Raw genomic sequence first — 57,671 nt, forward strand, 5'->3', positions numbered from 1 at the left:
TCACGGAAATCAAAATACTTGTCGCCTGAGCATTAATAGGTCAGCCTCAGGTCGTCGGCTAAGCCAATGATCCTGTAGGTTTTGGTGCCGGACAAACGGATAATCCTGCCGCTATCGATGACTTTTACGAATGAATTACCGCCATCTCACCCCGTCCATGTCCTTGCTGTTGGCTTTTGAAGCCGCCGCCCGGCATGAAAGCTATACCCGCGCCGCGCTGGAGCTGTCACTGACCCAAAGCGCCGTCAGCAGGCAAGTCCAGGCGCTGGAGCAGCAACTGGGCCTGACGCTGTTTCGTCGCGAAGGTCGGCAGGTGCAATTGACCGACGTCGGTCGTCTTTACCAGCGGGAAATGAGCGACGCGCTCGGGCGCATCCGCAGCGCCACATTGCAGGCGCTGGCTTATCAGTCAGGCAGCGGCACCTTGCGCCTGGCCACATTGCCCACGTTCGGTTCGAAATGGTTATTGCCGCGCCTTCACGACTTCTACAAAACCCATCCCGGCATGCTGGTGCACATCAACTCCCGGATCGAAGCCATCGACTTCGAAACCAGTGGCATCGATGCCGCGATCGTCGTCGGCACGGCCGACTCGCCGGGCCTGATCAGCCATCGCCTGCACACGGAAGAGTTGATGGTGATCATTTCTCCAGAAGCGGCCGAGGCCCATGACGCCTGGACCCCGGAACGCATCGGCGGACAGACGCTGCTCAACGTCGCGAACAACGCCAACGTCTGGGGTGAGTGGTTCAGCCACCACGGCCTGCCCCATCGAATGATGCGGCTGGGGCCGAGTTTCGAACTCACTTCACACCTGATCCAGGCCGTGAGAGCGGGCATTGGTATCGGTCTGGTGCCGCGCATCCTGGTGACCGACGAGCTGGCCAACGGCGAGCTGATCAGCCTGGACCAACCCTTCGCCAGCCAGCGCAGTTACTACCTGACCTATCCACCGCGCAACGAAAGGCTGCCGTCGCTGATCGCGTTCCGTACCTGGTTGCTGGCGCAGATATGACGACGTCCGCCGATGCACCGCGTCGTCTGCATCGCCAGCAAGCCGGCTCCTACAGTGCAGCGGCGCACACAAGACCCAGCCTCACCCCAATCCTGTAGGAGCCGGCTTGCCGGCGATCCGGGCAACCCGGTGTGCCAGACAAACCGCCATCGCTGGCAAGCCAGTTCCTACAAGGCAGGCGTCGCTCACCCGATCAATGAACACCCCAATTCCGTAGGAGCCGGCTTGCTGGCGATCCGGGCAACCCGGTGTGCCAGACAAACCGCCATCGCTGGCAAGCCAGCTCCTACAAGGCAGGCGTCGTTCACCCGATCAATGAACACCCCAATCCTGTAGGAGCCGGCTTGCTGGCGATCCGGGCAACGCGGTGCATCAGGCAAACCTACCGCTCAAGAAACGAGTACCCGAAACTCACCACCTTGGCGTCTTCCCCATAGCCGCCCAGGAACGAAACACCCACCGGCAAATTGCCCTTGATGGTGCCCGCAGGAACCGTGATCTCGGGGAACCCGGTCGCGGAGGCAATGTACGAAGACGCATAGGTATCACCGGCCTTGCAGTCGTAACTGTCATCCGTCACGCCATGAACCACCGACGCCGGGCAATTGATGGTCGCGAAAAACAGGCTGTCCACTTTGTTCTTCTGCATGATGCCCATCAGTTGCGCACGCAATTGCGGAATCTTTCTGGAGAGGATCGAGATGTACAACGGCGAATCGGTGCTATTGGTTTTCGATAGCGCTTCCAGCCCGGCCAGGCGCGCCGGGTTCATTCCGTGCGGACCATTTTCGGCCTGATTTTTCCTGGCAAGCCCCAGAAACCCTTCCAGCGTCCGCGGTTGGTTGGCACCGAGGGTTGCCAGGTAGCGTTCGAATTGCGGCTTGAATTCGCTCTCCCCCACCGGGCCCAACACATCGCTCCAAAGCGTTTCAAAGCCCTTTGGCAGGTCAATGGCGACGACATGAGCCCCCCGCTTGGCAAGCGTTTCCTGAGCGGCCGTGAAAACCGCATCCACCTCAGGGTTTGCGCCTTTGAAGTTTGTGATGACCCCGATGGTCTTGCCTTTCAGTGAGGTACGGTCCAGTGCTTGCTCAAACTGTATGCGGTCTGAAGCCACGTCGAGAGTCGCGGAATCGCTGTTGTCCTGGCCCTTGATCGCATCCAGCACGATTGCCTGATCCACCACACTGCGGGTGATCACTCCACCGGTATCGAACGCGAGCGACAGCGGAATGATGCCGCTGCGACTGATCAGCCCTAGCGAAGGTCGAAAGCCCACGGTACCGGTGACGCTGGCCGGCGCCCGGATCGACCCGCTGGTATCCGACCCCAACGCAAAAGGCGCAAATTTCGCCGCCACCGCCGCAGCCGAGCCGCTGCTGGAGCCAGACGCATCGCGCTTGGTGTTGTTGGGATTCAGCGTCTGCCCGCCAAACGAGCTGTAGCCAAACCAGCCAAAGGATGCAGCCAGTTCGGACATGTTGGCTTTACCGAGAAGAATCGCTTGCCCGTCGATCAGCTTCTTGACGGTGAATGCATCCTGGTTCGGCAGAGAGGAACGCAACACATAAGAACCACCAGAGGTGACCATGCCGCGGGTATCAAAGTTGTCCTTCGCGACAAAGGGAATACCGGCCAGAGGCGCATATTGAGCAGTGGGATTTTTGGCTCGTTGGGCATCCCATTTCCGCGCCTGTTCGATCGCCGTTTCATTGATCGTCACCAGCGCGTTGATGTTTTGGCCCTGGTGATTGTTGGCGCGAATGTTATCCAGGTAATGCCTGACCAGTTGCTCGGAAGCGATCGTCCCGTTGTTCAACGCCTGCCGCATATCGGCGAGCGTCATGTGGTCGATGGCGACATCGGCCTGAGCACTTGCCGCAAACATCACGAATGACCATGCCACGAACTTTTTAATCGACTGCATTAATGATTCTCCAGGCGAACGCGTTCCCTGTAGGGGCCCGCAGCAAGCCGGCTCCTACAGTTAATGTGTGTGATGCATGAATTAGAGCAACTTGCTGTGCTGCAGGAATTCCTTGGACACGCTCTCGATCGACTCACGGCCTACGTCGACCCGGGAGTTGAGGCCGGCAATGGTTTCGTCGTCCAGTTTGGAAGAGAGCGCATTGAGCAATTCGCCGATCTTCGGATTCTCTTTGAAGACTTCAGTACGAATCACCGGCGTCAGCGCATAGCTGGGGAAAAAGCCTTTATCGTCCTTCAGCACAACAAAGCCAAAGGCTGGAATCCGCCCGTCAGTCGACAGCACCAACGCCACATTCACCTGGCCATCCCGAAGCGCCTGATAGGTCAGCCCACCGTCCATGCGCACGACGTTCTTGCGTTCGAACTCAAAGTCGTAGGTCTTTTGAAGAGGCTGCAAGCCATCGGGCCGCGAAAAGAACTCAGCGTTGGAGGCGAATTTATAGACTTTGCCTGCTCCGATGTTTTTTGCCAGGTCGCTGATCGAGACGATGCCATCCTTATCGGCCTCGTCCTTACGCATGGCAAATGCGTAAGTGTTGTTGGCTTTTGACGGGTTCAACCACGTGATGCCCTTCTCTGCATCAAGGGTGCTGATCTTCTTATACGTTTCCTCGGCACTCAGCTTGTCCATGACTTTGTTGTAAGTGATCAGCGAAGTGCCGGTGTATTCCCAATACACATCGACCTGACCGTTCTCTTGTGCCGCGCGTAATACCGACGAACCCAAATCCGGACGCTTATCGACGTTGTAGCCATTGGCGCGCAACAATTGCGTGGTCATTTCCGCCACCAGCTGCTGTTCGGTGAACTTCTTGCCGCCGACCACTATCGTGCTGTTGGCAGAAGCACTGCCCACGACACCTGAAACAAGACTCAGCGTACAGATCAGACTGACTAGCATTCGATGAATCATGGTGCACCTCGTATTATTGGTTTTTATCGATGGTTATCTAATTCATTCGCGCCCGGCCAACCTCAAGCCCCGCGACACGGCAACGTTCTGGATCAAGCCGCACGACAGGTCGACCGCAATCGCCAACAGAGCGGTTGACGCGGCACCGGCCAACATCATGCCGAAGTCGTTCAGGTCGATGCCGGTAAAGATCAACTCGCCCAGCCCTCCTCCGCCGACCAGAAAGGCCAGCGGCGCGGTACCGACGTTGATGGCGAGCGCCGTGCGGATGCCGGCGAAAATCACGTTCATCGCATTCGGGATTTCGACTTTCCACAGGGTTTGCGCAGGCGTCATGCCCATGGCCTCGGCCGCCTCCACCAAGTGCTGCGGCACCGCGCGCAACCCTTCATAGGTGTTGACCGCCACCGGCAACAACGTCGCGACAAACAAGCCGATGATGGCCGCGCCACTGCCTACGCCGATGAAGCTCATGGCCAACGCCAGCAGTGCGAGCTTGGGAATCGCCTGCCCGACATTGAGGAACTGCATGCTGGCCATGGCGTAGCGCTGGTTCGCGGGACGGCTCATCCAGACGCCGAGTGGCAGCGCTACGGCCAGCGCCAGGGCGCCACTGATGGCCACGATCTGCAGATGCTGAACCGTGAGGTAGCTGATATCGCCCCAGTAAAACTGAAGCCCTTGCCAAAATCTGATCATCAAGTCAGACATCGTCAGTGCACCGCCGGAGTAATGTTGTCGACAAGCCTTGCCAGGATGTCGGTCTGATGGACGTAGCCGATAAAGCGCCCGTCGCTGTCGTTGCACAGCGCCCAGTCCTGGCCGCGCCCCAGTAGCTGCGAAAGCACCTGGCGCAGGTCATCTCCGGGTTTCACCACCAGTTGCGAGCGTGTGGAGATGGCGCTGTTGCCGCCCACGATCTGCATCTGTTCCCTTGGCGGGATCTTGCTGGCGACATCCGCCGCCCGCAGCAGACGCAGGCGCTTCATGATCCGGTCGCCGCCCATGAAATTCGCCACGAACTCGCTGTTGGGCCGGGCCAACAGGTCATCCGAGCTGCCGAACTGCTCGATCTTGCCGTTGTGGAACAGCGCGACACAGTCCGCCATCTTCACGGCTTCGTCGATGTCGTGACTGACAAAGAGCACGGTCTTCCCGACCTGGCGCTGGATGCGCATGAACTCGTCCTGGATCACATCCCGGTTGATCGGGTCGATCGCACCAAACGGTTCGTCCATCAACATCACCGGCGGGTCCGCGGCCAAGGCGCGGGCAACCCCGACGCGCTGCTGTTGGCCACCCGAGAGTTCACACGGGTAGCGCTTGAGGAATTTCGACGGATCCAGCGCGACCACTTCCAGTAATTCCGCCGCTCGCTTGCGGCTTTTGTTCTTGTCCCAACCCAACAGATTGGGGACGACGCAAATGTTTTCCTCGACGGTCATGTTCGGGAACAGACCGACTTGCTGAATCACGTAGCCGATGGATCGCTTGAGCGTGACGCTGTCCAGTTCGGCCGTATCGCGACCACCGATTCTGATGGTGCCCGACGTGGGCGTGATCAGGCGGTTGATCATCTTCAGCGTCGTGGTTTTGCCACAACCCGACGGCCCGAGCAGTACGCAGATCTGTCCCTCTTCAACGTTGAACGAGACATCTTCTACGGCGGTGATTGAGCCAAATTTTTTGTTCAGGTTTTCGATCTGGATCACGTCGTCGCTTCCTTCATTCGGCCAGTGGCCACTTTGTTCTTGTTCAGGCCTTTCGGCGTCAGGAGGCGCTGCAAGGCGTACAGGGCATAGTCAGCCGCAATGGCAATGACGCTGATGACGATGGCGCCGGCCAGCAGCTGCCGGGTATCCGATTGGGCGATGCCGCGAATGATCAGGCTGCCCAGACCGCCGGCGCCGATGTAGGCGGCGATGGCGGCGATCCCGATATTGATGACCGTAGCCATCCTGACGCCGGCCATGATCAGAGGGACCGCAATCGGCAGCTCGACCTTGCGCAGCCGTTGCCAGGTGGACATGCCCATCCCGATTGCCGCTTCGCGCAAGGCAGGATCGATATTGGAGATCGCGGTGGTGGTGTTGCGGATGATGGGCAACTGCGAATACAGAAACAGCGCAATGACCGCCGGTACAACGCCGATCCCATAGCCAATCAGGGACAAGACCGGAATCATCAGCCCGAACAGCGCGGCAGAAGGAATGGTCATCAGCACAGCGGCGAAGGCCAGGACCCACCGGCGGGTTCTGGGGTGCTGGGATATCGCGATCCCGACAGGCACGCCGGTCAGAATCGCCAGCCCCACCGCTACCGCCACGATGAGCAGGTGCTGTCCGAGGAGCAGGCTGATCAGCCCGCCGTTTTCCAGAATGAAACTCAAGGTTTCCATGGTTGATAGGCCTTCTTTACGTCATTGTTGTTTTTGCCGGCTGAGCATCTGGAAGTGGACGCCGGATTTGTAAGGAACCTTACCGCGCTCACGAACGGAGCCTGCGCTTTGAGTTCGACGATTTCTATCAAAAAACCGACGTCACGAGACCCGACCGCGTGCGGTGCGATGTGAAGGATCGAGTCATGAAGAAAGCATACAGGATCGCCAAATCACCCAGGCCCGCCAGTGCGCACCTGCTGTCGGGCCAAGTCATTAGCTAGCTATTGGGTTTTGCGGGGAGGATTGCTCGGTGGGGGTTGGCGAGGGATTGACGCCAATTTACCAAGGGCTGAAATCAGGAATGGGCATCATCAAATTTCCGCCGCTCTTCACCCGGCGTGCATCCCCACACGCGACGGTAGGCGGCCCCCAGATGCGAGGCAGAAACGAAGCCGCAGCTGTAGGCAATGGACGCAATGGGCTGGGTGCTTTCACGCAGCAACCGGCGTGCTTCGTTGAGCCTGAGCTCCAGATAGAATTTTTTCGGGGTCATCCCGAAGTGCTGGTGCCACAAGCGCTCCAGCTGACGATGGGACAGATTGCACCGGTCGGCGATCTCTTCGATGCCGACAATGTTTTCCAGGTTGTCTTCCATGGCGGCAATGGCCGCCGTGAGCCGTCGATCGTGAATCCCGAACCGCCACTGGATCGACATCCGCTGATGTTCTTCCGGCGCCCGTATCCGTGCGTGCAGGAATTGCTCGGCGATGCTCGCGGCCAGTGGGTTACCGAAATCCAGCGCGATCTGCGCCAGCATGAGGTCGATGGCCGCCGTCCCCCCGGCGCAGGTCCAGCGATTTCCATGGTTGACGTACAGTTCTTTGGTGACTTCGATGGTGGGGAACTCTTCGGCAAACTGACCGATCGACTCCCAGTGCAACGTGCACCGCTTCCCTTCCAGTAACCCGGCACGGGCAAGAATGAACGTACCGGTACTCAGTGCGCCAACGGTGACACCACGGGACGCAGCGCGCTGTAGAAAGCGCAGCATTTTCGGCGGTTTCTGATGTTCGATGTCCAGGCTCGCCAGGACAAAAACGCGATCGACCTCGGGCGCTTGATCAATCGGCACGGTCTGGATTTCGATACCACTGCTGGAACTGACCGGCCCGCCGGACTCCGTGAGCAGGGTCCACTCATACAGCGTTTTCCCGGAAAGCCGGTTCGCCGCCCGCAGCGGCTCGCTGGCGCCAGCCAATGCCATCATGGAAAACTGAGGGAGTATGAGCAGGCCGATTCGCTTGGTTGTGTAACCGTTCACTGGCGTCGCTGCTTCAATGGGGCTTGTCATCGCCAGATCCTTGTCATGAGTGGGTCCAGCCGTTCAGACATCACGGCTCAGGCCAGCCCGAGGGAGTGGCTTTGGACACGCTATGTTAGGGCCTTGGCACGCATTCAGCCAGATCGATTCCTCGCAACGACGAACGCTGCGAGACCTCATTGCAAGGTCCCGCAGGAGAGTGGCGAGCAGATCAGCTGCGCGCGCGGATCGCTTCGTCGATGCTCTGGATCATCGATTTGAAAACAGGGCTGTCGACCTGATTCTGCTGGCCATGCTGCATGTGCGGGATGATCAGCGCACCCGCACCTGCATCACCCGGGTAGTGCCGGTGCAGACGCTCGGATTCCGACGGCATGTGCAGGGTGTTCTCGGCGCCGTGGATGATCAGCGCTGGCGGGAAGCCTTTTGCCCCCTCGATGGACTGCTCCGGGTCATACGCCACATAGGACTTGTAGGATTTTGCCGTCACATGCGTGCAGCCAGGCCAACGGTCGGCGCCGCCCGCTTCGGTGTAGCCGCCCAGTTGCTGATCAACGTAGGCCTGGGTTTCAGGATCGAGCGGGTAATAACCCAGACGAGTCGATTCGGTCCCGGTATCAAACGGCGGGATCGGCGCGTCATCCGCCAATTGCTGGATCGCAGCGTCGGCGGCGGCTTTGTCGGTGCGCAAGGCTTGCAACTTGCTGATGTTGGTGTAGCTCATCGGCACCCAAAACCGGATCTGCTCGCCACCCGCTGCGGCGAGTTCAGCCACCGCGCCGAGGCTCGCAGTCGAGCCCATCGCCCAGGACGCCACGACTGGCATCTCGCCAAAATTGTCTCGTGCCCAGGCTACGGCGCCGAGGACTTCATCCTTCTGGTCTTCCAGGCTGACATCGGTGATCTCGATGCCTGCGGCCTTAATCGTGTTGCGGATGTATTTGTTGGAAAAGAAACCCGCCACGTCATACGTCATGACTCGATAGCCCCGGGCCGCCAGGGCACGGCCGAACAGCTGACCGTACATGGTGACGCCGCCGGTGAAGCCGGAGTTGAAGATGACGGGTGGAAGTGCCGCGTCGATTTGTTCTGGCTGAAAGACCGTGCCTTTGAGGCTCAGGGTTTCATCGCCGTACTGAACGGCAAAGTTGATTTCTTGGGTAATGATGTTCGTCATCGCTGGGTATCTCGAAGTGTGAGTGTGGGCGTAGATCAACTAACCAACTGGCCAGAAGCTCCTCGAAGAAGTTGGCCAACGGGAATTCGGGTTTCTGTAGAAACAAGCTGCGCAACGGCATCGACGAAATCGAAAGCGCTGGGCAAATCAAACAGCTCGGAATACGCCACACCGTTGTTGTCGGTTCCCACATGAGGGGCGTCGGTGGCTTCCAGGAGAATCTTGTCGGCGCCGAGGGCGCTGATTATTTGCGTGACGAAACGTGCGGTTTCCACGGGAGAGACCGAGGTGCGATAGCCCGGCCCCTTGAACCACACGTTGCCTCGCCTTCCCGCCTCGGCAAGTAGCGCAAGGTAGGCCGGCTCCGTGGCGCCGCGCTCGCTGTGGCAGCTGCCCAGATGATCGATGATGACGCGCACATCGTCGGGGATCTGGCGCAATACGCGCAGATTGGTCTCAGCCTCTTTCGCATAAATGTGCAGGTGCTGGTGCGGCAACAGACGCGCATAAAACGCCGACCATTGCTCATCATTGAAGCGCGTATCGGAAACCGTTTCAGGCCTGGCATCGTGCAGAACGATTCGCGCGCCGATAACCTGCGGGTGCGAAAGGCGTTCTTTGGTGGCGTAAGCGGGTTCGGCCTTGATGGTCCCGACCAACCTGACGTCCTCATAGCGCGAAGGATTCGCAGCCTGGAGACTCTTCAGTTCATCAAACGAAGCAAACACGTTTTCTGAATCAGGCAGGATACTTAGATGGACATTGTTAATGACTGTCGGAACCACTCCGGCATCAATCAGCTTGTCCAGATAAGTCGTCAGCGGATGCGGTTCAGGCAAGGTGTAAGGCAGCGAGCCAGCCACCCGGCGAAGATCATCCGACGTGTAAAAGTGAACGTGACTATCAATTCTTTTGTTCGACGGCAGCATGATTATTGTTTCCTGCTTTTGTGCGAAAACAATAATCGTCGTCAGCGCTTCGTCGCTCCCGTCAACCCGACGTGTAGTATCAAAATTTCGCCATGTGCGATTTGACGGGTACGGAGGACTCTGGAAACAGCGCCTGGACCGGGATGACCGGATTGGCTCTCGGTGCTACCGATTGCGCTTGAAGGCAGCGGCGCTGCTGCATTGCGGGCGGAAATTGAACAACATGAAAAAAAACTTCGACCAACTGATGGTCTTACTGTCGGTTTGGGGGATGGCGAAAATTTGTTGTCCTGAGCTTGCTGCCAAATCGAAAGGTTAGCAGGCCCTCTTCCTCGAACTTCAGTTCCGATTTTCGGTAGAGCGCACCCAACGAACCGTTTTTTGCTTCGCGCACATCACTCCAGCAACGAGACCAGGCGCGGTTCTAAAGCAGTCTCGAATACCTCCAGCAACGCCAGCGTCACCGGCAGTTTGAAGCGCCTGCGCCCCGCACTGCCCGGATTGAGATAAAGCACTTCACCGCGCCATTCGATGCACGGCTTGTGCGAATGGCCGGTGATCACCAGTTTGACCGTCGCATCAAGCACGGCCGGGACATCGGCGATGTCGTGCACCAGCAACGCCTCCCACCCGTTCAGGTCGAAACGCAGGCAATCAGCAAGATCCTTTGCCCAGGGAGCATCAAGATCATTGTTCCCGCGCACGACATACAATGGAGCGATTGACCCCAGCTGCTCAAGGATTTCGGAGCTGCCGATGTCGCCCGCATGGATGATCCGTTCACACCCCTCCAAAGCCGCAAGGGCCTCAGGGCGGAGCAGTCCATGGGTATCGGAAATCACGCCAACCTTCATACAAAGCTCCCGACCAGGCTCAAGCAGTGGAGCATCGCAGACTAAACCAACGGCTGATGACTGGTCACACAATGAATACCGCCACCGCCGGCCGAGATCGCGTCGATGTTGAGCTGCACCACCTCTCGCTCCGGATAGAGCCCGGACAACAGATCAAAGGCTTTGGCATCTGCCGCCTTGTCACCAAACTCCGGCGCAATCACAGCGTCGTTGATCACGAAGTAGTTGATATAGCCCGCTGCAAAGTCCGGGTTGTTGCGGTTGAACCTGCTCTTTCGTGGGTTGAGCGGCGGCGACACGGTATGGACCTGCAGTTTGCGGCCATCGGCATCCGTGGCATTTTTCAGAATGTCCAGATGAGCCCGCGTGACCTTGTAATCGTATGACTCGGGGTCGTTGTCGAGGTTGGCGATCACCACGCCAGGCTTGACGAAACGGGCGTAGAAATCGACATGGGCATCGGTGATGTCCTTGCCCTTGATGCCCGGCAGCCAAATGATTTTGCGCAGGCCCAAGCGGGCTTTCAGTTCTTCCTCGACCTCGGCCTTGCTCCAGTCCGGGTTGCGATTTTTATTGATCCAGCTGCTCTCGGTCATGATCCCGGTGCCGTGACCATCCACTTCGATGCCGCCGCCCTCGCCCACCAGTTCGCTGCGCAGATAACGCGCATCCGTGGCGTCGGCCACCTGTGCCGCCAGTTGCGCATCTTCGCTGTGCTGCTGTTTGTTGCCCCAGCCGTTGAAGTTGAAATCCACGGCGCCAAGTTCGCCCTTGTCATCAATGACGAAGTTGGCGCCGATGTCGCGCATCCAGATGTCGTCGAGTTCGGTGACGACGTAGGTGATGTTGCTCTTGCCGCAATGCTCTTCGGCCAGGCTTCGCTCGTGCTCGCGACAGAAAACGGTAACCGGTTCATGGCGGGCGATGGTGCGCGCAATCAGGCCAATGGCCGCTTGCACGTCGGCGGTGAAATCCTCCCAGATCGCCTCTTGTGCACCAAAAGCAATGAAGGCTTGCTCGTGGCGATCGCCCTCATCCGGCATGCGCCAACCGACCTGGGTGGCTGCGTGCGCGGACAAAGGCGTCAGGCCAAATCCGATGGAGGCAACCGCCCCCATCCCCGCCACGACCGAAACCTGCTTGATGAACTCGCGACGCGTCGACATGTATTGATCCTTGGAAAGTGAACTCATTTTGCGGTGGCCGTCTTGAACTTGGTCCAGGTGCGCATCCGCGCGCGCATATCGGATTGGGGGATGTCCTTGCCCGGAATCAGCCGCGCATAGGTGGCCTCATCGAGGTAAATGTCCGGGTTGTTGCGCATTGTCGCATCGACGCTCGGCCGCGCCTTGGCGTTGGAGGTCGGGTAGCCGGTGAAGTTACTGATGTCGGCCATGTTCTGCGGGCGCATGACGAAGTTGATGAACGCATAAGCGTACTCCGGATGTTTCGCATCGACCGGAATCGCCATGGTGTCCATCCACACGGTGGTGCCTTCACGGGGGATGCGGTACTCGAATCGGGTGCTTTTGCCGGCGCTGTCGGACGTCCGTTGCGCCTGGGTCATGTCGCCGCTGTAACCGAGCGACACGCACAGGTTGCCATTAACCAGATCGGTCACCGGCTGCGACTGGAACTTGCGAATGTGTGGCCGCAGTTTCATCAGCAATTCACTCGCCGCCACGAGGTCTTCGGGCTTGGCGCTGCGCGGTTCCCGACCGAGGTAATTGAGCACCACGGCGAGCACTTCATCCGGTGAGTCGATCATCGAAATACCGCAGTCGGCAAATTTGCCGGCCAGCTCCGGCTTGAACAACATATCGAGGCTGTTGACCGGAGCATCGGGCAAGCGCTGTTTGATCTGCTCATCATTGTAGGTCAGGCCGATGGTGCCCCATGTGTAAGGCACAGTGGCCTGACTCGAGGTTTCATACTGCCTGCGCAGTTTCTGCAAACCGGGCTCGATGTCGTCCAGCGCGGTGAGTTTGCTGCGGTCCAGCGGCAGCAGGCTGCCGGCGCGCATCAAACGTTCGGCCACCGTGTCGCCAGGGAAGATCAGGTCATAACCGCTGCCACCGGCGAGCATCTTGGCTTCCAGCGTTTCGCTGCCATCCATGACGTCATAGATCACTTTGATCCCGGTTTCAGCGGTGAATTTCGCCAGCGTGTCCTCGGCAAAATAATCGGCCCAGTTGTACAGTCTGAGGGTTTTCTCTTCGGCGTGCAGCGACGACGAGGCCAGTGCCAACCCCAAGGTGCCGAGCAACAACGTGTGCGCAATGCCCATATCAAACTCCTTGAGTGTTCCAGCGTGCATGAAGGTGACGACCGTCCTGACTCAACAACGCCCCGTACATCTCCGGGCGACGGTCACGGTAGATGCCCCAGCTCAGGCGCTCTTCGCGCATGGCGCTCAAGTCCAGGCTGTGCACCAGCACGCCAGTGCTGTCACGGTCGGCCTCGGCGAGCATTTTGCCTTTGTGATTGCAGATGAACGACGAGCCATAGAAGCCCATTTGCAAGGTCGGATCGGTGGTCGCCGCTTCTCGGCCGACGCGATTGGCGGCCACCACAGGCAGGATGTTCGCGGCCGCATGGCCACGCATGGTCATCTGCCAATGGTCACGGGAATCCAGCTCGGCGCAGCCAGGTTCAGAACCGATGGCGGTGGGAAACAGCAAGACTTCAGCGCCCATCAACGCCAGGCAACGCGCGGTCTCGGGGAACCACTGATCCCAGCAGATCCCCACGCCGAGGCGCCCGAATGCCGTGTCCCAAACCCGGAAACCGGTATCGCCGGGGCTGAAGTACTCCTTCTCCTGATAACCGATGGCGTTGGGGATGTGGGTCTTGCGATACACGCCCAACAAACGTCCGTCGGCATCAGCCACACTCAGAGAGTTGAAATAGGCATTGCCGGCCTTCTCGAACCAGCTCAGCGGCAGCACCACGCCCAACTCCTTGGCCAAGGCAGCAAAGCGTTTGAGTACACGGCTGTATTGATATTCTTCGGCCAGTGCCAAGTGTTTGTGGCTTTGCTCGATGCAGAAATACGGCGTGGCAAACAGCTCCTGCAACAGGATGACTTGAGCGCCCTTCGCCGCGGCCTCGCGAACCAACTGCTCGGCAAGGTCGAGGTTGCGCGGCAAATCCCAGGTGCAGGGCATTTGGGTGGTAGCAATCGTCAATAGAGTCATGGCATCAACCCTTCACTGGCCAGGCAGGCTGCTGTTGGGTGATGCAATGCACCCCGCCGCCGCCATGGGCCAGATGGTTGATCCGCACCGGCACCACTTCACGCCCAGGGAATGCCTGGGCCAACACTTCGGCCGCTGCGTGGTCGGCATCGATGCCGTAGGCCGGCATGATGATCGCGTCGTTGGCGATGTAGAAATTGGTGTACGAGGCGCAGAACACTTCCGCCTCAGTGTCCACCGCATCGGTGGCTTCATAGAGCTCGATCAGCTCGAACTTCCGGCCTTGGGCATCAGTGGCCAGTTCCAACGCACGGCGATTCTCGCGGGCCACTTCGGCATACACCGACTGCTTGTCGTGAGTCGCGTCCACCAGCAACACGCCGGGGCGTGCGAATGCGCAGACGCCATCGACATGGCCGTCAGTCATGTCGCCGGTCACGTAGTCCGGATCGCCCGGCAGCCAGATGGTTTTCTTCACGCCCAGCAGACGCGTGAAAATCTCCTCCATCTCAGCCTTGGTCATCCCAGGGTTACGGTTAGGATTGAGCAACACCGACTCGGTGGTGATCAGCGTGCCCTCGCCGTCGACATGGATCGCCCCGCCTTCGTTACTCAGCGGAGTGCCGAAGCACGGCAAGCCCAGGTGATTGAGTGCACGGCGCGCCAGGCCTTCATCCAGATCGTGCGCCGACTTGCCGCCCCACGCATTGAAACGCCAGCTCACACCGGCCAGCCCTTGTTGCGGGTGGCAAACGAAGCTTGGGCCGGAGTCGCGGCACCAACTGTCGTTTACCGCCAATTCGATCAGTTCGATGTTTAGCCCACAAAGCGCTTTGGCACTCGCGACAGCCGACGGATCAACGACCATTTTCACCGGTTCGAAACGGGCGATGGCATTGGCTACCCCGGCGAAGTCCTTTTGCACTTGTGCCAGGGTGACGCGCCAACCCGACTCCCAGAGTGCCTGATTGTGTGGCCAGACCATCCAGGTCGCTGCGTGCTTTACCCATTCTGCCGGCATCAACCAGCCGCTGTTCTGAAGTTCGTTCTGCTGCATGACAATCGCCCTTGAGTTAAGTCATTGTGTTCAATGAAAATGACCTTTTCGGTCCTGGCATGCATGCTACGGCTGTAAAAACGGGCTAACAAACGATGGATTTTGCAGAAAAGTGATTAGAGGAACTTATCAATATGCTCAAGCACTGGCCCCCGCTCAGCACCCTTCGCGGCTTTGAGGCTGCTGCCCGCCTGGGCAGTTTTCACAAGGCCGCCGACGAGCTGCACCTGACCCAATCGGCGATCAGCCAGCAGATTCGAACGCTTGAGGCGTACCTTGAACAGCCGCTGTTTTTTCGCAGTGGACGCAGCGTCAGCCTGACCGATGCCGGCCACGATTTGCTCAGCACCACGCAAGCGTTGTTGCAGCAATTGTCGGTCGGCATTCGTCGCCTCGGGCAATACCAGAAGCCCAATCAACTGGTACTCAACACGACGCCGACGTTCGCTCGTCATTGGCTGCTGCCACGCCTGGGGGATTTTCGCCGGCAACATCCGGAAGTCGATCTGTGGATTTTCAGCACCGATGAAGTCCCGGACATGACCACCCAGACCATCGACCTCGCGGTGCGCGATGACATCAGCTCCCAGGCCGAATGCAGCTTCAAGGTGCTGCACGCTGACCGCCTCTATCCCGCGTGCCACCCCGATGTATTGGCCGTGCCCATCGAACAGCGCACCACCTTGCACGGCGAGCGGGAAATGGACTGGAGCCATTGGGACGTCGAGGCCGGCATCGATGTGGGGCAGAAGGATCAGGGGTTGAATTTTTCCGACCCCGGGTTGCTGCTGGACGCGGCGTGCGCGGGGTTAGGGATTGCGCTGGTCAGCCAGTTGTTGAGTCGGCAGGCGCGTGACAACGGACTGCTGCAACCGTTGGTGGAGGAAACCATTCGCGGGCCGAATTGGGCGTTGTTGACGCACCGTGACAGTGAGAACAATCCGTTGGCGCGAAGCTTCATCGAGTGGCTGCTGAACAACCTGACGTGACGCGGTCTTTTCGACATCCTGCAAAGCGCTTTCGCAGGCCTCAAGGTAAGCTCCTCGTTCCTCTTTGGAAACGTGACCCAGGGATGTACAAATGACCGTTGAAAGCTACGACCAACTCGCGATCTTCTCGGCCGTGGCGCAGGAGCGCAGTTTCACCCGCGCCGCTGCCAGGCTGGGCATGTCACAGCCCGCATTGAGCCGGGCCATGCGCCAGCTGGAGGAACGACTGGGCGTCAGGTTACTGTCTCGCACCACGCGCAGCGTGTCCCCCACGGAAGCGGGCGAACATCTGCTGAAAGTGATCGCCCCAAGGTTCGAAGAGATCGACATCGAGCTGGCATTGCTCAGCGAATTCCGCGACAAGCCCGCAGGCAAACTGCGTATTACCGCCGGCGAGCATTCCGCGATTACGGTCCTGCAACCGGTACTCGCGAAGCTGCTGCCCGACAATCCCGATCTCAATATCGAAATCATCGTCGACTACGGCCTGACTGACATTGTGGCGGAAGGCTTCGACGCTGGTGTTCGGCTGGGTGAGCAGGTCGCCAAAGACATGATCGCCATGCGCATCGGTCCCGACATGCGCATGGCGGTCGTCGGCTCCCCAGCGTATTTCGCCCGGCATTCAAAGCCAGACATCCCAAGCGACCTCATGCAACACAACTGCATAACCTTGCGCATGCCGACTTACGGCGGCCTCTTTCTCTGGGAGTTCGAGAAGGATGGGCAAGAACTGAACGTACGCGTCGAAGGCCAAATGGTGTTCAACAACATCGCCATGCGCATGGAGGCCGCCCTTCAGGGGTTGGGGCTGGCCTATATGCCCGAAGACCTGGTGCAGGAGCATGTTGCGCAAGGCCGGTTGATTCGCGTGCTCGCGGATTGGTGCGAGCCGTTCTCGGGGTACCACCTCTATTACCCGAGCCGACGCCAGAGCTCGCCCGCCTTCGCACTGCTGCGCGAAGCCCTGCGCTATTTGGGCTGATTTTCCTGGGCCGCCTCCAGCGCCACGTTGGCTCGCTTGGCCGCATCGACATGACCTTGCTCCGCCAGCAGCCGGACCAATTGACGCAATTGCGAAACGCTCAGGCCGACCCGCAGGCTGGCGGCCATGTGCGAACGCAGCTGTGACTCCACACCGGGAGTGACGGCCAACGCGGCGACCGTGGCCAACTCACGACTTTGCCAGTCCAGGTTATCGCGCTCGAAAATATCGCCGAACAAATGCGCCTGCAGGTACTGGTTGATGACAGGGGCGAAGTCGAACAGCGGGCCCTGAACAGGCGCGCCGGCAATGCGGGTCTGATTGGCCTTGCCCACCGACAGCAGTTCACCACCGGTGGGAATGACACGACCGGGCTCGCGCCCCGGATCGTCCTGGATGCCGTTTTTCTTGCGCGCCTCCACAACCCTCATCAGCTCGCCAAGTGCGTTGAGGCTGCGTGGAAAACCGGTGTAGGCGTAGAGTTGCACCAGTATTTCCTTCGCCTCGCTGACGGTCAGGCCCGCGTCCAGCCCCTGATTCAATGCAGTATTCAGCCCCGGCATGTTGCTGCTGGCCATGTGGGCAGCAATCAGCGGGATGGCTTGCTGCCTCGCGGACAGCACCTCGGAAGCGAGATTTTCGGTGGACATTGATGTCGGCGTCACGGGTTCGTGGGCGCGGTATTGATCGTCGGTGACTTTCTCCAGCCAATCCACACTCTTGCCATTCACAGCACCGGTCACCGCCAGGTGGGTCATGGCACTTGACGGTGCGGCACCGTGCCAATGCTTGACGCCCGGCGGGCAGACGATCACGTCCCCGGGAAGGATTTCCTGCACAGGCTTGCCCCACTCCTGGGTCAAGCCCACGCCGGAAACCACCACCAATCGCTGGCCTGCGGGATGGGTGTGCCAGGCCGAACGCGCCCCCGGCTCGAAGGTCACGTAGGCGCTGGACGCATTGATTTCATTCGTGACGGGGAACAAGGGGTCGACGCGCACTTGCCCGGTAAAGTAATCCGCCGGTCCCGCTGTGGAAGATTGGGAGCCTGCGCGACTGATCTGCTGAACGGACCGGGACTCACCGGCATTTTCAGCACCCGCAGCGCTGGCAAAGGGCGCTGCGACGCAAACCGCAATTCCCAAAAGAGTGTTTTTCATAATGCCCCCCAAGTCAGAGCGTTCTGGCGTAAAACGCGTTCAACTGCGCAATGGCGACGTCCACATACTCTGGCACCCAATAGGTTTCGATATGAGTTGCGCCATCGATGGTGAACAGCTTCTTGTCCTGTGTACCGGTGGCCTTGGCAAAGGCTTGCTCCGACATATACAGGCTGTCCGCCTTGCTGCCCGCGATCATCAGCAATGGCTTGTCGATCAGTTCGATCTGATCCGTCGCATCGAAGCTCATCAGGTCCAGCAGGCTGCTCAGGGTGTATCTGAAGGTCGAGTTGGGGTGAGCATGAGTCTTGCCGTAGTACTCAAAACCCTGCCGATACAAATCAAATGGCAGCTTGGCGATCTGCTCGTCGGTGAGTTTGGCATCGCCGGTGTAGAGAATTTCTCCGCCTGCCGCTTCCTGGGCACGGGCAGCCGAAGCCTGCCGTAAACGCTCCTGAACGGTGGACAGCTGCGAATCCCTGTAGCCATTGCGCCGTACCAGTCCGGAATTGAACATGCTCACCGTTGCGATGGACTGGAAGCGCTTGTCGGTTTGCGCCGCCTTCAATGAATAGCCGCCACCGCCGCAGATACCGAGCAAGCCCAAACGCGAGTCGTCGGCGCCCGGATAGCCGGCGATAAAGTCCGCCATGCCATGGATGTCTTCGACGCGGTTCGCCGGTTTGTCGACGTTGCGCGGCTGACCGCCACTGCCTCCCTGATACGCCGCATCCGCAGTGATCGTGATGTAGCCCTGATCTGCCAGGCGCTGGGCATACAGGCCTGCGACTTGCTCCTTCACCCCGCCATTGGGGTGTGCCACGACAACAACCGGGTACTTCTTCGCCGAGTCATAGTTCGCGGGGGTGTAAACGTTGGCGGCAATGTCCAGGCCATTGAGTTTGTAGGTGACCGGATGGATGTTGACCTTGCCGGGCTCGTTCTTCGTCAACGCGCCACCGTAGGTCAATGTGAATGGATTCTGCTTGTAGTCCCCTGCCTCGACTTCGGCTCCGGACATCCCGATCATGGCGGCCAGGAATGTGGCCTTTATCGTGGTTCGCGTCATATGAATATTCCTGCCAATTCCTGTTTCCAAGGTGCACGGCAGCCATTGCCGCGCGCGTCATCAATCAAGATTTTTTTCTGCGAGAAAGGTCGAAACCAGGTCCGCGATCTCGATGTTGTTCAAGTCAGAAAACGGGAAGTGGCTATTGCCCTTGATCCCGATCTCCGGCAAATGAATGAGCTTTACGTCACCGCCATGGCGATTCACCGCATCACGCCACAGGCGCGCCATCTCCAGACGGGCACGCCAGCTGTCCTGAGCAGGCAAACGAACCGGTTTGTCGGGGATGTTGTCGCCGTAGAAGATGAGGATGGGGATACGGGTCAGCGCTTCGAACTGTTCCTTCGAGACGATCTGTGCCGAGACTGTGTCGAATGCGCTGGGGATCGGCGCGGGACCTTCCCCCTCGGGAAACACGAAGCTGCTGCCCGGTTCAAATGCGACGATAGCCCGCACATTGCGGCTCTTGATCGCCGTCAGCCAGCCGGGTCCGCCACCTTGCGAGTGGGTAAACAGAATGGCCGGCCCCGTCTTTTCCAGCAGCGCGGAAACGCCATCGGATACGACCTCAATGTCATAAGGGCCGGTGTTGGGTGTCATCGAGCGGAAGAACTGCTCCAGCGCCTGCGGCCCCCGAGGGAATTGGCTGCCCTCGAAAGTGTCGGGCCACAGGCCAATGCGGAACTGGTTGAACCACATCTGCTCGTCCGCCACCGGTTTGATCGTCGTTTCAACCAGACTGCGTCCTGCATCGCCACGGCGCGGCTGGTCGATCAACCAGGTGGAGAAGCCGCGACGCAAGAAGATGTTCTGAAACCCTTCGCGTCCGTCAGCCGTCGTTTCCCAGGATTTCGCAGACTGCCCCGCGCCATGCCACATGACAATCGGCAACGGGCGAGCGTCAACCGGGACCTGGTAGAACGCATACACATGGTCGCCATGGTAGCTTTGGCCATCAGACAGGGCAGGCTTATACGGGTCAAAGATACCCGGCTGAGTCTCAACCCTCCCGCCGGCAATCACGCTGCCCTGCTCCTTGATAACCAGCGGACTGCGCTCGTCCGCTTCGGCGACCGCAGAGGTGCACAGGGCAAAACACAGGGTGCCTGCCTTTGCCAGGGCTGAAACTCGATAGAGAATTACGGGATGGGTCATGGGGTGCTCTCGGCGAGAAAACGCTGAGAAGCAACTTACCCTTAGACTATTGATTGATAAACAGTACTAATCGGATAGCACTAATACCAAAATCACATAAATGTGATGAGAATGCCCAACATTTTCCCTGTAGGAGCGAGCTTGCTCGCGATGGAGGCCAACGATTACGCGCGCTTTCTGAATAAACGCGTTGCGCCTGAGTTCATCGCGAGCAATCGAGCGTCGACCGGCTGCTCCTACTATTTTGCTCAGCCCTTGGCCGCCATCGCAGTCACTTCCACACGCATGCCTTCAACTGCCAGCGACGCCACGCCCACTGCCGCACGCACCGGCCACGGTTTGGCGAAGAAGCGCTTGTACACCTCGTTGAACGCGGCGCGGTCGGCCATGTCGGTGAGGTAGATGGTCAGGTGCATGACGCGGTCCATGGAACTGCCGGCGCGCTCCAGCGCAACCTTCAATGCCTGCAACGTGCATTCGCTCTGCAGGGTGATGTCGCCCAGTTCCAGGCTGCCGTCGGCGCGGGTCGGGATCTGCGTGGAGACCAGGATGCCGTTGAAGCCGGCCACGTCGGAGGAGATGGAATCCGCGTCGGGATCAGGGGTGAAGGTGATGTCTTGGTTCGCCATGGGGTTCTCTTGTTCGGGGAAGTAAAAAGTGTGGGGAGTTTACAGCTTCACCGGGTGACTTGCGCCTCCCCTGCGGCGGGTGAATTGCTGTTCAGTCACCACGCTGCCCCACTGACTGCCTTGCTGTTCGTGGGTCAGCTCAAAACCTTCAGCTTCATAAAGCCGACGCGCGGCGTCCAGGCCCTTGAACGTTGCCAGCTCAATCGCCTCGAAGCCGAACCGGTCGCAGAACTCAACCGCCTCGCGCAGCAACTGACGGCCGACCCCGCCACCACGGCAACCGTCATCAAGGATGAACCAGCGCAGGTGGGCTTGGTTGTTGCCCAGATCCTGCCCGTCGATGGCAATCGAGCCGACGATACGATCATTCACTGTCGCCACCCAGAGGTTGTTGCAAGTCTGGTCCAGACGCCCCACGAACTCAGCGATGCCGCTGGCGACCTTGCTCTCGAAAAACTGCCCGAACCCTGAGTGCCTGGCGTAGAAAGTGGCATGCATTTCAGTCACGCGCCCAACGACACCGGGACGGTAACCGACGCTGATCTCGACCGGGTTGCCCGGCGCTTTTCCTTCGCCGGTACGGTGTGCATTCAGGGCGTGGGCATACGCCGCCAGCCCTTGGGCGACCGCTTGTTGTTGTGATGGATTCAAGTGTTCCAGCGCCGTTTGGACCTGCGTTCGCCCATAAGCATGGATCGCAGCCACCGTGCGCCGGCCCTGCTTCGTCAATTGCAGGCGCTTGACGCGACCATCGCTGTCGGCGCTCTCCACCAGCTCGCCGGCCTTGATGAGCTTGGCCACCATGCGGCTGACACTGGACTTGTCCAGATCGAGCAACTGCACGAGTTGAGCGGCGGTCAGCGCCAGGTGTGCTTCGATTTCCAGCAGCGCGTGTACGGCTGAAGGTGAGTAGTCGGTCGCCGCCAGCGTGGCGCGCATGAAGCCCAGCTCACGCACCATCGTGCGCGACGCAGAGCGGATTTCTTCAACCAGAGCGGGATGAGTGGTCACTTCAGGCCTCCCCTGAAAAATAGTTGCACCATACAACCATATTTCATCGCGAGGGTTCAACAGGCGCTGAGTCAAACGCTCTGCATCAGTTATTTATACTCAAATGCCAGCTTAATAATATTTTACCGATAACAGGGTCATCCCTAGTCTTGAGCCCAAGAAATGGCAGGCCGTTCGCGACCTAAATCCAACTCGAAGGGTATAGAGATGACCACTGAAAAAATAAAAACAGATACGCTGATTGTTGGTGCCGGTCAGGCTGGCGTGGCCATGAGTGAACACCTGAGCAAACTCGGCGTGCCGCACCTGGTGCTGGAGCGCAACCGTATCGCCGAGCGCTGGCGCACCGGGCGCTGGGATTCGCTGGTGGCGAATGGTCCGGCGTGGCACGACCGTTTTCCCGGCCTTGATTTTGACGATCTCAATCCCGACGAGTTTGCACCGAAAGAACGCGTGGCCGATTACTTCGAAGCCTACGCGAAGAAATTCAACGCGCCGATCCGCACCGGCGTGGACGTGCTGAAAGTTGAACGCAACGTTGGCCGTCCGGGTTTCACCATCGAAACTTCTGAAGGCGTGATCGAGGCCAACCGTGTGGTCGCCGCTACCGGGCCTTTCCAGCGTCCGGTCATCCCACCGATTGCACCGCAGGATCAGCCTTTCCTGCAAATCCACTCCGCCGATTATCGCAACCCGCAGCAACTGCCTGAAGGCGCGGTGCTGGTGGTTGGCGCGGGCTCGTCCGGCGTGCAGATCGCCGATGAATTACAGCGGGCCGGCAAGCAGGTTTACCTCTCCGTCGGTGCCCACGACCGCCCGCCTCGCGCCTATCGCAACCGTGATTTCTGCTGGTGGCTGGGGGTGCTTGGCGAGTGGGATCAAGCGGCGATGAAGCCCGGTCGCGAACACGTGACCATCGCGGTCAGCGGCGCACATGGCGGCCGTACGGTGGACTTCCGTGGCCTCGCTCATCGCGGCATGACGCTGGTCGGCCTGACCCAGGCGTTCAACGGCGGCGTGGCGACCTTCCAGCCGAACCTGGCCGAGAACCTGGCGCGTGGCGACGAGAATTATCTGGCGCTGCTCAACGCCGCCGACGCCTACATCGAACGCAATGGCCTGGACCTGCCGCAAGAACCGGAAGCGCGCATCACTTTCCCCGATCCGGAGTGCGTGACCCATCCGATTCTTGAGCTGGACCTGGCCAAGGCCGGCGTGACCTCAATCATCTGGGCCACCGGTTTTGCCACGGACTACAGCTGGCTGAAGGTCGATGCCTTCGACGACAAAGGCAAACCACAGCATCAACGCGGTGTGTCGAGCGAACCGGGGGTGTATTTCCTCGGTTTGCCTTGGCAGTCCCGTCGCGGCTCTTCGTTCATCTGGGGCGTTTGGCATGACGCCAAGTACGTGGCGGATCACATCGCCATTCAGCGTTCGTACCTCGACTACCACGATGCGGCGCAACGCGAGGCGGAAGTTGTTTCGCTCGCCCCTAAAAAAACTGTCAGCGCTTAAGCCATTTTCCAGGAGCTTCACATGTCCACGCCAACCCATACCCGTATTCGCATGTTCAACACCAAGGAAACCTACCCGAACCAGAGCCTGGACAATGACCTGTGCCAGGCGGTCCGCGCCGGCAATACGGTTTATGTCCGTGGCCAGGTCGGGACTGATTTCGAAGGCCGTCTGGTGGGCCTTGGCGACCCGCGTGCACAAACCGAGCAAGCCATGCGCAACGTCAAGCAGTTGCTGGAAGAGGCTGGCAGCGACCTCAGTCACATCGTCAAAACCACGACTTACCTGATCGATCCGCGGTATCGCGAGCCGGTGTATCAGGAAGTCGGGAAGTGGTTGAAAGGCGTGTTTCCGATTTCGACCGGGTTGGTGGTGTCGGCGTTGGGGCAACCGCAGTGGTTGATGGAGATTGATGTGATTGCGGTGATTCCCGAGTAGACCGAGTCGCGGCCTTCGCGAGCAAGCTTCGCTCCTACAGGTGATCCGGATTTCCTGTAGGAGCGAAGCTTGCTCGCGAAGAGGCCCGCCCAGACACCTCATTTGCCAAGGAGCAAACCCCATGACCTTCTCCATCGCCGCCCGTTGCCCCGAAACCGGTCAGTTCGGCATCGCCATCAGTTCCTCCAGCATCGCCGTCGGCGCCCGCTGCCCGTGGCTGCTGCCGGGCGTCGGCGCCGTCTCCACGCAAAACATCACCCTGCCCTCCCTCGGCCCGGACGTCCTCGCCCTGATGGAGCAAGGCCTCGCGCCCTTCGATGCGCTGGACAAGGTCCTCACGCGCAACGGCTACAGCCAATACCGGCAGATCACCGCCATCGACCACCTCGGCCAGACCGCCCACTTCAGCGGTGCGCAAACCCTGGGCAACCACAACGCCGTGTCCGGTGAACAATGTGTGGCCGCCGGCAACATGCTTGCGGACCGGGGCGTGATCGAGGCGATGGTCGAGGCCTTCGAACACGGCGAAGGTCAACTCGCCGACCGCCTGCTCGCCGCGATGAAAGCCGCCATCGCCGCTGGTGGCGAAGCCGGGCCGGTGCATTCGGCAGCGATGGTGGTGGTCGGCGAACTGACCTGGCCGATCATCAACCTGCGAGTCGACTGGGCGGACAACGATCCAATCGGTCAGCTCGAAAAACTCTGGGATGCCTACCGCCCACAAGTCCAGGACTACATCGACCGTGCCCTCGCCCCGGACAAATCCCCCGGCTACGGCGTCGCCGGAGACGACCGATGAGCAGCAGCCGCGACGTGCTGCAAACCCTGGTGGCGTTCGACACCACGAGCCGCGAATCGAACCTTCAGCTCATCGAGTTTGTCCGCGACTATCTCGCGAGTCTCGATGTGCCTTGTGAACTGATCTACAACGAGCAGCGCAGCAAGGCCAATCTGTTTGCCACGATCGGCCCGGCGGACAAGCCGGGCATCGTGCTGTCGGGACATACCGACGTGGTGCCCGTCGATGGCCAGCCGTGGACCGTTGCGCCGTTCGAACTGACCGAGTGCGATGGCAAGTTGTACGGTCGCGGTACGGCGGACATGAAGGGCTACATTGCTTGCGTGCTTGCCCTCGTTCCATCCTTGGTAAACGCTTCGCTGAGACTGCCGGTGCACATCGCACTTTCGTACGATGAAGAGGTCGGCTGCCTCGGTGTGCGTTCTTTACTGGCGGAGCTGGAACTACGCCCGGTCAAACCGATGCTGTGCATCATTGGCGAGCCGACTGAGCTGAAACCGGTGCTCGGGCACAAGGGAAAACTGGCGATGCGCTGTGATATTCACGGTGAAGCGTGCCATTCGGCGTATGCGCCGCTTGGGGTCAATGCCATTGAGTACGCCGCCGAATTGATCGGTGAGTTGGGACGGATTGGCAACCGACTCAAAGCGCCCGAGCATCACGATGCGCGTTTCGATCCGCCATTTTCCACCGTACAAACCGGTGTGATTTCCGGTGGAAAAGCCTTGAACATCGTTCCGGCCGATTGCCGCTTCGACTTCGAAATCCGCGCGCTGCCCTCGCATGATCCGAGTGAAGTCGCCCAGGAACTGAAAACCTACGCCGAGCAGCAAGTGCTGCCGCGAATGCGTGCGGTCAGTGAACAGAGCGAGATTCGCTTCAGCGAGTTGTCGGCGTATCCCGGATTGGCGACGGATGCACACAGCGAAGCGGCTGAGTTGATCGCTGCATTTTCCGGTTCCAGGGAATTTGGAACAGTGGCCTTTGGCACCGAGGGCGGCCTGTTTGACGCCGCAGGAATCCCCACCGTTGTCTGTGGTCCCGGGAGCATGGATCAGGGCCATAAACCGGATGAGTTCATCAGACTTGAACAACTCAATGCCTGCGACGCGATGCTGCAACGAATGCTCACATCCATTTGTAAATAAAACCAATATTCGTGACCGCACGCGCTTGCCTTTGTAGGAGCCGGCTTGCTGGCGATGGCGCCCTTATAATCGCCATCGCCAGCAAGCCGGCTCCTACAGGTTGCGACACCCCGGATTACCCTATGGGAGCAAGCCCGCTCCCACAGGTTTTTGACCTGCCCACAGGCATACATTTTTTAACGTCTGTACCAACAAAACTACTAATTTATCTATCCCACCCCACCGCACATCATCAACTCCAACAAGAAAAGCGTCGCCCCACGCGGCGCTCACCGAAGTACGTCCACGTACTCAAAATTGCCTTGGAGTCCGTCATGGTTACCGCAGCAACAGCCCCCGCCCCACTCATCGAAAAACACACCATCGGCTACGTGCCACCCGAAGATCGCCACGGCAAAACCCGTGACCTGTTCACCCTCTGGTTCGGCGGCAACATCGCCCCGCTGCCCATCGTCACCGGCGCCCTCGGCGTGCAGATGTTTCACCTCAACCTGGTGTGGGGCATTGTCGCCATCCTCGTCGGCCACCTGGTCGGCGGCGTGCTGATGGCACTGCACTCGGCGCAAGGCCCGCAGATGGGCATCCCGCAAATGATCCAGAGCCGCGCCCAGTTCGGTTCCCTCGGCGCGCTGCTGGTGGTGCTGATCGCCGGCATCATGTACATCGGCTTCTTCGCCTCCAATATCGTCCTCGCCGGCAAGTCCCTGCATGGCGTGGTCGACAGCGTGCCGGTGCCGGTCGGCATCGTCATCGGCGCCCTCGGTTCCGGCATCATCGGCATCATTGGCTATCGCTTCATCCACGTGCTCAACCGCATCGGCACCTGGGTGCTCGGCGCGGGTATCGTGCTCGGCTTCGGCTACATCTTCACTCACGTGCAGACCGCCGATTTCCTCACACGCGGCAGCTTCAATATTTCCGGCTGGCTCGCCACCGTGTCCCTTGCTGCGCTCTGGCAAATCGCTTTCGCGCCTTACGTCTCCGACTACTCGCGCTACCTGCCGGCCAACGTACCCGTCGCCGCAACCTTCTGGACGACGTATCTGGGCACCGTGCTCGGCTCCAGCCTCTCGTTCATCTTCGGCGCCGTCGCCGTCCTCGCCACGCCCGTCGGCATGGACACCATGGACGCCGTCAAACTCGCCACCGGCTCCATCGGCCCGTTGATGCTCGTGCTGTTCCTGCTCAGCGTCATCAGCCACAACGCCCTCAATCTCTACGGTGCCGTGCTGTCGCTGATTACCCTGGTGCAAACCTTCGCCTACCGCTGGATCCCCACCGCCAAAAGCCGCGCCATCCTGTCGATCATCCTCCTCGCCGCCTGCTGCTTCGCCGCCGTCGGCGCCTCCGCCAACTTCATTGGCCACTTCGTCGACATGGTGCTGGTGTTGCTCGTGGTGTTGGTGCCATGGACCGCGATCAACCTGATCGACTTCTACGCCATCCACAAAGGCCAGTACGACATCAACTCGATCTTCAAAGTCGATGGTGGTATCTACGGCCGGTACAACCCGCAGGCACTGTTGGCGTACGCGATCGGGATCGTGGTGCAGATTCCGTTCATGAACACACCGCTGTACGTCGGGCCGATTTCGCAGCACATCAATGGCGCTGACCTGTCCTGGCTGGTGGGCCTGATCATCACCTCGCCGCTCTACTACTGGCTGGCCAATCGCGACACCGCGTACAAGCGCCGCCTCTCCACCGGGAAACTGGCCAATAGCCTCTAACTCCCTCACATTTCAACCGCAATAAAAAACCGCATTAATGCGGTTTTTTATTGCTTGATCATATTATGCAGCTCCAAGATATTGACTATCACGCATAATAAAAACGCCAATAAAACCGTTATTGAAAATTTGACATGTCTCAGCAACTTTACACTCTAATAAAAAATTGATTTGGCTGATTGCAAAATTGTAACGCTGGCGTTGCACCGCGCCAGTGCCGCTTCAAAAAAACGATATATCTACCTGCCTGATTTTGGTGCAAAAATACATATTCTACTCATATGACCAAACGAAATAAGTTAGATATCCATCTGTTTTTGTTGATGTTTTTTATTTGCAATTCACACATTGTCTTTTGGCACCTTCCTTGTAACCCCCACTCTTTATATTACTGGCGCGAACTGTTCGAAATTCCTGTTAAAAAAAATGACAGTGCCAGGAAGATGTTTGTCTACACTCTTGGTTCTGCGATTGCCGGCCCGAAAAACACGTTGAACCAAACTGCCGCTTAGTTAGCCAAATAGAGCAACTGTCGGCCTGTGTGGTATGCCGACGGCCATCCGAAATCCGGGTATATGGGGAACTTACCAATGCGTATCAGCATATTTGGTCTGGGGTATGTGGGCGCTGTATGCGCGGGCTGTCTGTCTGCTCGCGGTCATGACGTAATCGGGGTGGATGTCTCGCAAGTCAAGATTGACCTGATCAACCAGGGCAAATCGCCTATCGTCGAGCCCGGCCTGGAACCGCTGCTCGAACAGGGGGTGAATTCAGGGCGGCTGCGCGGCAGCAGTAATGTAAAGGCGGCCGTGATGGACACGCAGATGTCGTTCCTCTGCGTCGGAACGCCCTGCAAGAAGAATGGCGATCTGGATCTGGTCTACATAGAGTCCGTGTGCCGCGAGATCGGCGAAGCCCTGCACACCAAGGACAGTTGGCATACGGTGGTGGTGCGCAGCACGGTACTGCCGGGCACCGTCAAGAATGTGGTGATCCCGATCCTCGAAGACTGTTCCGGCAAGAAGGCCGGGGTCGACTTCGGTGTGGCGATCAACCCGGAGTTCCTGCGTGAAAGTACGGCAATCAAGGACTACAACTGTCCGCCCATGACAGTGATCGGTGAACTCGACCAACGCAGCGGTGACCTGCTCGCCTCGCTCTTTCAAGAGCTGGACGCGCCGCTCCTGCGCCGCAGTATCGAAGTGGCCGAGATGATCAAGTACACCTGCAATGTCTGGCACGCGACCAAAGTCACCTTCGCCAATGAGATCGGCAATATCGCGAAGGCTGCCGGCGTGGACGGTCGCGACGTGATGGACGTGGTCTGCCAGGACACCAAGCTCAACCTGTCGCGTTATTACATGCGCCCCGGATTCGCGTTCGGCGGTTCCTGCCTGCCCAAGGATGTGCGTGCGTTGAATTACCGCGCCGGGCAGCTGGATGTCGAGCACCCGCTGCTGGCGTCGATCATGCGCAGCAATGCGGCGCAGGTTCAGCGAGCCTTCGACATCATCACCAGTTACGGCAAGCGGCGTATCGCCCTGCTCGGCCTGAGCTTCAAGGCCGGCACCGATGACCTGCGCGAAAGCCCGCTGGTGGAGTTGGCCGAGATGTTGATCGGCAAGGGCTACGACCTGCATATCTTCGACCGCAACGTTGAATACGCGCGCATCTACGGCGCCAACAAGGACTACATCGAATCGAAGATTCCGCACCTGGCTTCGCTGCTACGCGCTGACCTTGTGAAGGTGATCGACGAAGCGGAGGTGATTGTGCTTGGCAACGGTGACGAGTCCTTCAGAGCCCTCGCGCTTGAGGTGCCCGAGGGCAAGCAGGTGGTTGACCTGGTGGGTTTCATGCCACACACCAGTGACGATCAGCTCGAAGGCATCTGCTGGTAAGAGAGTCACCGAACTGCAACCCGGGCAATACGGGTTTATCGAACAGGAGTCACAAGTATGGCTGGTGCCAGGGATTACTTGCGCGAAGCGGCGGGCTGGCTGTTTTACGTCACCGCGTTGCTGGGGCTTGCATTGCTGCTGCCGCGCTCAGTGTTCGATCCCCAATCCAGGGACTTTCTCCTGTTGCTGGGAGCGGTCGGTATCTGGCGCTACTCGATGGGGGCTGTCCATTACATACGAGGGTTACTGTTCCTTTATCTGGTGTTCCCCTACTACAGACGCAAAGTCACCCGGCTCGGCAGCATTGCCGACCCGTCGCACGTGTTTTTGCTGGTCACCAGTTTTCGGATCGAGGCGTTGACCACGGCGCAGGTGTACCGCTCGGTGATCGAAGAAGCCATCGGTTGTGGTTACCCGACCACGGTGGTCTGTTCCATCGTCGAGCTCGCCGATGAATTGCTGATCAAGGCACTCTGGGACAGCTATACCCCGCCGGAGCAGGTCAAGCTGAGCTTCGTGCGGATTCCCGGCACCGGCAAGCGCGACGGCCTGGCCCATGGTTTCCGGGCGATCTCCCGGCACGTGCCGGACGCCGATGCAGTGGTGGCCGTGGTCGATGGCGACACCGTGCTCTCCGCCGGGCTGGTACGTCAGACCGTGCCCTGGTTCAAGCTCTTTCCGAACGTCGGCGGGTTGACCACCAATGAGTTCTGCGAGGTACGCGGCAGCTACCTGATGAGCGAATGGCACAAGCTGCGGTTCGCCCAGCGGCACATCAATATGTGCTCGATGGCACTGGGCAAGCGCGTGCTGACAATGACCGGGCGGATGTCGGTGTTCCGCGCCCAGGTGGTGACTGATCCCGGCTTCATTCAAGACGTTGAGCGCGATTATCTGCAGCACTGGCGCCTGGGGCGTTTCCGCTTTTTGACCGGTGATGACAAGTCCAGTTGGTACAGCCTGATGCGGCTGGGCTACGACACCTTTTATGTGCCCGACGCGGCGATCAACACCGTCGAGCATCCACCGGAAAAGAACTTCATCAAGGCCAGCCGCAAGCTGATGTTCCGCTGGTATGGCAATAACCTGCGGCAGAACTCACGGGCCCTGCACCTGGGCGTGCGGCGGCTGGGCTGGTTCACCTCGCTGGTGCTGCTCGACCAACGCGTATCGATGTGGGCCAGCCTGCTCGGGCCGTCGGTGGCGATCATTGCCAGCCTCAAATACAGCATCGCCTACTTGCTGATTTATGTGCTCTGGATCGGCGTGACGCGCCTGATCCTGAGTCTTCTGTTGCTGGCGTCGGGGCACCCGGTCGGGCCGGCTTATCCCCTAATTCTCTATTACAACCAACTGGTCGGCGCCATGGTGAAGATCTACGTGTTCTTCCGTCTCGACCAGCAATCGTGGACGCGCCAGAAAACCAAACTCGACCGTGGGCTGGCGAGCTATCAGCGCTGGTTCAATACCTGGTCGTCGCGGGCCATGACGTTTTCGGCGGGCAGCGTGTTTTGCGCGTTGCTGATGTGGATTGTGTAGTGCAGGTGTCAGGGCCGTGGCAGGCCGTGCCGGATCGGACTCAATCGATGGGAAGGAACGCGTTATGAACACAGCTTTTGTTGCTGTTGATGACAATGTCGTGCACGAGTCGGAGGTGCAGCGTCAGCATGCGCGGCTCACGCTACCGGCGAGGATCAAGTTTCACGGGTCGGACCGGGAGCCGTTCGATTGCGAGCTGATCGACTTGTCAGCCGGTGGATTCAGCCTGAGTCAGCCGGGTACAACGCTGATCGTTGGCCGGCAACACAAAGGCAAACTGGTGTTCCAGGTCGATGCACTGGGGTTTGCCATCGACGTGGAGTTTGTCGTGCGCTCGATTAACGACGAGGGGCAGCGCATAGGTTGCGAGTTTCAAAACCTGCGCCCTCGTGCGATTTCCGCCTTGCGTTACGTGATCACCTCTTACCTTTCGGGCGGGGTGATCAGCCTGGGTGACATGCTCTCGACCCAGCAGCGCGACAACTTCACCAAGCCGCGAAAGCACGAAAGCGGCCACGGCATGGGCATTCTCGCTCGCGTGCGGGCCACCGCGGTAAGCCTGCTGATGTTCCTGGTGGGACTGTTTGCCTTTGGCTATGTGGTGCACCAGTTGTATGGCATTTATTTCGTCACCCATGCCGAATCGGCGCGGGTCAATGTGCCCGGCCAGTTGATCGGCCTGCCGCGCGACGGCAGCGTCAATTCGTTGGTCAAAGTGGGGGCGGTGGTGGCCAAGGGCGCCCCGCTGGCGACCTTTTCCGCCTCGCTGCTGGATGTGATGAAAGGCAACCTGCCGCCCGGACAGGCGACCCCGGAAAACCTTGAGCGCCTGTTCAGCCGAACCCTGCAAGGCTCGTTGACCAGCCCTTGCGATTGCCGGGTGGTGTCGCAGTTGGTGCCGGACGGCCAGGTCGTCGGCAAGGGCACCACGGTGTACGAGTTGATGCCGATCGACGGTGTGGCAACCATCGAGGCGCGCTTCCCCTACAAGAATTTTGCCAAGATCCAGCCCGGCAAAGCGGTGAGCTTCCAGTTGATCGGCGAAGAACAGCCACGCGCGGGCAAAATCACTGCGGTGGCGCTGGACAACGGCGGCCTGGCCTCGGACCTGCGGGTCACCATTGAGCCTGACAGCCCGTTGCAAACCGATCAGGCCGGGCGGCCGGTGGAGGTCAGTATCGAAGACCTGCAAGGCAATGTCTGGGTGCAGAGTGCCTCGGCGGCCAATGCCTGGGTGAAAAACACCTGGGCGAATAAAGTCATGGCGGCCGGAAAATGAACGGCGCATGGCGATCGGGGCTGCGGTTTTCCGCGCTGGCCGCGGCCCTGACAATGATTCATGGGTGCGGCACCCTCCCCGATCAAGGCTTGGCGCGCGAGGCCATGGCGCGCGGCGATTATGAAACGGCTCGCAAGAACTTCGCGCCGCTGGCCGAGGACGGCTATGCCGACGCCCAGGCCGGAATGGGCGACTTGACGGCCTCGGCGGGCGACCCCGCGAGCCTGAAAGAGGCTGAGGGATTGTACCGGCAGGCCGCGCCGGAATCGGTCAAGGCGCAGTCACGTCTGGGCCGCGTGTTGCTGCGTCAGGGACCGACGGATCCCAAGCAAGTGCAAGAGGCCCGGCAATTGCTGGAAGGCGCGCTGGACAAAGGCGAGTTCAGTGCAGTGGTGCCGCTGACCTTGTTGTACCTGGGCTACCCGCAACTGACGCCGGGGGTGGATCCGCAGCAGAAGGTCAACAGTTGGCGCGCCCAGGGCATTGTCGAGGCCGACCTGGCGCAGATTTTGATTTACCGCAATCAGGGCACTTATAACGCTCATCTGCCGCAGATCGAGCAGATGTGCCGGGCGAGACTGGCATTACTCGATGCCTGTTATGTAGAGCTGGCCACCATCAACCGGATGCGCGCCCAGTCCAAGGCGCAAGCCGACTTGCTGGCGCAGTTGCGCCAGGGTTGGCGTGAGGGACGAGTCGCGCCCTTGCGGGTCGAGTCGGTGGCGCGCGTTCTGTCGACGCCGACACTCGAAGGCCCGGCCGATCCGCAAAGCGCCCAGCGCCTGCTCGAAGAACTGGCACCCGACTATCCACCGGCCTGGACCAGCCTGGCGCGGCTGATCGACGACTACCCCGCCCAAGGCGATGCGCCGCAATTGCTCTCGGCCTTGCAGCGCGGGCGCGAAGCGGGCGATCCACGGGCGGAACTGCTGACCGGGCGCCTGTATTACCTCGGCAAATGGCTGCCGCAGGATCCGCGCCTGGCGCAAGAGCACCTGCTCAAGGCGGCCGCCGCCGGTGAAGTCGGGGCGCATTACTACCTCGGCCAGTTGTACCGGCGCGGTTATCTGGGCCAGGTCGAACCACAGAAAGCGCTGCAACACTTGCTGCTGGCAGCGCGCAACGGTTCGCCCAATGCCGACCTGGCGCTGGCGCACATGTTTTCCGATTCACGCGGGGTCAAGGTCAATCGAATCAATGCTTTTGTCTTTGCGCAACTCGCGCAACGCCAGGGCGTGGTAAATGCGGGGCCAGTGCTGTCGGCCGTGCAGTCGGGGATGACCCCGGCAGAGAGGAAAATCGCGCAGCCCTTACTTGAGGAAGAAGCTCAGGCCCGTCTGACGGGCGCGGCTCTCGCCAGGCTGCAAACTCCGGAAAATGGACAGGACTTACTATGAAACAAGCACTGTTGGCAGGTTATGGTCTGGGAGTTTCGCTGATGTGCAGCGCCGGTCTGGTGCTGGCGGCGGAAGTGGCGCCGAAGAATTTCGGCCTGGATGTGAAGATTACCGGCGAGTCGCAGGACGACCGGGACCTGGGCACTGCACCCGGTGGCACCCTCAACGATATTGGCCTCGACCTGCGCCCCTGGGCCTTTGGCCAATGGGGCAACTGGAGCGCCTATGTGATGGGCCAGGCGGTAGCGGCGACCGACACCATCGACACCGACACCGTAAACAACGGCGTCGACGACAGCAACACCCGTGAAGCGGATGACAGCTACCTGGCGCTTCGCGAATTCTGGGTCGACTATTCGGGCATCACGGCCTATCCGGGCGAGCATCTGCGCCTGGGGCGCCAGCGTCTGCGTGAGGACAGCGGCGAGTGGATGGACACCAACATCGAAGCGCTCAACTGGACCTTCGAAACCACGCTGCTGCGCAGCCACGTCGGCGCCGCTCAACGCTTTTCCGACTACCGCACCGACCTGGACGACCTGGCGCCGGAAGACAAAGACCGCTCCCATGCCTTCGCCGACATCTCTACGCAATGGACGCCCAACAATTGGGTCGGCCTGCGCGTACATCACTCGGAAGACAGCGGCAATCTGCCGGACCCCGGTGACCGGCTCGACACACTCGACAAGACCACCACCGGCAGCCTGACCTGGGTCGGCCTTGAAGCGAACGGTGACGGCTACAACTATCGCTCGACGATGCCGCTCAATTACTGGATCAACGCAACCTGGCTGACCGGCGATCGCGACAACCTCAACAGCGTGATCGTCCCTTCCGGCGATCGAATCGCGACAGGCCACACCAGCGGCGACGTCAATTCCTGGGCCGCGGACCTGGGCTTGCGCTGGAACATCGATGACGCCTGGCGCCTCGGTGCTGCCGCCGCCCGTGGCGATGGCGGCGGCAACGACCAGGAGAACCAGTTCCAGCAAACCGGCCTGCAAAGCAACCGCTCCAACTACACCGGCACGCGCTCACGGGTACACCGCTTCGGCGAAGCCTTTCGCGGTGAACTGAGCAACCTCCAGACCGCAACGCTGTTCGGCGCCTGGTCGTATCGCGAGGACTACGACGCCAGCCTCGTCTACCACCGCTTCTGGCGGGTCGACGACCAGACGGAAACCGGCGACGACGGGATCATCAATGCGGCGCTGGTGGACGGCGAGAAGGACCTGGGCCAGGAAGTCGATCTGGTCATGACCAAGTACTTCAAGCAAGGCCTGTTGCCCGCGAGCATGGTGGATTGGGTCGACGAACCCTCGGCACTGATCCGCCTGCGCCTGGGCGTGTTCTTCCCCGGTGACGCCTACGCCAATGACACCGATTCGAGCATGCACCGGGCGTTCATCGATTTCGTCTGGAAAATCTAGGACCCGGTGGCTGCCCGCGCTGAAGCCATCGCGGGCAACGGCACATTGATCACAACCGGCTGCCTTTTGGATGAGTGAGACTTATGGACCGTGTCGTCAAGATAGGACTGATGCTCGCCGCAATGCTGTTGGTGCAGACGGCAGGTGCCAGTGCGGCAGGTGACCTCCTGATACCGCGCTACAGCATCAGCGAGGCTCCGGGAAAACCGTTGCTGATCAAGGAACCGAAAATGCCCGACCTGTCCGGCTATACCGCCGAGGCAGTCGCCGCGAAGATTGCCTACAAGCCCGCCGGCCGTGCCTTGATCCAACCGATGCTCAAGGAAAACGCGCTGGACGAGTTCATCGGCGGCCAGGACCGCTTCAAGGAATGGGTGGTGCGCCAGAAGCAAATGCCCGTGGCGATCTTCATCGACCGTGGCTACATGAGCCTGACGCAACTGGCACGCAGCCTGCCGCAGACAGCCCTGCGCGAGACCGCACCGGGGGTGTTTCTGGCGCGCTTGCCGATCGTCATCCGTCCCGGCGGGACGCTGCATATCGACAAATCGGTCAAGGAATTGCGCTTGTCCCAGGACGGCGGTTCCTTCCTGGTCAATGACGGCAAACTGTTCATTACCGATACCAAGGTCAGTGCCTGGAGCGAGAAAGACGACAGCCCGGCCTGGTTCAAAAAAGAGGAAACGTTTCGCCCGTTCCTGATTTCCTGGGGCGGCACCGAGACCTACATCGTCAACAGCACCATCACCAGCTTCGGCTACACCGAGAGCAAGAGCTATGGGGTGAGTATTTCCCAGTACAGCCCGAGCATGGCGCCGAAGATGAAGCGCAAAAAGCCGACCGGCTGGCTGATCAATTCGCAGTTCATCGACAACTATTTCGGCTTCTATTGCTACGAGGCCGACGACGTGGTGATTCTGCGCAACACCTATCGCGCAAACATCGTATATGGCATCGACCCGCACGACCGTTCGCGCCGGCTGATCATTGCCCATAACGATGTCTTCGATACCCACAAGAAGCACGGCATCATCCTCTCGCGCGAGGTCAACGACAGCTGGATCATCTACAACCGCACCTACAACAATCATCTGTCGGGCATCGTCCTGGACCGTTCCAGCGTCAATAACCTGCTGGCCTACAACGAAACCTACAAAAACCGCTCCGACGGCATCACCTTGTACGAGAGCGGCAATAACCTGATCTGGCGCAACCGCGCGGCGGACAATGACCGACACGGGATCCGCGTGCGCAACAGCACCGGCGTACGCCTGTATGAAAACGAGCTGATGGCCAACGCCCTGACCGGGATCTATGGCCACACCAAGGATTTGCGTGGCAGCGACCGCGATCTCAAGGAAGACCCTTACGAAGCCAAGCTGTCGCTCACCGTGGTCGGCGGCAAGCTGATCGGCAACGGTTCCAGCCCCATCGCCGTGTTTTCACCCTCGCGCCTGGAACTCTATGACTTGACCTTTCTCGCGCCGCAGAAACAGGACGGCCTGGCCTTCACCGGTTTGCTAGGGGACGTTCAGGGCGACTTGATGGACATCCTCCTGCGCCGCCATGCCGCCGCGTTGATTCTGCCCGAGACACTGTGAGGAGCCTGCCGATGAACACCTTTCATGGATTTGCCGCGCTTGGCCTGCTGTCCATGTCGATGGGGGCACAGGCGCAGCCGCAGTACACGGCCGAGGCCTGCTGTCAGCTGTGCCCGCAAGCGGCGCAGGCAACCTATTACGAGCCACCGGAACTGAAAAACTACGCGACGCTGGTGGAGGCCAAGGACCAATGGCTCTTCCGCACCCGTAGCGATTTGCGCACCGACTTCGGCCTCGATGAGAGCGGCTACAAAGCCCTCAAGCGCCTGCGCGACGGGCTCGCCCAGCGTGGGGTCGAACTGGTGCTGGTGATGCCACCCAGTCGCGGCCTGCTGCACGCCGACCGCCTGACGCCGCTGGAACTGGCCAGCTTCGATCAGGCCAGGGCCCGGCAAAACTACCTGCAAACCCTGGACCGGGTGCGCGGCCTGGGCATCCTGGCACCCGACTTTGCCAACCTGCTGAGTTCGCCACAGCCCGCCGGGCAGCCCTTCTACTTCAAGGGCGATCACAACTGGACGCCCTATGGCGCCGACCGCAGTGCCCAATTGGTAGCCCAGACGCTCAAGGGCAACGATGTGCTCAAGGCGTTGCCGCATCAGGTCTTCGCCAGTCAACCGGCCGGCCTGCTGGGACGCTCGGGCACGCTGCAAAAAGCCGCCGCACAGATCTGCGGCAACGGTTATGCGGCGCAGTATGTGACCCGTTATCAAACCCGCGCCCAAGGCGATGCCAAGGGTCCGGCCAAGGTCGCACTGATCGGCACCAGCGCCAGCAGCGAGCTGTTCAACTTCCCCGGTTTCCTTGAACAATACCTGGAGACGCCGGTCCGCAACTTCAGCGTACCGGGCGGTGGCTACGATGATTCGTTGATCGCCTACCTGCTCGGCGACGACTTCCAGAACGCCCCGCCGGCGGTACTGGTGTGGGAAACCGACAACCTCGACAGCCTCGGCAAATCCAGCTTCTACCGCCAGGCAATGGCGGCGCTGAGCGATGGCTGCGACAACCAGTCCCCGTTGCTCAAAAGCCAGGCGACCCTGCACAGCGGCCGCAATCAGGTGTTGTTCAACGGCAGTGGCGGCAACGTGTATCCGATCAAGGGCAATCGTTATCAGGTCGACCTCAAGTTCGCGGACCCCGGCGTGCGTCTGTTGAACGCGACCCTGACCTACCTGAACGGTCGCCAGGAAAACCTCAGCTTGAGCCGTTCGCCGACGGTCAATACCCAGGGCCGCTTCGCCTTCGAGCTGCGCGGCGACGGGGACTGGGGCGAACAGACGCTTCTTTCCATGGACGTGCAACCGCCGCCGGGAATGACCACCACAGGGCTTTCGACCCGACTGTGCGTCAAACCCGCCATCACGGCAGCACCGACCCTGCGCACCGCGCAGACGGAGGAAAACTGATGCGCCCGGCACACTGGGCCGCCATTGGCGTGGCCTTCATTCTGATGGGGCCGATCATGCAGGCGACCGCACAACTTCGCCCGCCGCAGGGCTATTACGCGCCGGCCACAGAGAAAAAAGGCGACGCGCAGAGCTGTCCGGCGACGCCCAAACCCTATACCGGTGACCTGTTGATCCCCAGCAAATACGAAGGCTCGGGCAAGGCACGGGATCAGCTCAACGCAGAATCCAACAAACGCTACAAGGAAATGTCCGGCGATATCAACGAACTGGAAAAAGGCGTCAACAAACAAGTCGCCGCCTATTTGCGGCTCGGCCGCACCGGTCATGTGGACTGCACGTTGAGCTGGCTGGGCGATTGGGCCAAGGCGCAGGCGCTGCTGAGCACCACCTACACCCACACCGGCAAGTCGATGCGCAAATGGGCGCTGGGCAGTATTTCTTCGGCGTACCTGAGGCTCAAGTTTTCGCAATCACAGCCATTGAGGGGCCGTGAAGCGCAGACCCGTCCCATCGAAGCCTGGATCGGCAAGCTCGCCGAACAGGTAGTGCGAGACTGGCGCGACCAACCGCTGGACCGCCTCAACAATCACCAGTATTGGGCGGCATGGTCCGTCATGGCGGCCTCCGTGGTGGTTGACCGGCGCGACCTGTTCGACTGGTCCGTCGCACAGTTTCGCATCGGCGCATCCCAGGTCGATGCCGACGGGTACCTGCCCAACGAATTGGGCCGCGACACCCGCGCACTGGCTTACCATAACTACGCGATGGGGCCGCTGATGATGATCGCCTCCTTCGCCCAAGCCAACGGCGTCGACCTGCGCGAAGAAAACCATGGCGCCATGCGGCGTCTGGCGACACGCGTGGAAGAAGGCATCAAGAATCCAGGTTTGTTTGAACGCAAGACCGGCCACAAACAAGCACTCGAAGACCTCAACGAGGATGGCAAGTTTGCCTGGCTGGAACCGTACTGCGCGCTATACGACTGCTCAGCGCAAACCAACCGCTGGCGCCAATCGGTCGAACCGATGAAAAACTACCGCCTGGGCGGCGACATCACCCAGCTGTTTGCAGACCAGAAAGACCAGGTGCAACAGCCGGCACGCCCCTGATTGCGGCCGATTTGAATTGAGCTTGTGTTTCAAATAATGGAAGGCAGTCCTTCGCTGTTCGAAGCGCCTTCATATCGAACGATGAAGGTGTGGGAGGAAAGAAAAATGATTCCAGTCATTCTGTCCGGGGGCAGTGGTTCCCGGTTGTGGCCATTGTCACGCAAGTTGTATCCCAAACAGTTCCTGAGCCTGGCCGGCGAAGGATCACTCTTTCAACAAACCCTGCAGCGCCTGGCGTTCAACGGTATCGGCAAACCGATCGTGGTGTGTAATCAGGAGCATCGCTTTCTCGTCAACGAACAACTTGCCGCCATCGGCTGCACGCCGCAGGCGATCCTGCTCGAACCCTTCGGCCGCAACACCGCACCGGCGGTGGCGCTGGCAGCCCTCAAGCTGATTGCCGAAGGCCGCGATGAGCTCATGTTGGTCCTTCCGGCCGACCATGTGATCAGCGACGTCCCCGCTTTGCGCGCCACACTGGAACACGCAGAGCAAGAGGCGCTCAAAGGCAATCTGGTGCTGTTCGGCATTCCGGCGACACGTCCGGAAACCGGCTTCGGCTACATCAAGGCCGACTGCAGCGATGCGGGCGCCCATGCCTTCAAGGTCGAGCAATTTATCGAAAAACCCGACCAGCAAACCGCCGCCGAATTTGTCCGCTCCGGCGAATACTTCTGGAACAGCGGCATGTTCCTGTTCCGTGCCAGCCGCTACCTCGAAGAGCTGCGCACGCACGAACCGGACATGTACGACACCTGCGTGATGGCCCTGGAGCGCAGCCCCAGCAGCGAAGGCGTGACCAGCATCGATCGCGTCACCTTCGAATGCTGCCCGGACAACTCCATCGACTACGCAGTGATGGAACGCACCCACCGCGCCTGGGTCGTCCCGCTCAGCGCTGGCTGGAGTGACGTCGGTTGCTGGTCGTCGCTGTGGGATGTGCACGAAAAGGACACCGACGGCAATGTGCTCAAGGGCGATGTCGTCAGCTACAACAGCCGCAATTGCTTCGTCCATGGCAGCAGCAAACTGGTGACCCTGCTCGGGGTGGAAGACCTCGTCGTGATAGAAACCGAAGATGCACTGATGGTCGCGCACCGCGACACCGTGCAAGACGTGAAAAAACTGGTGAACGCGCTCGACGCCCAAAATCGCTCGGAAACCCAGAACAATTGCGCGGTGTATCGTCCCTGGGGCAGCTACCACTCGGTGGACAACGGCATCCGCCACCAAGTCAAACACATCACCGTCAAACCGGGCGCGCAACTGTCCCTGCAAATGCACCACCACCGTGCCGAACACTGGATCGTGGTCTCCGGCACGGCCCAGGTGACGTGCAATGAAAAGGTCTTCCTGCTGACGGAAAACCAGTCCACCTACATTCCGATTGCTTCGGTGCATCGGCTGGCCAACCCCGGGAAAATTCCGCTGGAGGTGATTGAGGTGCAGTCCGGAAGCTATTTGGGTGAGGATGATATTGAGCGGTTGGAGGATGTTTATGGGAGGAATCAGCAGGTCAAGAATTGAGCCCATTCAGTAACCCCACCGAATACCATGAAGAGGTTATCAATTTAACAGTAACTTGTCGGATGCACTTTGAGTGGTTACGCTGAGCCTTATCAATCCAGGCTTTAGTGGACACCCTCATGAACAGCACTCCCCGTGGACCGGCCCTCTTCGTCGCCGACGCCGCCGCTCTCGATTTCCTGAACTCGATAGCAACGCCGGTCGATGAACCCGTCGACTGGATCGACGACGGCAACGGCTGGCTGGACTGGCTGAAACAATCGGGCTGGGTGGAAGACGAGATACTGCAACGGCTTCAGGCACAAGCGATGCCTGGCGAGCTGGAAACCGTCGCGGCGCAGGCACGGTCATTGCGCGAGTGGTTTCGCGGTTTTGTCCTGAAATACAAAGGCCAACCGCTTGAAGCCTCGGCCCTGAAAGAGCTCGACGCCTTGAATCGCTTGCTCGAACGGGACGAAAAATACACCCAGATCACGCTGCAGAACGGCGAAACACCAAAGCTCGCCTGGGAACTGAAACGCCGCTGGCGCAGCCCGGATTCCCTGCTGTTACCACTGGGTGAAGTGCTCGCGCAGTTCGTCAGCGAGGAAGATTTCACCAACGTAAAATGTTGCGAAGGACCGAGCTGCACCCTGATGTTCGTCGACCACACCCGAGGCAGAAAACGCCGTTGGTGCAGCATGGCGGTCTGCGGCAACCGAGCGAAAGCAGCGGCCCACCGCGAACGGCAAAAGAAAATCATCGATGCTTGAGGGCGAAAAACAATAACCTATCAAAATCATTTTGACAGGTTACTATGTTCGTGCCAGATTTAATCTCGAAAACCGGCTTGATCTCATCCATGCGGTTACGAGGCCAATCATCATGACCAGCACCACTGCACCCATCCGCTACACATTTGCCGACGTCGACGGCGTTCGCGTCTTCTACCGGGAGGCAGGAGAACCGGCCAAGCCGACCCTCCTCCTGCTCCACGGGTTTCCCAGCTCATCCCACCAGTTCCGCCAACTCATCCCGCTGCTGTCGGCACACTTCCACATCATCGCCCCGGACCTGCCCGGCTTTGGATTCACCCAAGTGCCTGCCGAGCGCAAATACGCGTACACCTTCGACGCACTGGCAGAAACGCTGGGGCATTTCGTCGAGACCCTGGGACTGAAACGCTACGCGATGTACGTCTTCGATTACGGCGCACCGACCGGCCTGAGACTGGCAGTCAAATACCCCGAAAGAATGACCGCACTGATCTCGCAAAACGGCAACGCGTATCTGGAAGGATTGGGCGATGCCTGGGCACCGATCAGAGCCTACTGGGCAGAACCGTCAGCCGAAAATCGCCAGGTCATCGCCGACGCAGTCCTGCACCTGGAAGGCACCCGCTGGCAATACGAACATGGCGTCAGTACGCCAGAACTCATCGCTCCCGAGTCCTACACCCTCGACGCGCTTCTGTTGGAGCGGCCGGGCAACAAGGACATCCAGCTCGACCTGTTCCTGGACTACGCGAACAACCTCAAACGCTACCCGGACTTTCAGCGCTTCTTCCGCGAGACCCAACTGCCGACACTGGCCATCTGGGGCCAGAACGACCCCTTCTTCATCCCGCCTGGCGCAGAGGCGTTCAAACGCGACAACCCCAATGCCGTAGTCGAACTACTCGACACCGGACACTTCGCCCTGGAAACCCACGTCGACTACATCGCGAAGCGCATCATCGAAGTGATTGGCAACGCCGCATAAAGGGATCACAGGCGGACGCAACAATGCGCCCGCCTACATCTCCCCTGTGGGAGCGAGACCGGCTTGCCGGCGATGAGGCCCTCACATTCAACACAAACATTCACTGTCACACCTTTCAGCCCACTCGATTTCACAAACCTGACATCCGAAAAACGTGTAGGAATTTACCTTTTGTAACTAGAGGATTTATCCCCAACAAGCAGCGAAGCCGCCCCAAAACCTGCCCCCGAATTCCCAAGGCACTTCATACCGCCCGGATTACCGCGAAAGCCCCGTAAACAGTGGCATTGAGCCTTGTCGCAACAAACGCCAAAGCATCCTACAGCCCGGTTGTGAGCGCAAAAATCGCAGCTTATAGTTCCCGCCGTCGCTGCCATTGTCGGTGACCGGGATTCGCAGCCCAAAAGAGAAGACACCGAAGACCGCCAGACCCGCGCAGCCGATCTCCGTCGGTAAACGAGTAATGGCGATTGTGATTCATCTTTTTAGGACTACATCCATGACAACCCAACATCCGCCGCGCCGCTTCACCCCCATGTCCCAATTCGCCACCGACTACCCCGTACTAGTCATCGACAGCCACGCCCCAATCCGCGAACTGCACAACGTCGTCAGCGAACGCCTCAACGCGGTCCTCCCCTACCTCCAGCTCATGGGCTGCACCAGCCTCCCCGACTACGCCGAAAACGACATCAACACCGTCGCCAACATCGCCCGGATTTTGCTCCAGGACGTGAGTGATGTGTTTCGGGTGATTGAGCAGCGTGGGTTTGATACCTCCAAAGGTCAGTGAACGAATTTCACACAAAAAGCCCGCGTTAATGCGGGTTTTTCTTGCCTCATAAATCCTCAACTGGGCGATGTGCAAGAAGTCATTTCGACCCGCACATAGCTTTTCATCAGCAAGGAGTAGCCAGTAGGCTACAACCAGGACTATGATCGAAAAGAGAGAAATCAACATTCACAACACGCCCGAGCTTGATAAATGGCTGGGTGATGTGACGGACGGCCTGGGAAAGGCAGCTATCTTGAGCCGCTTGGACCGCGCCAAAGATGGCCATTTCGGGGATTGCGAAGCGGTGGGTGGCGGTATGAGCGAAATGCGTGTTTTTGTTGGTCCTGGCTACAGAATCTACTTTGTGCGCACCGGGATGACCGACTACACAATGCTCACTGGAAGCGATAAAACGGATCAAGCGCGAGGCATCAAACGAGCTAAACAGATCCTCGATGCTATGAAAGGTAAATGACATGAGCGAACCGACATTCAACCCCGAGGATATGCCTATCCTCAATCTCGACACTTCTGGCACAAGTCGTCACGAAGCCTCCCGCTTCCTCGACAGCCCGGAAATAATGGCTGCTTACATTGCTGAAAGCATGAAGGCAGGTGACACGGCATTGGTTCATGCACTGGGTGAAGTTGCAAAAGCTATAGGCGTAAACAAAGTCGCCCAGGAAGCAGGGGTCAACCGCGAAAGCCTTTATAAGGTGCTTAAAGGTGGAACGAAAACGCGATTTGAGACAATCCGGAAGCTGATGACAGCGATAGGCCTAGAACTCACCGTACGCCCGATGTCGACGCCAGTCGCAGCCCCAAGCAATCCCAGACCTACTGCTGAAAAATCCGCTGCCCGGCCTACTGCTGGCAAACCGAAGTCCAGAGTTGCGGTAACCAAAGTTGCTATCAAACCAGTTCCAGCCTAAACCGGTTGTTTGTTGCCAGGTTCCGACGAAAAAAGGTGAAAAAAAGGTGACAGATCTATTTATTCAAATAGATCTGTCACCTTTTAGGTCTAAAAATCAGCCGGACGCGCTTGATCCAGAGTTATTGGAGGACGCCGTCAATCCAGCAATGCGACTTTCTTCAGCAATTCGTAAAGGCCATCAGGCACCAACAGTGCTTCATCAGTAAAGCTCGCACAAGGAAGCCACTTCGCAACGAAGGCCGCACCATCGCTTTCTTGAGCATTCAAGTGCGACAACTCATAGACACTGGCATCCACAAACTTCGCGTCGTACACCTGCACGATTTCGTGCCCTGGTGTGCCGTTATACGTAAAGAGGCTTTCAAGCGTGCCGAGCAAGCGAACATCGGTGATGGGCAAACCGAGTTCTTCCTGTACTTCTCGTACAACGGCTTGGGCACTGGTTTCACCGAATTCGATTCCGCCACCGATTGGGCGGAAGAATGGCTTTTCAGTGATGGGGTCGCGAGCTTCGTTGACCAGAATCTTGCCGTCGTGATGGAAGATGCAAAGTGCGAGGGGGCGGATGCGGGGTGTGGTCATGATGTGAAGTCCATTTACTTTGAAAATTCCTGAAGCAGCTGCTCCCATTCGGCATGGGTGTTGGTCGCGGACGCAACCTCGGCAGCTGCTACAGGTTGGCGTCCGTTTTTGAGATCAGAAGTTAGCCGGGGTGTTGGCGCTGATGATTTCCGCTTCATCCTGGCCGATGTTGCGGAACTTGTGCGGCAACGTCGTCGGGAAGTAGTAGCCATCCCCCGCGTTGAGCACACTGATTTGCCCATCAACAGTCAGCTCAACAGTGCCACGAGTCACAAGCCCACACTCTTCCCCTTCCGAGTGCACAATCGGCTCTTCCCCCGAACTCGCGCCCGGCGCGTATTGCTCGCGCAGCAAGCGCATCTGCCGGCTCGGCACCGAAGCGCCAATCAGCAGCAACCGCAACCCATGACGCCCGAGATCCGGTTGTTCGTTGGCGCGGAACACGTATTGATGTTCACGCGGCGGCTGATCAAAGGTGAAGAAGTCCGCCAGAGACATCGGGATGCCTTCGAGCAGTTTTTTCAGGGAGCTGACGGAGGGACTGACGCGATTCTGTTCGATCAGGGAGATGGTGGCATTGGTGACGCCGCTACGCCGGGCCAGCTCGCGCTGGGAGAGTTTGTAGCTTTCGCGTACTAATTTGAGTCGTGAGCCCGTGTCCATGACAGCCTTATGCGAGGAAAACTTAAGGGTTATGGGGGTGGATGGCGGGCGACTTTTGGCCGCGAAAGTACCGCTTCCCTGTCCCGTAATTGTGAAAGGCGGGTATTAAATCACGTTTGGGGGTGTTGCTGTAGGCGCATGGTTATTGGTGATGGTGGTGGGTCAGTTGGCATTGATGGGGAACCGGATGGCGTCATCGCGAGCGGGCTCGCTCCCACAGTTTTTGACCTCTGCTGCACGTACATTTTGTGCCTGCCATGGATCCAATGTAGGAGCAGAGCTTGCTCGCGAAGGCGGTGTGTCAGGCGGCATCGATGTCGGATGTGCCGCCGTCTTCGCGAGCAAGCTCTGCTCCTACAAGGGCTGTGTTGGGTTAGATGCCGAAACGGTCGCGAAGCGCGTAGTACGCAGCGCCCATGGCGGTGAGTGGGGCCTGGAAGGTGCGGCCGCCGATCATTGGCATGTGCGGCAAGGATGCGAAAGCATCGAAGCGTTCGGCGTCGCCGCGGATCATTTCCGAGATCAGTTTGCCGGCCAGGTGCGAGCAGGTGACGCCGTGGCCGCTGTAGCCCTGCATGTAGTAGGCGTTTTTCTCGATGCGGCCAAATTGCGGCATGCGCGACATGGTCAGCAGGAAGTTGCCGGTCCAGCGGTAGTCGATCTTCACGTCCTTCAGTTGCGGGAAGGTCTTGAGGATTTTTGGCTTGATCAGCTGTTCGATGTCATCCGGTTCACGGGCGCCGTAGACCACGCCGCCGCCGTACAGCAGGCGGTTGTCGGCGGTCAGGCGGTAGTAGTCGAGCAGGTAGTTGCAGTCTTCGACGCAGTAGTTGTTTTTGATCAGGCTGCGCGCAACCTTTTCCGACAACGGTTCGGTGACGACGATTTGCGAACCGCACGGCATGCTTTTAGCGGTCACGCGATTGTCGAGGCCCTGCGGCAGGTAGGCGTTGCCGGCGATCAACAGGTATTTGGCGCGGACCACACCTTTGGCGGTGCGCACGGTGATCGGTTCGCCGTAGGTGATTTCCACCGCCGCCGATTGTTCGTAGATTTTGCCGCCCAGGCCGATGATCGCCGAGGCTTCGCCGAGGGCCAGGTTCAGCGGGTGGATGTGGCCGCCCTGCATGTCGAGCAGGCCGCCGACGTAGTTGTCGCTGCCGACTTCGCGCTTGATGTCCGCGGCGTCGAGCATTTTCAGGTTCTTGTTGCCGTAGCGTTCCCAGCTGCTTTTCTGCTCGGCCAGGCCTTTAAGCTGCTTTTTGTTCAGCGCGGCGAAGATGCCGCCCGGCTTGTAGTCGCACTGGATGTCGTAGTGTTGTATGCGCTGACGGATGATGTCGGCGCCTTCGAAGATCATGCTGCCGAGGACTTCGGCGGTTCTGTCGCCGTAGCGCTCTTCGATGACATCGACGTCGCGGCTGTAGGAGTTGACCAGTTGGCCGCCATTGCGACCGCTGGCGCCGAAACCGACTTTGGCGGCTTCGAGTACGGTCACGCTGTAGCCGGCTTCGGCAAGGAACAGCGCCGAGGACAAACCGGTGTAGCCGGCGCCGATGATGCAGACGTCGCAATCCACCGCTTGTTCCAGCACCGGGAAGTCGCCGGTGAAGTTGCGGGTTGCGGCGTAGTAGCTGTTTACATGAGTCTGTTTCATAGGTTTCTCCGATGGCCGCTGGCATGTGCCGGCGGCCGCCGTTGTAGAAGTATTAGAGCTTGATCCAGGTCGCTTTGAGCTCGGTGTATTTGTCGAACGCGTGCAGCGATTTGTCCCGACCATTACCCGACTGCTTGTACCCGCCGAACGGCGCGGTCATGTCGCCGCCGTCGTACTGGTTGACCCAGACGCTGCCGGCGCGCAAGCCGCGAGCGAAGGTGTGGGCCTTGCTCAGGTTGCTGGTCCAGACACCGGCAGCCAGGCCGAAGATGCTGTCATTGGCGATGGCCAAGGCTTCTTCAGCGGTGTCGAAGGTGATCAGCGACAGCACCGGGCCGAAAATTTCTTCCCGGGCGATGGTCATGGCGTTGGTCACGCCGTCGAAAATCGCCGGTTCCACGTACAGGCCGCTGGTGGCTTCGAGGGTGCGGCTGCCGCCTGCGATCAATTGCGCGCCCTGGTCTTTGCCGACCTGGATGTAGCGCAGCACGTTGTCCAGTTGACGCTGATCGACGACCGCGCCGACGGTGGTTTGCGGGTCCAAAGCATGCCCTGGTTTCCAGGCTTGCAGCGCTTCCACCAGCAGCGGAATGAACTGCTCGCGGATCGAACGCTCGACCAGCAACCGCGAACCGGCGGTGCAGACTTCGCCCTGGTTGAAAGCGATGCCGCTGGCCGCTGCCTGTGCTGCCGCGCGCAGATCCGGCGCATCGGCGAACACCACGTTCGGGCTCTTCCCCCCTGCTTCGAGCCAGACGCGTTTCATGTTGCTTTGGCCGGCGTAGACCAGCAGTTGCTTGGCAATCGCGGTCGAGCCGGTAAAGGCCAGCACGTCGACGTCCATGTGCAACGCCAGCGCCTTGCCGACGGTGTGGCCGAAGCCCGGCAGAACGTTGAACACGCCTTTCGGAATGCCGGCGTCCAGCGCTAATTGAGCGATGCGGATCGCGGTCAGTGGTGACTTTTCCGAAGGCTTGAGGATGAACGAGTTACCCGCCGCGAGGGCCGGGGCGAACTTCCAGCTGGCCATGATCAGCGGGAAATTCCACGGCACGATGGCGGCGACAACACCGGCAGGTTCGCGGGTGATGAGGCCGAGTTGATCGTGCGGCGTGGCAGCGACTTCGTCGTAGATTTTGTCGATGGCTTCAGCGCTCCAGCGGATCGCGTTGGCGGTCGCCGGGATGTCGATGTTCATCGAGTCGTTGATCGGTTTGCCCATGTCGAGGGTTTCGAGCAGGGCGAGTTCTTCCCGGTTGGCCAGGATCAGGTCGGCGAAGCGGATCAAAGTGCGCTTGCGCTCGGCCGGGGCGAGATTGGCCCAGACGCCGGATTCGAAGGTGCTGCGTGCGACGGCGACGGCTTCGTTGGCGTCGGCTTCATCGGTGCTGGCGACATTGGCCAGGAAGCGGCCGTCGACCGGGCTGATGCATTCGAAGGTTTCACCGCTGAGTGCAGCGCGGTATTGGCCGTCGATGAAGGCGCGGTTTTCGATGGTTAGGGACTGGAAGCGTTGTTCCCAGTCGCTGCGAGTGTTTGTCATGGTTGTGACTCGACGCAGAGGAATAGGTAGTGGGACTGGAGCTGCTCAATCAATGGTTTGAAATGCAGTCCCCTGTGGGAGCGAGCCTGCTCGCGATAGCGGCGCATCAGTCAGCATTGATGCGCCTGATCCACCGCCATCGCGAGCAGGCTCGCTCCCACAGTTGATCGGGTTTCAGCCTGGATCCGGGTCAAGCCGTCAAACCGTGTGCAGGTACCAGTTGTACTCAAGGTCCGAAATGGAGTTTTCGAACTCGGCCAGCTCGCTTTCCTTGCACGCCACGAACACGTCGATGTACAGCGGGTCGATGTATTTGGCCATGACTTCGCTGTCGTCCAGCTCGCGCAATGCATCGCGCAGGTTGTTCGGCAGGCTTTGCTCGTTCTGCTCGTAGGAGTTGCCTTCCACGGGTGCGCCCGGCTCGATCTTGTTGGTCAGGCCGTGGTGCACGCCCGCCAGCACCGAAGCCATCAACAAGTACGGGTTGGCATCGGCACCGGCAACGCGGTGTTCGATGCGCACGGCATCGGAGGAACCGGTCGGCACACGTACCGCAACAGTACGGTTGTCGATGCCCCAGCTCGGCGAGTTCGGCACATAGAACTGCGCGCCGAAACGACGGTACGAGTTGACGTTCGGGCAGAGGAAAGCCATCTGCGCCGGCAGGGTCTCGAGCACACCGCCGATCGCGTGTCGCAGCGCGGCGTTCTGCTCGGGATCCTCGCTGGCAAAGATGTTGTTGCCTTCTTTGTCGAGAATCGAAATGTGCACGTGCAAACCGTTGCCCGCCTGGCCCGGATACGGCTTGGCCATAAACGTGGTGTCCATCTCGTGGTCGTAGGCGATGTTCTTCACCAGACGCTTGAGCAACACCGCGTAGTCGCAGGCCTTGATCGGGTCGTTGACGTGATGCAGGTTCACTTCGAACTGCGCCGGGGCGCTTTCCTTGACGATGGCGTCGGCCGGGATGCCCTGCTCTTTTGCACCTTCGAGGATGTCTTGCAGGCAATCGACGTATTCGTCGAGGTCGTCTATCAAATACACCTGTGTCGACATCGGACGTTTGCCGGAGACCGGCGAGCGTGGCGATTGCGGACGACCGTTCACGTTGTCCTGGTCGATCAGGTAGAACTCGAGTTCGAACGCAGCGCAAATGGTCAGGCCAAGTTCATCGAACTTGCGCACCACATTGGCCAGCACTTCACGCGGGTCGGCGAAGAAAGGTTCGCCTTCGAGTTCGTGCATGGTCATCAACAGTTGCGCGGTCGGGCGCTTCTGCCAAGGCTCGATGCTCAGGGTGCCAGGGATTGGATAGCAGATCCGGTCGGAGTCGCCGATGTCCAGACCCAGGCCGGTGCTTTCCACCGTGGAGCCATTGATGTCCAGGGCAAACAGGGACGCCGGCAGGTTGATGCCTTTTTCGTAGACCTTATGAAGACTGGTGCGCTCGATGCGCTTGCCGCGCACCACACCGTTCATATCCGCAATCAGAAGGTCGACGTACAAAACCTCAGGATATTTCTTAAGGAATGCGTTTGCTTCGTTGAGTTGAACGGCACGCAGAGGGACCGACATGATGCACCTATTAGCTGTTAATTATTATGTTCACCGCACTTTCTGGAGCCCAGTCAACCCGAACGGCAAAGTGAAGTCAATAGCGAACACTTGGCCTTTCATCCTTTATTTTTGGGACTTTTCTGGGCACGAGAGTGCCATATAGGCCCTCAACACCGCACAAAGACTAGCAATCGGACGTGCGGCGTTTAGAATTTTTTACATGAGAGTTGTTAATTAAAATCAACAAAGCTAAGCTCCTGAAAAACTCGTTCAAGGTCGAGGTGATAAAAATGGCATTCAAGCCATTGATCGGCGTTACAGCGTGCGTCAAACAGATTGGCCCGCACCCCTACCACATCAGCGGCGACAAGTACTTGCGTGCTGTCAGCGTCGCGGCTCTGGGGTTGCCCGTGGTCATTCCTTCCTTAGGCGAACTGACTGAAATCGAGGATGTGCTCACGCATCTCGACGGTCTGTTGCTGACCGGTTCGCCATCGAATGTGGAGCCCTTCCACTATCAAGGCCCGGCCAGCGCTCCCGGCACGGATCACGATCCGGCGCGGGACGCCACTACCCTTCCTTTATTGCGTGCAGCCATTGCGGCGGGCGTTCCGGTACTCGGCATCTGCCGTGGTTTCCAGGAAATGAACGTGGCGTTCGGCGGCAGCCTGCATCAGAAGGTGCATGAACTGCCGGGCATGCTCGATCACCGCGAAGCGGACAGTCCTGAGCTGGCAGTGCAATACGCCCCGGCGCATGCGGTGACGGTGCAACCGGGTGGCGTGTTCGAAGCGCTGGAGTTGCCGACCGAGTTCATGGTCAATTCGATTCACAGCCAGGGCATCGACCGCCTCGCTCCCGGCCTGCGTGCCGAGGCGATTGCGCCGGACGGTCTGATCGAAGCGATTTCGGTGGACCACAGCCCGACCTTTGCGGTCGGCGTGCAATGGCACCCGGAATGGCAGGTGCTTTCGAATCCTCCTTATTTGAGTATTTTCCAGGCGTTCGGCGATGCATGCCGACGACGGGCCGCGCAGCGTAAAACCCGCTGACCCAAAACACCCATTTACTGCCCCCGCGAGTTTGGCGGGCGTGCCTTTGCGCGTCCGTGGCTCGCGAAAACAACACACTGCAATAACAACAAGTACGACCCAGGCAGCCAGGACGGCGGCGCCGAATAAGCCCGAGCGGTATGGATCAGGCGAGCGCAATCCTTTGTAGGAGCGAGGCTTGCCCGCGAAGGCGGTGTATCAGGCAACGATGATATCGACTGACATACCGTCTTCGCGGGCAAGCCTCGCTCCTACAGGGGGTTGCGCCAACCGAATGCCCCGGGCTTGCAATCCACTCTTAAGTCAGGCCGCGTTGGCCCGACGACTGAAACCTGTTGGGAGTTTCACATGGCAAACGCCTCCAGCATTTACAGGAAGGCTCTTGAAGGTCACCAGGCACCGAAAAAGGTGTTGGTGAAAGTCGACCGCGTCACCAAGAAATTCGACGAAACCACCGCAGTGGACGATGTTTCGCTTGAGATTCATCAAGGGGAAATTTTCGCCTTGCTCGGCGGTTCCGGTTCCGGCAAATCGACGCTGCTACGCATGCTCGCCGGCTTCGAGCGCCCGACCGAAGGGCGGATCCTGCTCGATGGCGTGGACATCACCGACATGCCGCCGTACGAACGGCCGATCAACATGATGTTCCAGTCGTACGCCCTGTTCCCGCACATGACCGTCGCACAGAACATTGCCTTCGGCCTCAAGCAGGACCGTTTGCCCGCCAGTGAAATCGACGCCCGCGTGGAAGAGATGCTGCGCCTGGTGCACATGACCCAATACGCCAAACGCAAACCCCATCAACTGTCCGGCGGTCAGCGTCAGCGTGTCGCCCTCGCCCGCTCCCTGGCCAAACGTCCAAAGCTGTTGTTGCTCGACGAACCGATGGGCGCGCTGGATAAAAAACTGCGTTCGCAGATGCAGCTTGAGCTGGTGGAAATCATTGAGCGCGTCGGCGTGACCTGCGTCATGGTGACCCACGACCAGGAAGAGGCCATGACCATGGCCCAGCGCATCGCGATCATGCACCTGGGCTGGATCGCCCAGATTGGCAGCCCGGTCGACATTTACGAAGCCCCGGTCAGCCGCATGGTCTGCGAATTCATCGGCAACGTGAACGCCTTCGAAGGCACCGTTGTCGAGGACCTTGAAGGTCACGCGATCATTCACAGCAAGGATCTGGAGCAGAAGATCTACGTCGGCCATGGCGTCAGCACTTCGGTGGAGGACAAGTCCATCACCTACGCGATCCGTCCGGAAAAACTGCTGGTCAGCACCACCCAACCCGAGTCCCGCTACAACTGGTCCCAGGGCAAGGTGCATGACATCGCCTACCTCGGCGGTCACTCGGTGTTCTACGTCGAATTGCCTGGTGGCAAAGTCGTGCAGTCGTTCATGGCCAACGCCGAACGCCGTGGCGCGCGTCCGACCTGGGACGACAAGGTCTACGTGTGGTGGGAAGACGACAGCGGCGTGGTACTGCGCTCATGAAAACACTCAATCAGCGGTTCATGCGGCTGATGCCGAGTGGTCGAAAGCTCGTCATCGGGATTCCATTCCTGTGGCTGTGCCTGTTTTTCCTGTTGCCGTTCTTCCTCGTGATGAAGATCAGCTTCTCGGAAGCGGCGCTGGCCATTCCTCCTTACTCCGAGATCTACACCTTCGCCGAACAGAAACTCCAGCTGTTCCTCAACGTCGGCAACTACCTGCTGCTGACCGAGGATGAGTTGTACATCTCGGCTTACTTCGGTTCGTTGAAGGTCGCGTTTTTCAGCACGCTGATGTGCCTGGTGATCGGTTTCCCGATGGCCTACGCGATCACCAAGGCAAGCAAGGAAGCGCAAAACGTCTTGCTGCTGTTGATCATGATGCCGACCTGGACTGCGATCCTGATCCGCGTGTATGCGTGGATGGGCATCCTCAGCAACAACGGTTTGCTCAACGCGTTTTTGATGTGGACCGGGCTCACCGATCACCCGATCGAGATCCTCAACACCAACACGGCCGTGTATATCGGCGTGGTCTACGCCTACCTGCCGTTCATGGTCTTGCCGCTGTACGCCAACCTGGTCAAGCACGATCAAAGCTTGCTGGAAGCGGGTTCGGACCTGGGGTCGAGCAACTTCAACAACTTCTGGAAAATCACCGTGCCGCTGGCCAAGAACGGGATCATCGCCGGCTGCATGCTGGTGTTCATTCCGGTGGTCGGTGAGTTCGTGATTCCGGAACTGCTGGGCGGCCCGGAGACCCTGATGATCGGTCGCGTGCTGTGGCAAGAGTTCTTCAATAACCGCGACTGGCCGGTGGCGTCTGCCCTGGCGGTGGTGATGCTGTTGATCCTGATTGTGCCGATTCTGCTGTTCAACCGCAGCCAGGCCAAAGAGATGGAGGCACGGGGATGAAACGCTTCGGATTTTCAAAGTTCATGCTGATTTTCGGCTTGTCGTTTATCTACCTGCCGATGTTGATTCTGGTGATCTACTCGTTCAACGCCTCGAAACTGGTGACGGTGTGGGGCGGCTGGTCGGTGAAGTGGTACGTCGGCTTGCTCGACAACTCGCAACTGATGGGCTCGGTGGTGCGCTCGCTGGAAATCGCCTGCTACACCGCGATTGCGGCGGTGGCGCTGGGGACTTTGGCGGCGTTCGTGCTGACTCGTGTCACGCGCTTCAAGGGTCGTACGCTGTTTGGTGGCCTGGTCACCGCGCCGTTGGTGATGCCTGAAGTGATCACCGGTCTGTCGCTGTTGCTGCTGTTCGTGGCCATGGCGCAGCTGATCGGCTGGCCGATGGAGCGTGGCATCGTGACCATCTGGATCGCCCACACCACGTTTTGTGCGGCCTATGTGGCGGTGGTCGTCTCTGCCCGCCTTCGTGAGCTGGACCTGTCCATCGAAGAAGCGGCCATGGACCTCGGGGCGAAGCCGTTCAAGGTGTTTTTCCTGATCACCATCCCGATGATCGCGCCGTCACTGGCGGCCGGCGGCATGATGTCGTTTGCCCTGTCGCTGGATGACCTGGTGTTGGCGAGTTTCGTGTCCGGCCCAGGCTCGACGACCTTGCCAATGGAAGTGTTCTCGGCGGTGCGTCTGGGCGTGAAGCCTGAGATCAACGCCGTGGCCAGCCTGATACTGCTCGCCGTTTCGATTGTGACCTTCATGGTCTGGTACTTCAGCCGCCGCGCTGAAGCCAGCCGCAAACGGGCGATCCAGGAAGCAATGGACCAGACCGCCAGCGAATCCTGGCAGCAACCGAAAAAGCAAATGGTAGAAGCGACGGCCTAGTGCCGTCGCGTTTCACAGCTTTGCGCATTGAATAAAAAAATGGAGTTGTACCGATGAAAATGTTTGGCAGGACTCTGCTGACACTGTCCTTATTGGGCGCGATGGCTACCGGCGCCCAGGCCAATGACAAGGTACTGCGCGTCTACAACTGGTCGGATTACATCGCCCCGGACACCGTCAAGAAGTTCGAAGACGAGACCGGTATCCGCGTGACCTACGATGTGTTCGACAGCAACGAAACCCTTGAGGCACGCCTGCTCGCAGGCAAATCCGGCTACGACATTGTCGTGCCGTCCAACAGCTTCCTGGCCAAGCAGATCAAGGCTGGCGTCTATCAGGAACTGGACAAGTCGAAGCTGCCGAACTGGAAAAACCTCAACCCGGTGTTGCTGAAAAACGCTTCGGCCAGCGACCCGGGAAACGGTCACGCCTTCCCGTATATGTGGGGCTCGATCGGCATCGGGTTCAACCCGGCCAAGGTCAAGGAAGTGCTCGGTGCCAATGCGCCGACCAACTCCTGGGACTTGCTGTTCAAACCGGAAAACGCCGAGAAGCTGAAAGCCTGCGGCATCAGCTTCCTCGACTCGCCGACTGAAATGCTGCCCGCCGCCCTGCACTACCTGGGCTACCCGGTGAACTCGCAGGACAAGGCGCAGATCGCCGAAGCTGAAGCGCTGTTCATGAAGATCCGGCCGTCGGTGGCGTATTTCCATTCGTCGAAGTACATCTCCGACCTGGCCAACGGCAACATCTGCGTCGCTGTCGGTTATTCCGGCGACGTGCTGCAAGCCAAGGCCCGCGCACAGGAAGCGGGCGACAAGGTGAAAATCGAATACAGCATTCCGAAAGAAGGCGCCGGCAGTTTCTACGACATGGTCGCAATCCCACGGGATGCGGCGAACGTCGACAACGCCTACCTGTTCATGAACTTCCTGATGCGCCCGGACATCATCGCCGAGATCACCAACAACATCGGCTACAGCAACGCCAACGCGGCGGCGACGCCGTTGGTGGATGAAGCGATTCGCGATGATCCGGGCTCGTATCCGCCCTTGGCCGTGATGGCGACGTTGTATGCGATTCCGGACATGCCGATCGGGGTTCAGCGGGTGATGACGCGCGGCTGGACGCGGGTGAAGCTCGGGAAATAATCGCCCCCCCCCCTGTAGGAGCGAGGCTTGCCCGCGAAGGGTCCGTCACATTCAACATTGATAGCGACTGACACACCGTCTTCGCGGGCAAGCCTCGCTCCTACAGGGGCATTGGGTTTTTACTGTTTACCGTTCACGCAGCGCCTTACCACCGCTGCACTCCTCTCTGACGAACGGCCTCACCTGGCTTCCTCGGTTAAGGTGAATTTGGCGCCCTCCTCGGGCGCCTTTTTTTGCAACGACTGAAACCCTGTGCCTTGTGCCTTGTGCCTTGTGCCTTGTGCCTTGTGCCTTGTGCCTTGTGCCTTGTGCCTTGTGCCTTAAAGCTATGAACTTACTTGTTCGATGTTTCAACCACACACGTTACTGCTCGTCACCTAAAAATTTAATTTCCGTTCTTGGTTACTTGCCCAATCATCACGTCCAGCCATGCATTACCACTGAAGTCAACAATTACTCCCTCTGTTGATCGGCCGGCACGCCCCAACAAAGTAGTAATTTTTTCTAGATACTCCGTTTGTAGCGGACTGGTTACAAAAGCCATATTAACTTCCGGCAAGTCAAGACCCGTCAGCATTCCGCTGGTGATCACAAGGACGCTTCCTCCGTCACTTGCATTATTGAATTGTTGAACCGCATGACGACCTCCATCTTTTTCTGCACTCGAAAGAAGTCCTACTGCTAGCGGAGTCACACCACTCTCTCCCTTCCCACCTAACGCGACCACCAATTTTTCGTACAAAATGGATGCAACAGATATTCTATTCGTGACGATAATAGCCTTATACCTACTATCAAACGAAAAACTCTTCAGGTCTTTACAAACCTCACCAATTACCCACTCCTCCCTGACACCATCAGAAACCGCGCTTTCATCAGCACCCGCTCGAGCAACTACAGTTACAGGCCTCTTATCCAGTATCAACGGAAGAAGAACACCATGCTCTACAGCTTGCTGCAGACCAAAACTAACAACAAGAGACCCAAAATTCTTATCCGGAAACTCTTTGAGACCAACAGGAGAACTGGAAAAATTAATTAATGAAGCAAGCGGAGTTGATCTCTTGAAGTCAAACTGAACGCCTTGCAAGTCGACACCAATCAAAAGACACTTCTGCTCAAACACTATCGGGACATTTCGAAGTTGCGCCATCGTAGTAAAGATTACTCCAGGATTCGGTGCAGAGAGCGAATCCATCAAATTCTCTTTACCCATGGGCATTACAGTATGCATCCCCGAGAAGCTAGGGCAGTGTTCGATTAATCTATGTTGAAGTTGGCGCAACAGCGCTCTGTGAGTGCCAACCACAATGAATGGCACGTACTCCAGCCCTGCAATTTGACGTGCGCGAATTATGTACGAGACAATGGACATACTAATCCCTGTCCCAAGTGTTTGATGAACCACCCCCACTTTTCCATCTTCATGCAACGACAGTGATTTAACCGTCGCTTCAACGGCTGCCTCTACCAATTTTAACTGATAAAATTTGAGCTTCGAATCTATCTGGGCCGAATACTTCATCAGCTCTGACGATAGAGTTTTAAGCTCAACTCCCGACAAGTCCGGCTGTTCACCACCAAGCATGACCCCCCTAACTTCTTCCGCCTTTACAGCTGCAGCAACTAATCCGTCAGGCAATTTTATTGGATAATTTTCGGCAAACTTCCGTATAGCAGAAACTAGAGAGTTCGAGTGTTCAACACCATCCGCACCCATTTCCGAATTCAACAGATTTTTCACATCAATGAATGCTTTCAAGAACAGGGTAGCAGATGAAAGACCAGTTTCATCAGTTGGAAAAGGTGATTTACTCTCAACAACCCGACTGACAAAATGATCTTCAGGCTTGCTTTCGAACAATACGGAAAAGACCCAATGCGCTGCGGACTTTATGCCATCGACAATTTCCAAAGCCGGTGCAAACCCATTCCCATTATGATAAAGCTCATTCCGAATCGAATGATAATAGACCAAAACATCACGCTCTATGAGCATCTCTTGTTTAAGCTGAGAAACAACATAATATTCCAAAAACTCAAGCTTTGAGTGAAAGTTGTGCATCCACCTCCCCA

At 59.0% G+C, this 57,671-nt stretch carries 51 protein-coding genes (1 of these 51 only partly in view); 27 read left to right on the top strand and 24 right to left on the bottom strand.

Features of this window, described 5'->3' with window-relative positions:
• Positions 1–130: 130 nt before the first annotated feature.
• Entirely contained in the window at positions 131–1,015 is an 885-nt protein-coding gene (locus IB245_RS18525) for a LysR substrate-binding domain-containing protein (protein WP_192228267.1), read from the top strand.
• Positions 1,016–1,397: 382 nt separating this feature from the next.
• Here IB245_RS18525 and IB245_RS18530 read toward each other — a convergent pair whose 3' ends face one another.
• The 13 genes from IB245_RS18530 to IB245_RS18590 all read right to left on the bottom strand — a co-directional run bounded on the left by IB245_RS18530 (position 1,398) and on the right by IB245_RS18590 (position 14,832).
• Entirely contained in the window at positions 1,398–2,942 is a 1,545-nt protein-coding gene (locus IB245_RS18530; RefSeq protein ID WP_192228268.1) for an amidase family protein, read from the bottom strand.
• 81 nt (positions 2,943–3,023) lie between these two features.
• Entirely contained in the window at positions 3,024–3,905 is an 882-nt protein-coding gene (locus IB245_RS18535; protein ID WP_223553166.1) for a glycine betaine ABC transporter substrate-binding protein, read from the bottom strand.
• A 54-nt stretch (positions 3,906–3,959) separates the two neighbouring features.
• A complete protein-coding gene (locus tag IB245_RS18540) occupies positions 3,960–4,616 on the bottom strand; it encodes an ABC transporter permease (RefSeq protein WP_223553164.1) in 657 nt (218 codons plus the stop codon).
• 14 nt (positions 4,617–4,630) lie between these two features.
• Complete coding sequence (locus tag IB245_RS18545; RefSeq protein WP_192228270.1) at positions 4,631–5,629, bottom strand: ABC transporter ATP-binding protein; 999 nt, start codon at positions 5,627–5,629, stop codon at positions 4,631–4,633.
• Positions 5,626–6,315 (bottom strand): ABC transporter permease, encoded by a 690-nt coding sequence (locus tag IB245_RS18550; protein ID WP_192228271.1) that lies wholly within the window; start codon positions 6,313–6,315, stop codon positions 5,626–5,628. The genes IB245_RS18545 and IB245_RS18550 overlap by 4 nt, the downstream gene beginning before the upstream one ends.
• Positions 6,316–6,652: 337 nt before the next feature.
• On the bottom strand, positions 6,653–7,648 hold the full coding sequence (locus IB245_RS18555; RefSeq protein ID WP_008038932.1) for a GlxA family transcriptional regulator: 996 nt from the start codon (positions 7,646–7,648) through the stop codon (positions 6,653–6,655).
• A gap of 181 nt (positions 7,649–7,829) precedes the next feature.
• Positions 7,830–8,795 carry an alpha/beta fold hydrolase gene (locus tag IB245_RS18560; RefSeq protein ID WP_008038933.1) on the bottom strand — a complete coding sequence of 322 codons (966 nt, stop codon included), beginning with the start codon at positions 8,793–8,795 and terminating at the stop codon, positions 7,830–7,832.
• Between the two features lie 35 nt (positions 8,796–8,830).
• Positions 8,831–9,724 (bottom strand): amidohydrolase family protein, encoded by an 894-nt coding sequence (locus tag IB245_RS18565; protein WP_192228272.1) that lies wholly within the window; start codon positions 9,722–9,724, stop codon positions 8,831–8,833.
• 395 nt (positions 9,725–10,119) lie between these two features.
• Positions 10,120–10,578 carry a metallophosphoesterase family protein gene (locus IB245_RS18570; RefSeq protein WP_192228273.1) on the bottom strand — a complete coding sequence of 153 codons (459 nt, stop codon included), beginning with the start codon at positions 10,576–10,578 and terminating at the stop codon, positions 10,120–10,122.
• A 41-nt stretch (positions 10,579–10,619) separates the two neighbouring features.
• Complete coding sequence (locus IB245_RS18575; RefSeq protein ID WP_192228274.1) at positions 10,620–11,744, bottom strand: agmatine/peptidylarginine deiminase; 1,125 nt, start codon at positions 11,742–11,744, stop codon at positions 10,620–10,622.
• A gap of 23 nt (positions 11,745–11,767) precedes the next feature.
• Entirely contained in the window at positions 11,768–12,865 is a 1,098-nt protein-coding gene (locus IB245_RS18580; RefSeq protein ID WP_192228275.1) for an extracellular solute-binding protein, read from the bottom strand.
• Between the two features lies 1 nt (position 12,866).
• Complete coding sequence (aguB, locus tag IB245_RS18585) at positions 12,867–13,775, bottom strand: N-carbamoylputrescine amidase (RefSeq protein WP_192228276.1); 909 nt, start codon at positions 13,773–13,775, stop codon at positions 12,867–12,869.
• Positions 13,776–13,779: 4 nt separating this feature from the next.
• Positions 13,780–14,832: an agmatine/peptidylarginine deiminase gene (locus tag IB245_RS18590; RefSeq protein ID WP_192228277.1), complete on the bottom strand. Its 1,053-nt coding sequence runs from the start codon at positions 14,830–14,832 to the stop codon at positions 13,780–13,782.
• A gap of 134 nt (positions 14,833–14,966) precedes the next feature.
• Between IB245_RS18590 and IB245_RS18595 the strand changes: the two genes are divergently transcribed.
• Both IB245_RS18595 and IB245_RS18600 read left to right on the top strand, forming a co-directional pair.
• Positions 14,967–15,821 carry a LysR substrate-binding domain-containing protein gene (locus IB245_RS18595; protein ID WP_008027147.1) on the top strand — a complete coding sequence of 285 codons (855 nt, stop codon included), beginning with the start codon at positions 14,967–14,969 and terminating at the stop codon, positions 15,819–15,821.
• A 91-nt stretch (positions 15,822–15,912) separates the two neighbouring features.
• Positions 15,913–16,806, top strand: a complete 894-nt coding sequence (locus IB245_RS18600) for a LysR family transcriptional regulator (RefSeq protein ID WP_192228278.1) — start codon at positions 15,913–15,915, stop codon at positions 16,804–16,806.
• Here the strand turns inward: IB245_RS18600 and IB245_RS18605 are convergent.
• The 5 genes from IB245_RS18605 to IB245_RS18625 all read right to left on the bottom strand — a co-directional run bounded on the left by IB245_RS18605 (position 16,794) and on the right by IB245_RS18625 (position 21,830).
• Positions 16,794–17,966 carry a cupin domain-containing carboxymuconolactone decarboxylase family protein gene (locus IB245_RS18605; RefSeq protein WP_192228279.1) on the bottom strand — a complete coding sequence of 391 codons (1,173 nt, stop codon included), beginning with the start codon at positions 17,964–17,966 and terminating at the stop codon, positions 16,794–16,796. The genes IB245_RS18600 and IB245_RS18605 overlap by 13 nt on opposite strands.
• Before the next feature lie 13 nt (positions 17,967–17,979).
• Positions 17,980–19,035 (bottom strand): alpha/beta hydrolase, encoded by a 1,056-nt coding sequence (locus IB245_RS18610; RefSeq protein ID WP_192228280.1) that lies wholly within the window; start codon positions 19,033–19,035, stop codon positions 17,980–17,982.
• A gap of 60 nt (positions 19,036–19,095) precedes the next feature.
• Complete coding sequence (locus IB245_RS18615) at positions 19,096–20,190, bottom strand: alpha/beta hydrolase (protein ID WP_192228281.1); 1,095 nt, start codon at positions 20,188–20,190, stop codon at positions 19,096–19,098.
• Between the two features lie 248 nt (positions 20,191–20,438).
• A complete protein-coding gene (locus IB245_RS18620; RefSeq protein ID WP_008027160.1) occupies positions 20,439–20,819 on the bottom strand; it encodes a RidA family protein in 381 nt (126 codons plus the stop codon).
• Between the two features lie 39 nt (positions 20,820–20,858).
• Positions 20,859–21,830 carry a GNAT family N-acetyltransferase gene (locus IB245_RS18625; protein WP_192228282.1) on the bottom strand — a complete coding sequence of 324 codons (972 nt, stop codon included), beginning with the start codon at positions 21,828–21,830 and terminating at the stop codon, positions 20,859–20,861.
• A 207-nt stretch (positions 21,831–22,037) separates the two neighbouring features.
• On the opposite strand from IB245_RS18625, the gene IB245_RS18630 reads away from it, so the two are divergent.
• The 19 genes from IB245_RS18630 to IB245_RS18720 all read left to right on the top strand — a co-directional run bounded on the left by IB245_RS18630 (position 22,038) and on the right by IB245_RS18720 (position 44,105).
• Positions 22,038–23,348 carry a flavin-containing monooxygenase gene (locus IB245_RS18630; protein WP_192228283.1) on the top strand — a complete coding sequence of 437 codons (1,311 nt, stop codon included), beginning with the start codon at positions 22,038–22,040 and terminating at the stop codon, positions 23,346–23,348.
• Positions 23,349–23,369: 21 nt separating this feature from the next.
• The gene (locus tag IB245_RS18635; RefSeq protein WP_008038953.1) at positions 23,370–23,786 is read left to right on the top strand and encodes a RidA family protein; all 417 of its coding nucleotides are present in this window, start codon (positions 23,370–23,372) and stop codon (positions 23,784–23,786) included.
• A gap of 121 nt (positions 23,787–23,907) precedes the next feature.
• Complete coding sequence (locus IB245_RS18640; RefSeq protein ID WP_192228284.1) at positions 23,908–24,585, top strand: DUF1028 domain-containing protein; 678 nt, start codon at positions 23,908–23,910, stop codon at positions 24,583–24,585.
• Entirely contained in the window at positions 24,582–25,733 is a 1,152-nt protein-coding gene (argE, locus tag IB245_RS18645) for an acetylornithine deacetylase (RefSeq protein ID WP_192228285.1), read from the top strand. Before IB245_RS18640 ends, argE begins: the two co-directional genes overlap by 4 nt.
• Positions 25,734–26,047: 314 nt before the next feature.
• Positions 26,048–27,463 (top strand): purine-cytosine permease family protein, encoded by a 1,416-nt coding sequence (locus tag IB245_RS18650; RefSeq protein ID WP_192228286.1) that lies wholly within the window; start codon positions 26,048–26,050, stop codon positions 27,461–27,463.
• A 590-nt stretch (positions 27,464–28,053) separates the two neighbouring features.
• Positions 28,054–29,364, top strand: a complete 1,311-nt coding sequence (locus tag IB245_RS18655; protein ID WP_008038962.1) for a nucleotide sugar dehydrogenase — start codon at positions 28,054–28,056, stop codon at positions 29,362–29,364.
• 57 nt (positions 29,365–29,421) lie between these two features.
• Positions 29,422–30,903, top strand: a complete 1,482-nt coding sequence (locus IB245_RS18660) for a glycosyltransferase family 2 protein (RefSeq protein ID WP_192228287.1) — start codon at positions 29,422–29,424, stop codon at positions 30,901–30,903.
• 64 nt (positions 30,904–30,967) lie between these two features.
• On the top strand, positions 30,968–32,182 hold the full coding sequence (locus IB245_RS18665; RefSeq protein ID WP_192228288.1) for an alginate biosynthesis protein Alg44: 1,215 nt from the start codon (positions 30,968–30,970) through the stop codon (positions 32,180–32,182).
• 104 nt (positions 32,183–32,286) lie between these two features.
• Entirely contained in the window at positions 32,287–33,579 is a 1,293-nt protein-coding gene (locus IB245_RS18670) for an alginate biosynthesis protein AlgK (RefSeq protein WP_225609920.1), read from the top strand.
• Between the two features lie 41 nt (positions 33,580–33,620).
• Entirely contained in the window at positions 33,621–35,009 is a 1,389-nt protein-coding gene (locus IB245_RS18675; protein ID WP_223415530.1) for an alginate export family protein, read from the top strand.
• An 83-nt stretch (positions 35,010–35,092) separates the two neighbouring features.
• Positions 35,093–36,610 (top strand): mannuronan 5-epimerase AlgG, encoded by a 1,518-nt coding sequence (gene algG / locus IB245_RS18680; protein ID WP_192228291.1) that lies wholly within the window; start codon positions 35,093–35,095, stop codon positions 36,608–36,610.
• Positions 36,611–36,621: 11 nt separating this feature from the next.
• On the top strand, positions 36,622–38,019 hold the full coding sequence (locus IB245_RS18685; RefSeq protein ID WP_192228292.1) for an alginate O-acetyltransferase AlgX-related protein: 1,398 nt from the start codon (positions 36,622–36,624) through the stop codon (positions 38,017–38,019).
• Positions 38,019–39,131, top strand: coding sequence for a mannuronate-specific alginate lyase (locus IB245_RS18690; RefSeq protein WP_192228293.1), 1,113 nt, complete (start codon positions 38,019–38,021; stop codon positions 39,129–39,131). Before IB245_RS18685 ends, IB245_RS18690 begins: the two co-directional genes overlap by 1 nt.
• A 105-nt stretch (positions 39,132–39,236) precedes the next feature.
• Positions 39,237–40,658, top strand: a complete 1,422-nt coding sequence (locus tag IB245_RS18695; RefSeq protein WP_192228294.1) for a mannose-1-phosphate guanylyltransferase/mannose-6-phosphate isomerase — start codon at positions 39,237–39,239, stop codon at positions 40,656–40,658.
• A 119-nt stretch (positions 40,659–40,777) separates the two neighbouring features.
• Complete coding sequence (locus IB245_RS18700; RefSeq protein WP_192228295.1) at positions 40,778–41,410, top strand: CGNR zinc finger domain-containing protein; 633 nt, start codon at positions 40,778–40,780, stop codon at positions 41,408–41,410.
• Positions 41,411–41,522: 112 nt separating this feature from the next.
• Complete coding sequence (locus IB245_RS18705; RefSeq protein ID WP_192228296.1) at positions 41,523–42,398, top strand: alpha/beta fold hydrolase; 876 nt, start codon at positions 41,523–41,525, stop codon at positions 42,396–42,398.
• 499 nt (positions 42,399–42,897) lie between these two features.
• Positions 42,898–43,191 carry a fructose-bisphosphate aldolase gene (locus IB245_RS18710; protein WP_192228297.1) on the top strand — a complete coding sequence of 98 codons (294 nt, stop codon included), beginning with the start codon at positions 42,898–42,900 and terminating at the stop codon, positions 43,189–43,191.
• Positions 43,192–43,333: 142 nt separating this feature from the next.
• Positions 43,334–43,648, top strand: coding sequence for a type II toxin-antitoxin system RelE/ParE family toxin (locus IB245_RS18715; protein WP_192228298.1), 315 nt, complete (start codon positions 43,334–43,336; stop codon positions 43,646–43,648).
• Position 43,649: 1 nt separating this feature from the next.
• Complete coding sequence (locus IB245_RS18720) at positions 43,650–44,105, top strand: addiction module antidote protein (RefSeq protein WP_192228299.1); 456 nt, start codon at positions 43,650–43,652, stop codon at positions 44,103–44,105.
• Positions 44,106–44,242: 137 nt separating this feature from the next.
• On the opposite strand, the gene IB245_RS18725 is transcribed toward IB245_RS18720, so the two are convergent.
• The 5 genes from IB245_RS18725 to IB245_RS18745 all read right to left on the bottom strand — a co-directional run bounded on the left by IB245_RS18725 (position 44,243) and on the right by IB245_RS18745 (position 50,127).
• The gene (locus tag IB245_RS18725) at positions 44,243–44,689 is read right to left on the bottom strand and encodes an NUDIX hydrolase (protein WP_192228300.1); all 447 of its coding nucleotides are present in this window, start codon (positions 44,687–44,689) and stop codon (positions 44,243–44,245) included.
• A gap of 114 nt (positions 44,690–44,803) precedes the next feature.
• Positions 44,804–45,352 carry a cupin domain-containing protein gene (locus tag IB245_RS18730; RefSeq protein ID WP_007946335.1) on the bottom strand — a complete coding sequence of 183 codons (549 nt, stop codon included), beginning with the start codon at positions 45,350–45,352 and terminating at the stop codon, positions 44,804–44,806.
• 373 nt (positions 45,353–45,725) lie between these two features.
• Positions 45,726–47,009, bottom strand: coding sequence for an NAD(P)/FAD-dependent oxidoreductase (locus IB245_RS18735; protein WP_008027204.1), 1,284 nt, complete (start codon positions 47,007–47,009; stop codon positions 45,726–45,728).
• A 52-nt stretch (positions 47,010–47,061) separates the two neighbouring features.
• Positions 47,062–48,552 carry an aldehyde dehydrogenase gene (locus IB245_RS18740; RefSeq protein WP_192228301.1) on the bottom strand — a complete coding sequence of 497 codons (1,491 nt, stop codon included), beginning with the start codon at positions 48,550–48,552 and terminating at the stop codon, positions 47,062–47,064.
• Positions 48,553–48,750: 198 nt separating this feature from the next.
• On the bottom strand, positions 48,751–50,127 hold the full coding sequence (locus tag IB245_RS18745; RefSeq protein ID WP_008039000.1) for a glutamine synthetase family protein: 1,377 nt from the start codon (positions 50,125–50,127) through the stop codon (positions 48,751–48,753).
• A 272-nt stretch (positions 50,128–50,399) separates the two neighbouring features.
• Here IB245_RS18745 and IB245_RS18750 point away from each other — a divergent pair, with 272 nt between their 5' ends.
• The 5 genes from IB245_RS18750 (at position 50,400) to IB245_RS18770 (ending at position 55,595) form a co-directional block, all read left to right on the top strand.
• On the top strand, positions 50,400–51,161 hold the full coding sequence (locus tag IB245_RS18750) for a gamma-glutamyl-gamma-aminobutyrate hydrolase family protein (protein ID WP_192228302.1): 762 nt from the start codon (positions 50,400–50,402) through the stop codon (positions 51,159–51,161).
• Between the two features lie 348 nt (positions 51,162–51,509).
• Positions 51,510–52,652, top strand: coding sequence for a polyamine ABC transporter ATP-binding protein (gene potA, locus IB245_RS18755; protein ID WP_008027211.1), 1,143 nt, complete (start codon positions 51,510–51,512; stop codon positions 52,650–52,652).
• A gap of 29 nt (positions 52,653–52,681) precedes the next feature.
• Positions 52,682–53,563 carry an ABC transporter permease subunit gene (locus IB245_RS18760; protein WP_192228413.1) on the top strand — a complete coding sequence of 294 codons (882 nt, stop codon included), beginning with the start codon at positions 52,682–52,684 and terminating at the stop codon, positions 53,561–53,563.
• The gene (locus tag IB245_RS18765; RefSeq protein WP_192228303.1) at positions 53,560–54,444 is read left to right on the top strand and encodes an ABC transporter permease subunit; all 885 of its coding nucleotides are present in this window, start codon (positions 53,560–53,562) and stop codon (positions 54,442–54,444) included. Before IB245_RS18760 ends, IB245_RS18765 begins: the two co-directional genes overlap by 4 nt.
• A gap of 53 nt (positions 54,445–54,497) precedes the next feature.
• A complete protein-coding gene (locus IB245_RS18770; RefSeq protein WP_192228304.1) occupies positions 54,498–55,595 on the top strand; it encodes a polyamine ABC transporter substrate-binding protein in 1,098 nt (365 codons plus the stop codon).
• Between the two features lie 385 nt (positions 55,596–55,980).
• On the opposite strand, the gene IB245_RS18775 is transcribed toward IB245_RS18770, so the two are convergent.
• Positions 55,981–57,671: the 3' portion of a hypothetical protein gene (locus IB245_RS18775; protein WP_192228305.1), read on the bottom strand. The gene runs 196 nt beyond the window's last position; the window shows 1,691 of its 1,887 coding nt (coding positions 197–1,887); its start codon lies off the right edge, out of view; its stop codon occupies positions 55,981–55,983.

The sequence above is a fragment of the Pseudomonas sp. PDM02 genome (assembly GCF_014852285.1).
Taxonomy (GTDB): Bacteria; Pseudomonadota; Gammaproteobacteria; order Pseudomonadales; family Pseudomonadaceae; genus Aquipseudomonas; species Aquipseudomonas migulae.

Excerpts from the sequence above, each read along its gene's own strand:
- IB245_RS18640 (WP_192228284.1), top strand. The coding sequence starts at position 23,908 with ATGACCTTCTCCATCGCCGCCCGTTGCCCCGAAACCGGTCAGTTCGGC.
- IB245_RS18750 (WP_192228302.1), top strand. The coding sequence starts at position 50,400 with ATGGCATTCAAGCCATTGATCGGCGTTACAGCGTGCGTCAAACAGATT.
- IB245_RS18670 (WP_225609920.1), top strand. The coding sequence starts at position 32,287 with ATGGCGCGCGGCGATTATGAAACGGCTCGCAAGAACTTCGCGCCGCTG.
- IB245_RS18635 (WP_008038953.1), top strand. The coding sequence starts at position 23,370 with ATGTCCACGCCAACCCATACCCGTATTCGCATGTTCAACACCAAGGAA.
- IB245_RS18530 (WP_192228268.1), bottom strand. The coding sequence starts at position 2,942 with ATGCAGTCGATTAAAAAGTTCGTGGCATGGTCATTCGTGATGTTTGCG.
- IB245_RS18595 (WP_008027147.1), top strand. The coding sequence starts at position 14,967 with ATGCTCAAGCACTGGCCCCCGCTCAGCACCCTTCGCGGCTTTGAGGCT.
- IB245_RS18655 (WP_008038962.1), top strand. The coding sequence starts at position 28,054 with ATGCGTATCAGCATATTTGGTCTGGGGTATGTGGGCGCTGTATGCGCG.
- IB245_RS18685 (WP_192228292.1), top strand. The coding sequence starts at position 36,622 with ATGAACACCTTTCATGGATTTGCCGCGCTTGGCCTGCTGTCCATGTCG.
- IB245_RS18735 (WP_008027204.1), bottom strand. The coding sequence starts at position 47,009 with ATGAAACAGACTCATGTAAACAGCTACTACGCCGCAACCCGCAACTTC.
- IB245_RS18700 (WP_192228295.1), top strand. The coding sequence starts at position 40,778 with ATGAACAGCACTCCCCGTGGACCGGCCCTCTTCGTCGCCGACGCCGCC.
- IB245_RS18580 (WP_192228275.1), bottom strand. The coding sequence starts at position 12,865 with ATGGGCATTGCGCACACGTTGTTGCTCGGCACCTTGGGGTTGGCACTG.
- IB245_RS18725 (WP_192228300.1), bottom strand. The coding sequence starts at position 44,689 with ATGACCACACCCCGCATCCGCCCCCTCGCACTTTGCATCTTCCATCAC.
- IB245_RS18550 (WP_192228271.1), bottom strand. The coding sequence starts at position 6,315 with ATGGAAACCTTGAGTTTCATTCTGGAAAACGGCGGGCTGATCAGCCTG.
- IB245_RS18740 (WP_192228301.1), bottom strand. The coding sequence starts at position 48,552 with ATGACAAACACTCGCAGCGACTGGGAACAACGCTTCCAGTCCCTAACC.
- IB245_RS18665 (WP_192228288.1), top strand. The coding sequence starts at position 30,968 with ATGAACACAGCTTTTGTTGCTGTTGATGACAATGTCGTGCACGAGTCG.
- IB245_RS18535 (WP_223553166.1), bottom strand. The coding sequence starts at position 3,905 with ATGCTAGTCAGTCTGATCTGTACGCTGAGTCTTGTTTCAGGTGTCGTG.
- IB245_RS18565 (WP_192228272.1), bottom strand. The coding sequence starts at position 9,724 with ATGCTGCCGTCGAACAAAAGAATTGATAGTCACGTTCACTTTTACACG.
- IB245_RS18675 (WP_223415530.1), top strand. The coding sequence starts at position 33,621 with ATGTGCAGCGCCGGTCTGGTGCTGGCGGCGGAAGTGGCGCCGAAGAAT.
- IB245_RS18745 (WP_008039000.1), bottom strand. The coding sequence starts at position 50,127 with ATGTCGGTCCCTCTGCGTGCCGTTCAACTCAACGAAGCAAACGCATTC.
- IB245_RS18615 (WP_192228281.1), bottom strand. The coding sequence starts at position 20,190 with ATGACCCATCCCGTAATTCTCTATCGAGTTTCAGCCCTGGCAAAGGCA.
- IB245_RS18605 (WP_192228279.1), bottom strand. The coding sequence starts at position 17,966 with ATGAAAAACACTCTTTTGGGAATTGCGGTTTGCGTCGCAGCGCCCTTT.
- IB245_RS18715 (WP_192228298.1), top strand. The coding sequence starts at position 43,334 with ATGATCGAAAAGAGAGAAATCAACATTCACAACACGCCCGAGCTTGAT.
- IB245_RS18570 (WP_192228273.1), bottom strand. The coding sequence starts at position 10,578 with ATGAAGGTTGGCGTGATTTCCGATACCCATGGACTGCTCCGCCCTGAG.
- IB245_RS18690 (WP_192228293.1), top strand. The coding sequence starts at position 38,019 with ATGCGCCCGGCACACTGGGCCGCCATTGGCGTGGCCTTCATTCTGATG.
- algG (WP_192228291.1), top strand. The coding sequence starts at position 35,093 with ATGGACCGTGTCGTCAAGATAGGACTGATGCTCGCCGCAATGCTGTTG.
- IB245_RS18540 (WP_223553164.1), bottom strand. The coding sequence starts at position 4,616 with ATGATCAGATTTTGGCAAGGGCTTCAGTTTTACTGGGGCGATATCAGC.
- argE (WP_192228285.1), top strand. The coding sequence starts at position 24,582 with ATGAGCAGCAGCCGCGACGTGCTGCAAACCCTGGTGGCGTTCGACACC.
- IB245_RS18765 (WP_192228303.1), top strand. The coding sequence starts at position 53,560 with ATGAAACGCTTCGGATTTTCAAAGTTCATGCTGATTTTCGGCTTGTCG.
- IB245_RS18555 (WP_008038932.1), bottom strand. The coding sequence starts at position 7,648 with ATGACAAGCCCCATTGAAGCAGCGACGCCAGTGAACGGTTACACAACC.
- IB245_RS18600 (WP_192228278.1), top strand. The coding sequence starts at position 15,913 with ATGACCGTTGAAAGCTACGACCAACTCGCGATCTTCTCGGCCGTGGCG.
- IB245_RS18730 (WP_007946335.1), bottom strand. The coding sequence starts at position 45,352 with ATGGACACGGGCTCACGACTCAAATTAGTACGCGAAAGCTACAAACTC.
- aguB (WP_192228276.1), bottom strand. The coding sequence starts at position 13,775 with ATGACTCTATTGACGATTGCTACCACCCAAATGCCCTGCACCTGGGAT.
- IB245_RS18760 (WP_192228413.1), top strand. The coding sequence starts at position 52,682 with ATGCCGAGTGGTCGAAAGCTCGTCATCGGGATTCCATTCCTGTGGCTG.
- potA (WP_008027211.1), top strand. The coding sequence starts at position 51,510 with ATGGCAAACGCCTCCAGCATTTACAGGAAGGCTCTTGAAGGTCACCAG.
- IB245_RS18770 (WP_192228304.1), top strand. The coding sequence starts at position 54,498 with ATGAAAATGTTTGGCAGGACTCTGCTGACACTGTCCTTATTGGGCGCG.
- IB245_RS18710 (WP_192228297.1), top strand. The coding sequence starts at position 42,898 with ATGACAACCCAACATCCGCCGCGCCGCTTCACCCCCATGTCCCAATTC.
- IB245_RS18705 (WP_192228296.1), top strand. The coding sequence starts at position 41,523 with ATGACCAGCACCACTGCACCCATCCGCTACACATTTGCCGACGTCGAC.
- IB245_RS18610 (WP_192228280.1), bottom strand. The coding sequence starts at position 19,035 with ATGACGCGAACCACGATAAAGGCCACATTCCTGGCCGCCATGATCGGG.
- IB245_RS18575 (WP_192228274.1), bottom strand. The coding sequence starts at position 11,744 with ATGTCGACGCGTCGCGAGTTCATCAAGCAGGTTTCGGTCGTGGCGGGG.
- IB245_RS18560 (WP_008038933.1), bottom strand. The coding sequence starts at position 8,795 with ATGACGAACATCATTACCCAAGAAATCAACTTTGCCGTTCAGTACGGC.
- IB245_RS18695 (WP_192228294.1), top strand. The coding sequence starts at position 39,237 with ATGATTCCAGTCATTCTGTCCGGGGGCAGTGGTTCCCGGTTGTGGCCA.
- IB245_RS18650 (WP_192228286.1), top strand. The coding sequence starts at position 26,048 with ATGGTTACCGCAGCAACAGCCCCCGCCCCACTCATCGAAAAACACACC.
- IB245_RS18660 (WP_192228287.1), top strand. The coding sequence starts at position 29,422 with ATGGCTGGTGCCAGGGATTACTTGCGCGAAGCGGCGGGCTGGCTGTTT.
- IB245_RS18720 (WP_192228299.1), top strand. The coding sequence starts at position 43,650 with ATGAGCGAACCGACATTCAACCCCGAGGATATGCCTATCCTCAATCTC.
- IB245_RS18630 (WP_192228283.1), top strand. The coding sequence starts at position 22,038 with ATGACCACTGAAAAAATAAAAACAGATACGCTGATTGTTGGTGCCGGT.
- IB245_RS18620 (WP_008027160.1), bottom strand. The coding sequence starts at position 20,819 with ATGGCGAACCAAGACATCACCTTCACCCCTGATCCCGACGCGGATTCC.
- IB245_RS18525 (WP_192228267.1), top strand. The coding sequence starts at position 131 with ATGAATTACCGCCATCTCACCCCGTCCATGTCCTTGCTGTTGGCTTTT.
- IB245_RS18590 (WP_192228277.1), bottom strand. The coding sequence starts at position 14,832 with ATGCAGCAGAACGAACTTCAGAACAGCGGCTGGTTGATGCCGGCAGAA.